This is a genomic window from Methylobacterium sp. Leaf113, assembly GCF_001423325.1.
In the GTDB taxonomy this organism is placed as follows: domain Bacteria; phylum Pseudomonadota; class Alphaproteobacteria; order Rhizobiales; family Beijerinckiaceae; genus Methylobacterium.
Genome location: NZ_LMNJ01000034.1, coordinates 227802 through 284295 on the forward strand (window position 1 = coordinate 227802; position 56494 = coordinate 284295).

General features: G+C 69.5%; 50 protein-coding genes (2 of these 50 only partly in view). 27 read left to right on the forward strand and 23 right to left on the reverse strand.

The annotated features are described in order from the left end of the window. From rpoN to ASF60_RS17640, 6 genes are all read right to left on the reverse strand, one after another. On the reverse strand, positions 1 to 218 hold the beginning of the coding sequence (gene rpoN / locus ASF60_RS17615) for an RNA polymerase factor sigma-54 (RefSeq protein WP_082508038.1). The gene continues 1345 nt to the left of window position 1, outside the view; the window shows 218 of its 1563 coding nt (coding positions 1–218); it begins with the start codon at positions 216 to 218; the stop codon falls past the left edge of the window. A 381-nt stretch (positions 219 to 599) separates the two neighbouring features. Then, entirely contained in the window at positions 600 to 1475 is an 876-nt protein-coding gene (gene lptB, locus ASF60_RS17620) for an LPS export ABC transporter ATP-binding protein (protein ID WP_443136775.1), read from the reverse strand. Next, the gene (locus ASF60_RS17625) at positions 1472 to 2188 is read right to left on the reverse strand and encodes an LptA/OstA family protein (RefSeq protein WP_056188109.1); all 717 of its coding nucleotides are present in this window, start codon (positions 2186 to 2188) and stop codon (positions 1472 to 1474) included. Before ASF60_RS17625 ends, lptB begins: the two co-directional genes overlap by 4 nt. A gap of 71 nt (positions 2189 to 2259) precedes the next feature. After that, positions 2260 to 3033 (reverse strand): hypothetical protein, encoded by a 774-nt coding sequence (locus tag ASF60_RS17630; RefSeq protein ID WP_056187842.1) that lies wholly within the window; start codon positions 3031 to 3033, stop codon positions 2260 to 2262. Positions 3034 to 3252: 219 nt separating this feature from the next. Next, positions 3253 to 3879 (reverse strand): ribonuclease D, encoded by a 627-nt coding sequence (locus tag ASF60_RS17635; RefSeq protein WP_056187846.1) that lies wholly within the window; start codon positions 3877 to 3879, stop codon positions 3253 to 3255. A gap of 189 nt (positions 3880 to 4068) precedes the next feature. Further along, on the reverse strand, positions 4069 to 4446 hold the full coding sequence (locus ASF60_RS17640) for a ComEA family DNA-binding protein (protein ID WP_056187849.1): 378 nt from the start codon (positions 4444 to 4446) through the stop codon (positions 4069 to 4071). A gap of 427 nt (positions 4447 to 4873) precedes the next feature. Between ASF60_RS17640 and rpmF the strand changes: the two genes are divergently transcribed. Continuing rightward, positions 4874 to 5062 (forward strand): 50S ribosomal protein L32, encoded by a 189-nt coding sequence (rpmF, locus tag ASF60_RS17645; protein WP_056187853.1) that lies wholly within the window; start codon positions 4874 to 4876, stop codon positions 5060 to 5062. Between the two features lie 138 nt (positions 5063 to 5200). Here rpmF and ASF60_RS24670 read toward each other — a convergent pair whose 3' ends face one another. Together ASF60_RS24670 and phaR are read right to left on the reverse strand one after the other, a co-directional pair. Beyond that, positions 5201 to 5347 carry a hypothetical protein gene (locus ASF60_RS24670; RefSeq protein ID WP_156634229.1) on the reverse strand — a complete coding sequence of 49 codons (147 nt, stop codon included), beginning with the start codon at positions 5345 to 5347 and terminating at the stop codon, positions 5201 to 5203. Positions 5348 to 5617: 270 nt separating this feature from the next. After that, entirely contained in the window at positions 5618 to 6265 is a 648-nt protein-coding gene (phaR, locus tag ASF60_RS17655; RefSeq protein ID WP_056187859.1) for a polyhydroxyalkanoate synthesis repressor PhaR, read from the reverse strand. A 313-nt stretch (positions 6266 to 6578) separates the two neighbouring features. Between phaR and ASF60_RS17660 the strand changes: the two genes are divergently transcribed. Together ASF60_RS17660 and phbB are read left to right on the forward strand one after the other, a co-directional pair. Beyond that, positions 6579 to 7760 (forward strand): acetyl-CoA C-acetyltransferase, encoded by a 1182-nt coding sequence (locus tag ASF60_RS17660; protein ID WP_056187861.1) that lies wholly within the window; start codon positions 6579 to 6581, stop codon positions 7758 to 7760. Between the two features lie 187 nt (positions 7761 to 7947). Next, positions 7948 to 8676, forward strand: coding sequence for an acetoacetyl-CoA reductase (phbB, locus tag ASF60_RS17665; protein WP_056187865.1), 729 nt, complete (start codon positions 7948 to 7950; stop codon positions 8674 to 8676). Positions 8677 to 8784: 108 nt separating this feature from the next. Here phbB and ASF60_RS17670 read toward each other — a convergent pair whose 3' ends face one another. From ASF60_RS17670 to ASF60_RS17685, 4 genes are all read right to left on the reverse strand, one after another. After that, positions 8785 to 9345, reverse strand: coding sequence for a c-type cytochrome, methanol metabolism-related (locus tag ASF60_RS17670; RefSeq protein WP_056187868.1), 561 nt, complete (start codon positions 9343 to 9345; stop codon positions 8785 to 8787). 79 nt (positions 9346 to 9424) lie between these two features. After that, the gene (locus tag ASF60_RS17675; RefSeq protein WP_056187871.1) at positions 9425 to 9925 is read right to left on the reverse strand and encodes a cupin domain-containing protein; all 501 of its coding nucleotides are present in this window, start codon (positions 9923 to 9925) and stop codon (positions 9425 to 9427) included. 22 nt (positions 9926 to 9947) lie between these two features. After that, positions 9948 to 10742, reverse strand: a complete 795-nt coding sequence (locus ASF60_RS17680) for a hypothetical protein (RefSeq protein WP_244478480.1) — start codon at positions 10740 to 10742, stop codon at positions 9948 to 9950. Beyond that, positions 10742 to 11053, reverse strand: coding sequence for a hypothetical protein (locus ASF60_RS17685; RefSeq protein WP_056187874.1), 312 nt, complete (start codon positions 11051 to 11053; stop codon positions 10742 to 10744). The genes ASF60_RS17680 and ASF60_RS17685 overlap by 1 nt, the downstream gene beginning before the upstream one ends. A 336-nt stretch (positions 11054 to 11389) precedes the next feature. Between ASF60_RS17685 and ASF60_RS17690 the strand changes: the two genes are divergently transcribed. From ASF60_RS17690 to ASF60_RS17705, 4 genes are all read left to right on the forward strand, one after another. After that, positions 11390 to 14329, forward strand: a complete 2940-nt coding sequence (locus tag ASF60_RS17690; RefSeq protein ID WP_082508039.1) for a phosphoenolpyruvate carboxylase — start codon at positions 11390 to 11392, stop codon at positions 14327 to 14329. A gap of 235 nt (positions 14330 to 14564) precedes the next feature. Next, positions 14565 to 15179, forward strand: a complete 615-nt coding sequence (gene hpf / locus ASF60_RS17695; protein WP_056187877.1) for a ribosome hibernation-promoting factor, HPF/YfiA family — start codon at positions 14565 to 14567, stop codon at positions 15177 to 15179. 117 nt (positions 15180 to 15296) lie between these two features. Further along, positions 15297 to 15764 (forward strand): PTS IIA-like nitrogen regulatory protein PtsN, encoded by a 468-nt coding sequence (gene ptsN, locus ASF60_RS17700; protein ID WP_056187880.1) that lies wholly within the window; start codon positions 15297 to 15299, stop codon positions 15762 to 15764. Between the two features lie 2 nt (positions 15765 to 15766). Continuing rightward, complete coding sequence (locus ASF60_RS17705) at positions 15767 to 16108, forward strand: hypothetical protein (protein ID WP_156634251.1); 342 nt, start codon at positions 15767 to 15769, stop codon at positions 16106 to 16108. Between the two features lie 87 nt (positions 16109 to 16195). On the opposite strand, the gene ASF60_RS17710 is transcribed toward ASF60_RS17705, so the two are convergent. From ASF60_RS17710 to ftsE, 3 genes are all read right to left on the reverse strand, one after another. Beyond that, the gene (locus ASF60_RS17710) at positions 16196 to 16999 is read right to left on the reverse strand and encodes a YdcF family protein (protein ID WP_244478482.1); all 804 of its coding nucleotides are present in this window, start codon (positions 16997 to 16999) and stop codon (positions 16196 to 16198) included. A 167-nt stretch (positions 17000 to 17166) separates the two neighbouring features. Next, positions 17167 to 18183, reverse strand: coding sequence for a cell division protein FtsX (locus ASF60_RS17715; RefSeq protein ID WP_244477006.1), 1017 nt, complete (start codon positions 18181 to 18183; stop codon positions 17167 to 17169). Between the two features lie 51 nt (positions 18184 to 18234). Beyond that, a complete protein-coding gene (ftsE, locus tag ASF60_RS17720; RefSeq protein ID WP_200935890.1) occupies positions 18235 to 18933 on the reverse strand; it encodes a cell division ATP-binding protein FtsE in 699 nt (232 codons plus the stop codon). Positions 18934 to 19086: 153 nt separating this feature from the next. Here ftsE and ASF60_RS17725 point away from each other — a divergent pair, with 153 nt between their 5' ends. The 5 genes from ASF60_RS17725 (at position 19087) to ASF60_RS24675 (ending at position 22458) form a co-directional block, all read left to right on the forward strand. Further along, the gene (locus ASF60_RS17725; RefSeq protein ID WP_082504129.1) at positions 19087 to 19980 is read left to right on the forward strand and encodes a zinc-ribbon domain-containing protein; all 894 of its coding nucleotides are present in this window, start codon (positions 19087 to 19089) and stop codon (positions 19978 to 19980) included. A 12-nt stretch (positions 19981 to 19992) separates the two neighbouring features. Next, a complete protein-coding gene (gene hpt / locus ASF60_RS17730) occupies positions 19993 to 20562 on the forward strand; it encodes a hypoxanthine phosphoribosyltransferase (protein WP_056187887.1) in 570 nt (189 codons plus the stop codon). Positions 20563 to 20699: 137 nt separating this feature from the next. Continuing rightward, the gene (locus ASF60_RS17735; RefSeq protein WP_056187890.1) at positions 20700 to 21065 is read left to right on the forward strand and encodes a response regulator; all 366 of its coding nucleotides are present in this window, start codon (positions 20700 to 20702) and stop codon (positions 21063 to 21065) included. Positions 21066 to 21103: 38 nt separating this feature from the next. Further along, positions 21104 to 22171, forward strand: coding sequence for a cysteine synthase A (locus ASF60_RS17740; RefSeq protein WP_056187895.1), 1068 nt, complete (start codon positions 21104 to 21106; stop codon positions 22169 to 22171). Between the two features lie 131 nt (positions 22172 to 22302). Next, positions 22303 to 22458 carry a DUF3309 domain-containing protein gene (locus ASF60_RS24675; protein WP_156376221.1) on the forward strand — a complete coding sequence of 52 codons (156 nt, stop codon included), beginning with the start codon at positions 22303 to 22305 and terminating at the stop codon, positions 22456 to 22458. 9 nt (positions 22459 to 22467) lie between these two features. Here ASF60_RS24675 and ASF60_RS17745 read toward each other — a convergent pair whose 3' ends face one another. Next, a complete protein-coding gene (locus ASF60_RS17745) occupies positions 22468 to 23898 on the reverse strand; it encodes a serine protease (RefSeq protein WP_244478483.1) in 1431 nt (476 codons plus the stop codon). A 147-nt stretch (positions 23899 to 24045) separates the two neighbouring features. Here ASF60_RS17745 and ASF60_RS17750 point away from each other — a divergent pair, with 147 nt between their 5' ends. The 4 genes from ASF60_RS17750 (at position 24046) to ASF60_RS17765 (ending at position 35063) form a co-directional block, all read left to right on the forward strand. Then, entirely contained in the window at positions 24046 to 29427 is a 5382-nt protein-coding gene (locus tag ASF60_RS17750; RefSeq protein ID WP_082508040.1) for an alpha-2-macroglobulin family protein, read from the forward strand. Between the two features lie 109 nt (positions 29428 to 29536). Then, positions 29537 to 31681 (forward strand): penicillin-binding protein 1C, encoded by a 2145-nt coding sequence (gene pbpC / locus ASF60_RS17755; RefSeq protein ID WP_443136776.1) that lies wholly within the window; start codon positions 29537 to 29539, stop codon positions 31679 to 31681. Between the two features lie 106 nt (positions 31682 to 31787). Next, entirely contained in the window at positions 31788 to 33695 is a 1908-nt protein-coding gene (locus ASF60_RS17760; RefSeq protein WP_056188140.1) for a potassium transporter Kup, read from the forward strand. 204 nt (positions 33696 to 33899) lie between these two features. Then, positions 33900 to 35063 (forward strand): sensor histidine kinase, encoded by a 1164-nt coding sequence (locus ASF60_RS17765; RefSeq protein ID WP_056188143.1) that lies wholly within the window; start codon positions 33900 to 33902, stop codon positions 35061 to 35063. Between the two features lie 28 nt (positions 35064 to 35091). Here the strand turns inward: ASF60_RS17765 and ASF60_RS17770 are convergent, their stop codons facing one another. Next, the gene (locus ASF60_RS17770) at positions 35092 to 36636 is read right to left on the reverse strand and encodes a cation:proton antiporter (RefSeq protein WP_056187902.1); all 1545 of its coding nucleotides are present in this window, start codon (positions 36634 to 36636) and stop codon (positions 35092 to 35094) included. 66 nt (positions 36637 to 36702) lie between these two features. After that, entirely contained in the window at positions 36703 to 37212 is a 510-nt protein-coding gene (locus ASF60_RS17775; RefSeq protein ID WP_056187905.1) for an OsmC family protein, read from the reverse strand. A gap of 260 nt (positions 37213 to 37472) precedes the next feature. Between ASF60_RS17775 and ASF60_RS17780 the strand changes: the two genes are divergently transcribed. From ASF60_RS17780 to ASF60_RS17790, 3 genes are all read left to right on the forward strand, one after another. Further along, complete coding sequence (locus tag ASF60_RS17780; protein ID WP_056188147.1) at positions 37473 to 38315, forward strand: cell envelope integrity EipB family protein; 843 nt, start codon at positions 37473 to 37475, stop codon at positions 38313 to 38315. Positions 38316 to 38558: 243 nt separating this feature from the next. Next, the gene (locus ASF60_RS17785; RefSeq protein WP_056187908.1) at positions 38559 to 39134 is read left to right on the forward strand and encodes a PilZ domain-containing protein; all 576 of its coding nucleotides are present in this window, start codon (positions 38559 to 38561) and stop codon (positions 39132 to 39134) included. A 473-nt stretch (positions 39135 to 39607) separates the two neighbouring features. Continuing rightward, positions 39608 to 41962 (forward strand): EAL domain-containing protein, encoded by a 2355-nt coding sequence (locus ASF60_RS17790; protein ID WP_156634231.1) that lies wholly within the window; start codon positions 39608 to 39610, stop codon positions 41960 to 41962. 22 nt (positions 41963 to 41984) lie between these two features. On the opposite strand, the gene ASF60_RS17795 is transcribed toward ASF60_RS17790, so the two are convergent. Then, on the reverse strand, positions 41985 to 43289 hold the full coding sequence (locus ASF60_RS17795; RefSeq protein ID WP_056187915.1) for a flavin monoamine oxidase family protein: 1305 nt from the start codon (positions 43287 to 43289) through the stop codon (positions 41985 to 41987). Positions 43290 to 43495: 206 nt separating this feature from the next. Here ASF60_RS17795 and ASF60_RS17800 point away from each other — a divergent pair, with 206 nt between their 5' ends. The 4 genes from ASF60_RS17800 to ASF60_RS17815 all read left to right on the forward strand — a co-directional run bounded on the left by ASF60_RS17800 (position 43496) and on the right by ASF60_RS17815 (position 49119). Further along, positions 43496 to 44212, forward strand: coding sequence for a sulfate transporter family protein (locus ASF60_RS17800; RefSeq protein ID WP_056187918.1), 717 nt, complete (start codon positions 43496 to 43498; stop codon positions 44210 to 44212). 242 nt (positions 44213 to 44454) lie between these two features. After that, positions 44455 to 45594: a complex I NDUFA9 subunit family protein gene (locus ASF60_RS17805; protein WP_056187921.1), complete on the forward strand. Its 1140-nt coding sequence runs from the start codon at positions 44455 to 44457 to the stop codon at positions 45592 to 45594. Between the two features lie 57 nt (positions 45595 to 45651). Further along, on the forward strand, positions 45652 to 47034 hold the full coding sequence (gene gltX / locus ASF60_RS17810; protein WP_056187923.1) for a glutamate--tRNA ligase: 1383 nt from the start codon (positions 45652 to 45654) through the stop codon (positions 47032 to 47034). 162 nt (positions 47035 to 47196) lie between these two features. After that, entirely contained in the window at positions 47197 to 49119 is a 1923-nt protein-coding gene (locus ASF60_RS17815) for an ABCB family ABC transporter ATP-binding protein/permease (protein WP_056187926.1), read from the forward strand. Positions 49120 to 49143: 24 nt separating this feature from the next. Here the strand turns inward: ASF60_RS17815 and ASF60_RS17820 are convergent, their stop codons facing one another. Further along, complete coding sequence (locus tag ASF60_RS17820) at positions 49144 to 50724, reverse strand: LysM peptidoglycan-binding domain-containing protein (RefSeq protein ID WP_056187929.1); 1581 nt, start codon at positions 50722 to 50724, stop codon at positions 49144 to 49146. A 221-nt stretch (positions 50725 to 50945) separates the two neighbouring features. On the opposite strand from ASF60_RS17820, the gene ASF60_RS17825 reads away from it, so the two are divergent. Continuing rightward, complete coding sequence (locus tag ASF60_RS17825) at positions 50946 to 51548, forward strand: TIGR00730 family Rossman fold protein (RefSeq protein ID WP_056187932.1); 603 nt, start codon at positions 50946 to 50948, stop codon at positions 51546 to 51548. Between the two features lie 42 nt (positions 51549 to 51590). Here ASF60_RS17825 and cysS read toward each other — a convergent pair whose 3' ends face one another. After that, entirely contained in the window at positions 51591 to 52970 is a 1380-nt protein-coding gene (gene cysS / locus ASF60_RS17830; protein ID WP_056187935.1) for a cysteine--tRNA ligase, read from the reverse strand. 322 nt (positions 52971 to 53292) lie between these two features. On the opposite strand from cysS, the gene ASF60_RS17835 reads away from it, so the two are divergent. Then, positions 53293 to 53634 carry a hypothetical protein gene (locus ASF60_RS17835; RefSeq protein ID WP_056187938.1) on the forward strand — a complete coding sequence of 114 codons (342 nt, stop codon included), beginning with the start codon at positions 53293 to 53295 and terminating at the stop codon, positions 53632 to 53634. Positions 53635 to 53700: 66 nt separating this feature from the next. Here the strand turns inward: ASF60_RS17835 and ASF60_RS17840 are convergent, their stop codons facing one another. Then, entirely contained in the window at positions 53701 to 54219 is a 519-nt protein-coding gene (locus ASF60_RS17840; protein ID WP_056187942.1) for a CreA family protein, read from the reverse strand. A gap of 161 nt (positions 54220 to 54380) precedes the next feature. On the opposite strand from ASF60_RS17840, the gene ASF60_RS17845 reads away from it, so the two are divergent. After that, complete coding sequence (locus ASF60_RS17845; RefSeq protein WP_082508050.1) at positions 54381 to 55403, forward strand: DUF2865 domain-containing protein; 1023 nt, start codon at positions 54381 to 54383, stop codon at positions 55401 to 55403. A gap of 17 nt (positions 55404 to 55420) precedes the next feature. Here the strand turns inward: ASF60_RS17845 and ASF60_RS25790 are convergent, their stop codons facing one another. Beyond that, the gene (locus tag ASF60_RS25790) at positions 55421 to 56179 is read right to left on the reverse strand and encodes a hypothetical protein (protein ID WP_244478485.1); all 759 of its coding nucleotides are present in this window, start codon (positions 56177 to 56179) and stop codon (positions 55421 to 55423) included. Positions 56180 to 56233: 54 nt separating this feature from the next. Here ASF60_RS25790 and ASF60_RS17850 point away from each other — a divergent pair, with 54 nt between their 5' ends. After that, positions 56234 to 56494, forward strand: the 5' portion of a protein-coding gene (locus tag ASF60_RS17850; RefSeq protein ID WP_244478486.1) for an OmpA family protein. It continues 1302 nt past the right edge of the window; only the first 261 of its 1563 coding nucleotides appear in the window; it begins with the start codon at positions 56234 to 56236; its stop codon lies off the right edge, out of view.

Below are 56494 nucleotides of genomic sequence, written 5' to 3' on the forward strand. Positions count from 1 at the left end.
CGATCGACGGAGGATTCGGAAGGTGTCTCACTGGGGGGACGTTCGATCTCGGCTTCGCCCTCGGCGCGTTCGAGGAGAGGATTACGCTCCAGTTCTGCATCCACATAGGCGGCGAGATCGAGCTGGGACAGTTGGAGGAGCTTGATCGCCTGGAGAAGCTGAGGCGTCATCACCAGGGCTTGGCCCTGGCGCATTTCCAGCCGTTGCAGCAGACTCATGGTTGTGGCCCCGGAGTGAGTCGCGCCTTAGGCCAGCCGCGCACGTCGCCGTGAGCCCCGCCTCGGCACAGATCTTGCTTCCTTTTCGCAGTTCCCAGGTGTAGCGCCAACCCGAGCACACGTCAAAGCGTGCCGGGGAACATTTGCTCGCAAATTAGGCACGTCACCGAAACACCACAGGCGTCCGACGCTCAGGCGAGGGCTGAACCTCGCATTGTGCACGCTAACAAAAGCTTGTTGCGATAGGGAAAGTCGGCGTCGCGCCAGACCCGGGCCGAATTGGTCCCGCCACGCGATCGGGTGAAAAAATCTGCGGGAGATGCCGGCGGCGTCTTGTTCTGCCGGCCAATTGCGAAGGGCCCACCCGGAGCGAGGGCGTGCCTAGAGGCGAAAGTCTTCGCCGAGATAGAGGCGGCGCGCTTCGGGGTTAGCCACGATCTCTTCCGGCGTCCCCTCGGTCAGAATACGGCCGGAATGGGCAATGTAGGCCCGGTCGATCAACCCGAGGGTTTCGCGCACGTTATGGTCGGTGATCAGCACACCGATGCCGCGCTGCTTCAGGTGTTTTACCAGATCCTGGATATCGCCCACCGCAATGGGATCGATGCCCGCGAAAGGCTCGTCGAGAAGCATGAAGCTCGGTGAGGAGGCCAGCGCCCGCGCAATCTCGCAGCGCCGTCGCTCGCCCCCCGAGAGCGCGATCGACGGCGACTTGCGCAGGCGCGCGATGTCGAACTCCTCAAGCAGCGATTCGAGCTTGCGACCGCGCTCCTTGCGGTCGGGCTCGACCACTTCGAGCACGGCGCGGATATTGTCCTCCACCGTCAGGCCGCGGAAGATCGAAGCCTCCTGCGGGAGATAGCCGATGCCGAGGCGGGCGCGCTGATACATCGGCAGCCGGGTGATCGGCAGTCCATCGAGGGTGATCGTGCCGCGATCCGCCGTGACGAGACCGGTGATCATGTAGAAGATCGTGGTCTTGCCGGCGCCGTTGGGGCCAAGCAGGCCCACCGCCTCGCCGTTGCGGACGGTCAGGCCAGCCTCGTGCACGACGGTGCGGGCGCCATAGCTCTTGCGCAGCCCGCGCACGCAGAGGATGCCGGGGCCGCCCCCCTCCTCGGCAATGGCGGCGGCCTCCGCTGCACGGCGGCGCGCGCGTCCACCGAAGAGGCGACCGAACAAGGACGTCGGGCGCCGTGCGTCCGCACCTTCAGAGGAGCGCTCCGCCAGGGCGGGCGCCGGTGCTGCGGCACTCAATTCGTCTGAGCCCGGGGCTTGCCGGCGGGCTTCTCGGCGGATGCTTCCGTGGGCTTGTCAGCGGAGGCTTTATCGGCAGACGCTCTGTTAACCGGCGGCTTCGCGACGCGCCCGGCGATGGGAGCCTGCGAGCATCCTTTGCCCTTGGCGCCGTCCTCCTTCTGCGGAACCAGCAGCGCCGAAACGCGCCCGCCCGCCACAGGGTCCATGTTTGCCCGGCCGGTGGCCATGTCATAGACGAGGCGCGAACCCCGGGTGACGTTCTGGCACTGGCTCAGGATGACGTTTCCGGTGACCACGATGCGCTTGGCCTCCTGATCGAACACGGCGTTGTCGCCGGTGGCGATCTGGTCCTTCTGCACCACCGTGACCGGGCCGGCGCATTCCACGCGCTGGATGCCGTTCTCGTTCAGGCCGGCGGCGCGCTCGGCCTGGCTCGCGGTCTCGGCCGCAGCCTGTGCCGGCTCCTTCTTGTCCTTGCCGCGCTTGTAGCGCACCGTCATGCTGGAGCAGCGGATGGTGCTGTCGCCCTGGACCGCCACGACGTTGCCGGCGAAGATCGCCTTGTTCTCGCGGTCGAACACGTCGAGACGGTCCGCGTCGATCTTGATCGGCTCCTTGCCGCCGCCCCCGAGACTGCCCAGGGGAGAGGCGGTCTTCTCCTTGCGGGGAGAAGCGGGCGCCGTTTGCGCCGAGGCGCTGCTTGCGAGCATGACGGTCACGACGGACAGGGCAAGGAGGCTTGCGCGCCGGGGCAGGGCGGCTCGGGTCGCCGCAGACTGCGTCACGGACGACGCCCCCCGTCTTCCGGCTCGGCCGACGTCGTGCGGACGCGCGCCGCCCGATCGTTCAGGCGCGCGATCTGCAACGCATCGCCGGAGGCTTCGGACTTGTCCTGCTGATGCAGCACCGTGTGCACGTTGCCGACGAAGGAGATCACGTGCCCGCTGTCGATCACCTCGAGGGAATCGGCCACGATGGTGCCGCTCGGCATCGAGACCGTGACCGTGTCACTCGACTTGACGCTGCCGGCCTTGAAGTCGACGGCGGCGGTCTTCAGACGAACTTCCTCGCCCTTGTCGGTCCAGAGGCGGATATCGCGATCGAGGTTCAGCGACTCGCGCGAAGAATCGAACACGCCGGCGGCGGCTTCGAGGTGGAGGAGGCCCCCCTTGTCGTCGGTGTTGAGCTGGCCCTTCATCGCCTGAAGCTCGATCACGCTGGGCTTGCGCACATCCTGAAAGGCTGCGGTGGCAGTCACCTCGTAGCCCCGGTCACCCTTGCGGAAGCCCGACAGCCGGGGGTTCTCCATCTTCACCTTGCTGCCCGACAGGCTGACCTGACCCATCGACACGTCCGGCAGGCTGGAACCGAACGGATTGAACAGGGTGACGACCGCGAGCGCCAGAACGGCGGTTCCAGCGGCCAGGGGGATGATCCGGCGCAGGGCGAGCACATGGCTGCTGTGGCTGCGCGCACGCGCATGGGCGCGAGTCCGGCGCGCATCCGCGCGACCCTCGTTCGTCCGCCCCGTCTCGATCGCCGCGCCCACCTGCATGACATTCCCAACATCGTGCCCCGGCGGCGTCGGCACTCGCGAGGGGCGCGCCGCGGCTGGGTCGGCCGCCGGATGCCCGGGGGCGGTGGCGAAGTTATGACGGGAAGCTTGCCAAAGCATCAAGCCTCCGGCCGATCGATCGTCGGAATGAAGCCGGGTGCCACCGCGAAGATGTGCGGCGGCGCACGACCACCGTCACACGGGCACTCAGACAGGCATTCAGGTATGCGCGAAGATGTCGGCCTCGGCCCAGCCGGCCAGATCGAGGCGAGCACGGGTCGGCAGGAAGTCGAAGCAGCTTCTGGCGATCTCGGTGCGCCCCTCCCGCTCCAGCATCGCGTCGAGGCGCGACCGTGCGGCGTGCAGGTAGAGCACGTCGGACGCGGCATAATCCACTTGCGCCTGGCTGAGGGTGTCTGCCCCCCAATCGGAGGATTGCTGCTGCTTGGAGAGATCAACGCCCACGAGTTCCCGGACGACGTCCTTCAGCCCGTGTCGGTCGGTGTAGGTGCGGGCCAGCTTCGAGGCGACCTTGGTGCAGTAGACCGGCGCGGGCATGACCCCGAGACCATGGAACAGCACGGCGAGATCGAAGCGTGCGAAATGGAAGATCTTCAGGGTGGCGGGATCGGCGAGGACGCGCAGGAGCGTCTCGGCCGCCGGGCCTCCGGGAATGATCTGGACCACATCGGCGGTGCCATCGCCGCGCGAGATCTGAACCACGCACAGCCGGTCGCGATGCGGGTTGAGGCCCAGTGTTTCGGTGTCGATGGCGATGGCCGGGCCGGCGACGTAATCGGCTGGCAGGTCGCCGCGATGCAGACGGATGGCGGGATGCGGCGGCATGGCGGACGGGCTTCTGCGCTGGAATCTGTGACGGGCCAAGAACGGCGTTTTCGAGCGGTGTTTTTGCGTGTGATCTCCGGCGCCTACCACTCGCTCCCGCCCCCGACAAGGGAGGCCCACAGGGGTGAGGCAGACAAACAATCCAGGATGGGCACGCGGCGCGCGACACGAGGCGCGCCGCGCCGGCCGCTACTTCTGTTTGGCGATGACCTTGTCCTTGATGCCGTCATAGGCGTTCTGCGGGATGATCTTCTTGGACAGCAACTCATCCTTGCCGCGATAGGGACGGCCCTTGATGATGGCGGCGGAACGGGCCGCACCGATGCCCGGCAAGGCGTCGAGTTCGGCGGCGGTGGCGCTGTTGATGTCGATCAGGGCGGCCTTGTGCGCGGCAGCGGGGCTCTCGACCGTAGGCGCCTTCGGAGGGGTGGGCGCGGTCGGCGCCATCGTTTTTGGCGAGGGCGAGGGCGAGGGCGAGGTCATGGTCGGGCTCGGCGTTTGGGCCAGAGCAGGGCCGGCGGCCAAGCACGTCAGCAGAGCGAGGGTACGTAGCAGGGATGAGGACATGGACGTCTCCCGAAAGCATCGCTCTCCGCGCGATGCGGCAGCGACCCTGCTTCCGGAATAGAAGTCCCGACTTGAACCGCAGATTAAAGTTCTCGCGCGCGTTCAGGCCCGGATCGAACTCGGATCGAACTCGGATCGAACTCGGATCGAAGGGGCGACCGGGCAGAAATCCTGATCGGGTTAGGCTGTATAGCAGCTTGTCTTGGCGAACGCTTGAGAGCTTCACCGTGTGGATGTCGGTCAGGAGGTTCGGCACGCGCGGCCGCCGTCGAACCGGGGTCGGTCTCTTGCGCCGGACCGCTCTAGCCAGAAGCGGCGTCTGGCGTTATAGAGCCGCCAGCGAATCTCCGTTTGACCACGGTGCCGAGGCGGCCTTCCCCAGGAAGTCGCGCCAGCGGTGCCTTTTTTGCCGTACAGGACTCTTCCGATGGCCGTTCCGAAGCGAAAGACCTCCCCCTCGCGTCGCGGCATGCGCCGCTCCGCCGATGCCCTCAAGGCCCCGACCTACGTCACCGACAAGGATTCGGGCGAGCTGCGCCGTCCCCATCACATCGATCTGAAGACGGGCATGTACCGGGGCCGTCAGGTCCTCAAAGTGAAGTCCGCAGAGGCCTGAGCTTCGCGGGACGCCTGACGGGCGCCCGACGTACGGCGATCGATTCCGACGCTTAAAAGCCGAGACCCCTATCAGCGGGTCCGGCTTTTTTCGTTGCGCGGGCCACCTTCGGCCGTGTGCCCAATACGGGAGAACCTGTCAGGCGCGGCGTGCCGCCTCGGCGTAACGGGCTGCGGCCGAGCGCGTGCGCTCGATGCGGGAAGGGCGCAGGGTCGGCTCCGTGCTCACGATCAACTGAGCGAGGAACCCTGCCATGGGGCGGGCAGGGATGGGACGCAGGCTCAACGGGGCCGAATCGTCACGGCCGGCAATCACGAGGAGATCCCGGCGCGTAAGCGTTCCGTCGTCGGGGGGCGACTTTGATTCGGGGCGCTCCATGGCATCCATTCCCCGCGCCCGCGCGGCGCCTGGGAACAGAAATGGTCGACGTTAAGGGTTCGTCAACCTTCCCTCCGGCCGAAGCGGCGCGGAAGACTACGCGCCACGGCCGACACGGGAATCGGGAATTCGCGAAACCAGGCGTGATGGCAGGCGTGGAGGGCGTCTCCGGCGCGCCTACTTCTTGGCCAGATCCTCGAGGCGCGACTGCATCTCCGCCATCTGGCGCTTGAGGTCATCGAGATCCGTGCCGGCTCCGGCCTGCGAAATCGTGCTCGAGGACGTCGTGCTCGGAACCGGGATGTTCGCGCCGGACTTGCCGGCCGAAGAGGGGTGCGTTCCCATGCCCGAGAGCGGGCCGGTGCCGAAGGCGGTGAACATCTTCATGGCATCGCCGAAGAAGCTCATGTTGGCGCGGACCTGCTCTTCCATCGCGCTCTGGAAGGCCGTCGGCGCGAAGCTTTGGGTCATCTTCTCGCGAAGGCCCTCCTGGTCGCGAGCGAAGTTCGCCATCGAGAATTCGAGGAAGCTCGGCACCATGGTGCGCATGCTGTCGCCGTAGAAGCGGATGAGCTGGCGCAGGAAGGCGACCGGCAACAGATTGTCGTCCCCGGCCTTGTTCTCCTGCTCGAAGATGATCTGCGTCAGCACCGAACGCGTGATGTCGTCGCCGGAGCGCGCGTCGTAGACGAGAAAATCCTCGCCGTTCTGGACCATCGTCGCCAGGTCTTCGAGGGTGACGTAGGTGGACGTCCCGGTATGATAGAGGCGCCGGTTGGCGTATTTCTTGATGACGGTGTGATTGGACTTGCCGTTATCCGCCATCTCTGGGCGCCTCTCCCAACACGTTCGTGCCCACACGCGATCTTGACGAAGCGGCTGGGACCAGTGCCCGATCTCGCGGCGCACAAGTTCATCTTAAGGCGTTCGCGTGCCGACGAAAACAGCAATTTACCGCTCATCCCGCGGAATACCACGCATCGACGTGTTCGCTGTTACGGTAGGCCCCTGAAACAACTCCTGGATGCCTTGACTTCGCGAGGTCGACGGCTTTCATCCGAGGGAACGGCACAAAGGCGCCCACGCTCAACCCAGGAGCGTCAAGGGAGCGCCTGGCCGGGATGAGGAGAACGTCACCATGGCAGCAGAAGATATCGTCATCGTCGGCGCGGCACGCACCGCCGTCGGTTCGTTCGGCGGGGCGTTCAACACCGTGCCGGCACATGACCTCGGCGCCGTGGCGATCAAGGCCGCCCTCGAGCGCGCCGGCGTGCCGGCCGACGACGTGGACGAAGTGATCTTCGGCCAGGTGCTCACCGCCGGTGCCGGACAGAACCCGGCCCGTCAGGCGGCCATCAAGGCCGGCATCCCCGAGAAGGCTACCGCCTGGGGCGTCAATCAGGTCTGCGGTTCGGGCCTGCGCACGGTCGCCATCGGCATGCAGCAGATCGCCAACGGCGACGCCACCGTGATCGTGGCCGGCGGTCAGGAATCGATGTCGCTCTCGCCCCACGCGCAGTACCTGCGCGGCGGTCAGAAGATGGGCGACGTCAAGCTCATCGACACGATGATCAAGGACGGCCTCTGGGACGCCTTCAACGGCTACCACATGGGCCAGACCGCCGAGAACGTGGCCCAGGCCTTCCAGCTCACCCGCGAGCAGCAGGACCAGTTCGCAACCGCCTCGCAGAACAAGGCCGAAGCCGCCCGCAAGGAGGGCCGCTTCAAGGAGGAGATCGTTCCCGTGACGGTGCCGGGCCGCAAGGGCGACGTCATCGTCGACACCGACGAGTACATCCGCGACGGCGCCACCCTGGAGGCCATGGCCAAGCTCAAGCCGGCCTTCACCAAGGACGGGACTGTCACCGCCGCCAACGCCTCCGGCCTCAATGACGGCGCCGCCGCCATCGTGCTGATGTCGGCAGCGGAAGCCGAGCGCCGGGGCATCAAGCCGCTGGCCCGCATCGTCTCCTGGGCCACCGCCGGCGTCGACCCCAAGGTGATGGGCACCGGCCCGATCCCGGCCTCGCGCAAGGCTCTGGACAAGGCTGGCTGGAAGCCCTCCGACCTCGACCTGATCGAGGCCAACGAGGCGTTCGCCGCCCAGGCGCTCGCGGTGAACAAGGACATGGGCTGGGACACCGACAAGGTGAACGTCAATGGCGGCGCCATCGCCATCGGCCATCCGATCGGCGCGTCCGGTGCCCGCGTCCTCGTCACCCTTCTGCACGAGCTGAAGCGCCGCGATGCCAAGAAGGGCCTTGCCACCCTCTGCATCGGCGGCGGCATGGGCGTCGCCATGTGCATCGAGCGCGTTTGAATCGATCTCCTGCGGCGGTGGTCCGGAGCGGGTGATCCAGTTTTCTTGACACCGCCGCAAATTTAAATCGGTCGCGCGACGGCCGGAACGCCAGCTAAAGCCGCGCTCGACCCACTTCGATCGTCACGCCCCGGTCGCAGGACGTTCGGTTTCGACCCAAAAAATCTTAAAATTTCTGGAGGAAATCATGGCTCAGGAACGCGTTGCACTCGTCACGGGCGGTACGCGCGGCATCGGCGCCGCCATTTCGCAGGGCCTGAAGGCAAAGGGCTACAAGGTTGCGGCCAATTACGGCGGCAACGACGAGGCCGCCAATGCCTTCAAGGCCGAGACCGGAATCCCGGTGTTCAAGTTCGATGTGGGTGATGCCGCCGCCTGTGAGGCGGGCATCAAGGCGGTCGAGGCCGAGGTCGGCCCGATCGACATTCTCGTGAACAACGCCGGCATCACCCGGGACGGTGCCTTCCACAAGATGACTTTCGACAAGTGGCAGGCGGTCATCAAGACCAACCTCGACTCGATGTTCACCTGCACGCGGCCCGTCATCGAGGGCATGCGCACCCGCAACTTCGGCCGCATCATCCTGATCTCGTCGATCAACGGCCAGAAGGGCCAGGCCGGCCAGACCAACTACTCCGCTGCCAAGGCCGGCGTGATCGGCTTCGCCAAGGCGCTGGCCCAGGAGAGTGCCTCGAAGGGCATCACCGTCAACGTGATCGCACCGGGCTATATCGCCACCGACATGGTGATGGCGGTGCCGGAGGACATCCGCAACAAGATCATTGCGACGATCCCAGTCGGCCGCCTCGGCGAGGCCGAGGAGATCGCCCGCGCGGTGGAATATCTCGCGGCCGAGGATTCGGGTTTCATCACCGGCTCGACTCTGACGATCAACGGCGCCCAGTACATCGCCTGATCTCGAGACACAGCGAGGGCGGCGCGCGTCGCCCCCGCTGCGGCGGGAAGGGTTCCTGTGGGTCGACGCCGCTCAATCCCGAGACGCGCCCCGATCCATGGACACGCCTCAGCCCATGCAGGCGTCCTCGCGCTTCTTGAACGATTCGGATTTCGGTTCGTGCTCGGCAGGACGGCCGCGACCGATGACGCCGTCCGCCCGTGCCCGCAGGTAGACGTAGATGTCGTCGATGTAGCACATCACGTTCCGATTATCCCCGAAGGCCGGCATCACCAGTTGCTGCGCAGAGTTGACGTCCTTCTTGCCTCCCGCGACGATGCCCACGAAGGTCGCGTAATCGTCGCGCTTCAGGGCCTCGACCAGGGATGGTGCATAGGTCGAACCTGCGCCGTCGGGACCGTGGCAGACGATGCAATTCGCATTGTAGCGCACGTAACCGGACATGGCCGGCCAATCGACCATCTTGCCACCCTCGGTGACGTGGTAGGTCGGCGTGCCGTCCTTGTCCGTATAGCTCCCGTCGTCAACCTTGGCCGGCTGAGTCGGACCCTCGCTCTTCAGGGACGAAGGGGCGGCGGACGGCGTCGGGTCTGCCCACGCGCCCGTGGTACCGAGCAGAAGCAGGGCCGACGCGAGCGACGCGGCGACAGGGGGAGCGGGGCGACGCATCGGGAGATTCCTGGGTTGCAACCGGAGCCCTGAAAGCGCCTTATAACGCGCCCTGGCAAGGGCCATTGGCACAAAATCGCTACTTCTCGTTGAGGACGTCGCGAGTGGCTCCAAGTCGAGGCGTTGGACGCCAATCCGGCGGCGCCATCTCGAAGCCAGCGAAGTCGAAGGCCGGGGAGACCGTGCAACCGACCAGCGTCCAGGCGCCCAGACTGGTGGCGGTCTGCCAATGGCCCGCCGGAACCACGATCTGCGGCTGCTGGCCTCGGGCGAGGTCCGGACCGAGATAGGCCGCCGCCGCATCGTGCCCGTTGGGGCTGACCGTGAGCACGAGCGGAGCGCCCGCGTGCCAGTGCCAGATCTCGGCCGCGTCCACCCGATGCCACTCGGACACCTCACCGAGATCCAGAAGGTAGTAGATCGCGCTGCCGACCGAGCGCCCCTCGATCGTCCGGGGATCGCGAAACGTCTCGCGATAGTGGCCACCCTCCGGATGCGGAGCGAGCCCGAGGCGCGCGATCACTTCGGCGGCGGTCGGCCCCTGTCCGTTTCCGCCTTGTCCCCGTATTCCCGCACCCATCGGCATCGTCCTGAACACAGCCTCACTCGATGGCTCCCTGCGGCAGGCTGAGGCCGGGGGGCGCCTTGGCGCCGGCATTGCCGCCGGCATCCCTGGCCACCTTGGGCCGGGGCTTCTTCGCGGGTTTGCCGGCCCCGTCCTTCGTCGCGACGGGTGGGCTTTTCACGGCGGGCGCCGTGCCGCATTCGCGGAAACCGAGTTGCGCCAGGCTCTGGCCGGCCTCGGAGACGATATTCAGCGTATCCGGCAGCGGCACCGGCGTGGCGTCCCATTGGACCGGGGCACCCAGCAGCGCGCCCAGAGCCGCCGGGCTTCCGCCCCGCCGCAGGGCGAACAGGTCGGGGCCATAGGCCGTGGCGGCCTTGCCGGCGATGACCACCTCGAGCACCCGCGTCGACTCGGGCGTGAGCGGACGCAGCGGGTTCTCGACCACGACGGTCCCCGTCCGGGTGACCCAGACGGCGAAGTCCTTCGGCCCTTCGTAGAGGGCCGCCTTGGTTTCGCACAGCACGGTCAGGCCGGGAAGATTGGCCGCCGGCGTCGGCGCAGCACTCGAAGCCGAAGCCGGTTCCCGACTCGGCTCCTGAGCCGGCGGCGCGGCCGGAACGACTTCGGCGGCCGGTTTGGACACCGGTTTCGCAGCCGGCTTGCGAGGCGGGGGCCGCTTCTTCGGCGCCGCCGCCGGCGGTGCCTCGGTATCGGGCGCCCCGTTCGGTTCCTGTGCGCGGGTCGGTCCCGCCGTCAGCACGACGGCCACCGTCAGCAGGACGGCCGCCGGCGGAAGGACCGCCCAACGGCGCGTGCGGAAGCACACCATCAGCGAAGCTCTCGATCTCGAAGCGAAGTCTGGGGCGACGGCAATGGTCCTGGTGAATCGGGGGCCAGCGTCGGAGGGGAGGGCGTCTTCACGGCCTCGACCTCGAGGATGGTCGCGGTGCGATCGATGGGACTGGCGCGCGGCGGCTCCAGGCCGCGGATCAGCAGGTCCGCGCCATCCGCTTCGTCCAGCAGATCTTCCTCCCGCGCCATGCGCAGTTCGGGCCGGCGCGCGCGCGCCAACTGCGAGGCCACGAGGCACCCGGAGAACAGCAGGGCGGCCAGGGCCCCCAGGATCAGGAGTGTTTCCATACCGGGTCCAGCGTTAGCCCAGGACGCGACGCGTTGCACCCTTCCGGAGCTCGTTCTTGTTCCGGAGACCCCGCGACAGCCAAGCTCGCACGCATGATCGGCTTGCCCCGGAACAGTCCTTGCGTCGCCCGCACTGATGTCAGAAAGCAGTGCCTCCCGTCCGGCCCCGCGCGCCCAGATCGGTGCCCGCAGGCACCCAGTGTTCGAGGGCGGCAACCGGGTTCGCGGCTTCCGTCGACCTGTCGACGTGGCCATGGATCCCTCGACGTTCCGACGCTCGCGTTGTCCCAGTGCCGTATGACGCTCTCGCCCGCCCCCGAACCGCAAGGTCGATCGATGCGCCCGCATGACCTCCATCCGGCCGATGCCGCCACCGAATCCGGCCTCGCATCGCGGCGGGGCGAAGGCCTGGAACAGGATCTTCCTCTGGAGCAGGAGCTTTTGAGGCTGATCGAGGAATCGCGCGAGCAGGCGGCGGAGGATCCGTTCCGCAATCCCGTGCTCGCCGTGACGCTGGCGATCACCCGCCGCTTCGATCGGGGCGAGATCGGCGAGGACGATCTCGACGCGTTGTTCCCGCTGCTGCGGGCGCAATCCCTGGCGTCCCGGGCCGAGCGTCTGCGCGCCTATGTCGGCCTCGACCGGGATGCCGCCGCCGCATCCGACACCCGCATGGCCGCCCGTCTCGTGGCGGCGGTGCCGCAGCGGCAGGGGGATTTCGAGAGCTTCCGAGATCTCGTCGGACGCACCGGCTTCGCCGTGGTGTTCACCGCCCATCCGACCTTCGGCATGCCACGCGCCGTCGCGGCCCTGATCGCCCAGGCCGCCAGCGAGGTCGAGGGACCGGCCCGCGCGGCGCTGGTGGCGCGTGCGGCAGGCCACTCCACCCGGCCCGATCACAAGATCAGCCTCGACGACGAGTTCGAGCAGGCCTGCGTCGCGGCCAACCACGGACGCACCGCCCTCGACGGCTTCAACGCTGCCCTCCTGGATGCGGCCCGCGCGCGCTGGCCCGACCGCTGGACCGAACTGGTCCCGAAACCCTTCGCCATCGCGAGCTGGGTCGGCTGCGACACGGACGGGCGCACCGATATCGGCTGGTGGGATACGGTGCGCTACCGCCTCGAATCGAAGCGGATGCAGCTCGACAGGGTGATGCGCGACCTGCCCCAGGTTCCCGCGACCCGGGTGGTCCGCGACCTGACGGGCGGCGCGCTCGCCGCCGTGAACCGCCAGCTCGCGGTGGCGCCGCGCCTCGGCACGAAGCCGTCCCTCGAGGCGGTCCACCGCTTCGCCCTCGCGCTGATCATCGAGCGTGAGCGGGCACAGACCGATTCCGGCGCCATCCTGGCCGGACTGGCTGGAGCCATCGGCGGCCTCGACTCCGACGCCGACAAGCGCAGCGTCGCCCTCCTGCGCTCCGGCATCGCCACCCATGGGCTCTCGAACGCCCTGCCGCATTTCCGGCTCAATGCCAGCCAGATCCACAACGCGGTGCGCCGCGTGACCGACCTCGAGGGCGAGCCGACAGACGCGGCGCAGCGCCGTTCACATCTCGCCAGCATCCACGCGCTCCTCAACGACGTGCAGGCGGTGGACGTGGATTTCGGAGCGCTGGCCGCCGAGCGTGCCTCGGCCGCCCGCCTGATGATGACGATCACCCAGATCCTCAAGCACGTGGACGGCTCGCATCCCGTGCGCTTCCTCATCGCCGAGACCGAGACAGGCTACACCCTCCTGGCCGCCCTCTGGCTCGCGCGGCACTACGGCATCGCCGACAAGGTCGAGATCACGCCGCTGTTCGAGACGGCCAGTGCCTTGGAACAGGGCGTCCGCGTTCTCGACGATGCCCTGCGCAACCCACACTGGCGCCAGTACCTCAAGCGTATCGGGCGCCTCACCGTCCAGTTCGGCTACTCGGATTCCGGGCGCTATGTCGGCCAGCTCGCCGCCAGCTTCTGGATCGAGCGCCTGCGCCTGCGCATCACCGAATTGATGGTTCAGAACGACCTCACGGGGGTCGAGCTCGCGATCTTCGACACCCATGGCGAATCAATCGGCCGAGGCGCTCACCCGACCTCCCTACGCGATCGCCTCGCCTATCTGGCCCCCGAGGATGCGCGCCGGCGCAACCGGAACGCGAGCATTCGGGTGCGCCTCGAATCGAGCTTCCAGGGCTCGGACGGCTACCTGATGTTCGGCACCCTGCCGTTGGCCCAGGCGACGGTCGAGCGCATTGCCGAGCACGTCTTCGCCTTCGATGTCGCCGATGACGACAGCTTCGCCGACTACGTCCTGTCCGACCCGGCGAGCGGGGCGGACGAGACCGACGACCCGATCTACGCCGAGCCGGATTTCGCCGCCGAGTTCTTCACCGTGGTGCGCCAGGACATGGAGGCGCTGGTGGACGATGCGGGCTACGCCGCCCTGCTCGGCACCTTCGGCCCGAGCCTCCTCGACCGCACCGGTTCGCGGCCCGTCGCCCGCCAGACCGATGGCGGCGGCCCGACCATGATCACCCACCCGCGTCAGATGCGGGCGATCCCCAACAACGCGATCCTGCAGCAGCTCGGCTTCCTGGCCAATTCGCTGCACGGGGTCGGCCGTGCCGCCGGTCGGACGCCGGACCTGTTCCGCGACATGCGGCGGGATTCCGTGCGCTTCTCCCGGGCCTTCCGCATGGTCCAGCACGCCGCCAGCGTTTCCGATCTCGATGTGCTGCGCGCCTATATCGACACCCTCGATCCGGCGGTGTGGCTGGAGCGTGCCCGGCGTACGCAGCGCGACGGACGGCGCGAGGAACTCGTCGTCATCGCCAACGCCCTCGACCGTCTGCGTCTGGCGCCCGACCTGCGCCACCTGTTCGGCCAACTCACCTGCGACTGGCTCAGCCTGCAGGTCGCGGCTCCCGACCTCGGGCGGATGTCGGCCCGCCTGACCCTGCTGCATGCGATCCGGCTCGCGCTGATCCACCGGATCTGGTTCCTGGCGGTGCACATCCCCGGCTTCCGCCCCCAATCGGGGATCAGCCGCGAGGCCCTGATCGAGCGCTTCCTGCGCCTCGATATCGATGGCTGCCTGACGCTGCTCGAGGACATCTTCCCGATCACACCGGACCCGACGCTGGGCCTCAATTTCGGCGAGCCTGCCGGCCCGCGCGACGTCGGAACCTACGAGACCGAGCACAGGACGCTGTTCGAGCCGATCCGGCGCAGCTTCCAGCGGGTGCGGGAGATCTCGGGCATGATCCAGCACGAGGTCGGGGCCTTCGGATAGGGCGCGGCCTCCGCAACCAGCCACGCCTGCACGCGGGGTGGGAGCCGACCCGGCTTGCTGCCCCGTTCCAACCCGTCTCCCGAGGACGCGCATCCCGAAGCCGAGGCGCCTCGATGACGGATCGACCGCCGACGATCGATCCGGGGCCGGCCCCGCGTTGACTTCTCCAGGCGAGGCTCCTTAACTCATGAGGCTCCTCAACCAGAGCGCGTCCACAACGAAAATCGGAGGGATCATGGGGGCATTGCGCGTGACGGGCCACGGCCTGGACCTTGGCGAAGCCCTGCGGGGGCGTGTCGAGGAGCGAATGGCTGCCACACTCGCGAAATACCTCGACAGCCATATGAGCGAGACCTGTTCGGGGCACGTCACCCTTCGGCGGGATGGGACCTCCTACCGCACCGACTGCGTGCTCCACCTCGTCTCGGGCCTGACCCTGGAAGCGTCCGGCGCGGCGCATGACGCCCATGCCAGCTTCGATCAGACGGCCGATCGGCTCGAGAAGCGTCTGCGTCGCTACAAGCACAAGCTCAAGGACCACGGCGCGGCCGCCCATGACGGTGCGACGGTGCAGGCGGCCTATGCGGTTTTCGCCGCACCCAGCGAGGCCGATGCGGTCGATCTCGACGAGGACGACCTGACGGATGGCGAGGCGGCACACCCGCCCGTGGTCGCCGAGAGCACCAAGACCCTGAAGCGCCACTCGGTAAGCGAGGCGGTCACTGCCCTCGACCTCACGGGCGCTCCGGTCATCGTGTTCGTTCACGCTGGCACCGGACGCATCAACGTCGTATACCGCCGCACTGACGGGGCTATCGGCTGGGTCGATCCGGCCGAGGCGGCGTCGTAGGCGCGGGGCGGGAACAGAGCCCGAACCCGCTCGATTGAGTCTCAGGGCCGCCCGGGCGGCCGACCTTTCATGGAGTGGCGGCCGGGTCGGCTGCCGCCGACGGGGCGACGGTCCTTCATGCCAGTACTGGAATTCCTGTCTCCGGATTCCGTGGTGCCGTCCCTGCGTGTCCGCGCCAAGAAGTCGATGCTGCAGGAGCTGAGTGCCCATGCGGTGCGTCAGCTTCCGGCTTTGGACGAGCGGGAGGTGTTCGAGACCCTGCTGCAGCGTGAGCGCCTCGGCTCCACCGGTATCGGCGACGGCGTCGCCATCCCGCACGGCAAGCTACCTGGCCTCGACCGCTTGTTCGGTCTCGTCGCCCGCCTCGAGAAGCCGGTGGATTTCGATGCTCTCGACGGTCAGCCCGTCGATATCGCCTTCCTGCTCCTGGCTCCCGAGGGGGCCGGCGCCGATCATCTCAAGGCTCTGGCGCAGGTCGCCCGGCTGCTGCGCGAACCCGGAATCCTGGAGCGCATCCGGGCCGCCCGGGATGCCAGCGCGCTCTACGCCCTCCTGACCCACACCTCGACCTCGCAGGCCGCATGAACATGCGCCTCGTACCGGGCTTCGTTTCCCTGGCCGTCGCTCTCGGGCTCGCTGCCGGTCCCGTCGCCGCGGAGCCGCGCGGCGCGACCGACACCGCGTGTGCCCGTGACGTTCTCGTGGCGAGCTCGATGCAGCGCCAGGCGATCGACCAGCTCGAGCAGGCCGGCAGCGAGGCCGCCGACCAGTGTCGCGTCTGGCGCCGGCACGTGGAGACCATGCGCCGGGTGGCGAGCGTCTACGGCCGCTGTCTCTCGGGGGCCGAGCGCACGGAACGCCTCGCCCAGGTCCAGACCTCGGAGAAGGAGTTTTCGGGTCTGATCCGCAGCCAGTGCAAGGGACTGTAAAGGCTGAGACTGTGAAGGCCGGAACTGTGAAGGCCGAGACTGCCGCGTCCAGCCTCGCATTCGTCTTCCGACCGGGCTTCCGCCGGCCTATTGCTGCCCGCGCAGCAACAGGGGCTCCGCGACCATCTTGATCGGCTTGCCGCGCCCGATGAGGATGGCGGCCCGCGAGCGCTCAGGATCATGCTCGAAGCGGGTCCGAACCCAGGCCACGAGGAACTTCAGGTACTCCGAGGCCAGGAGCTTGGCCGAGGAGGGATGCGACCACCAGCGGTCGGGCTCAAAGCCTTCCGCGATCACCGGATAGGGTACGACGCGGTCGGCACCCATGAGCGCATGGTCGAGTTCCACCATGGTGCGGGGCATGTGGTAGTTCGAGGTCACCACCGTGACGGTGCTGAAGCGGTGCTGGCGCATCCAGCGCCGGGTCTCGATCGCGTTGCCGATGGTGTTGCGCGCCCGATAGTCGAGGTCGACGCAGCACTCGATCCAGTGGCGCTGGCTCGGGTTGAGCCGGGCGATCTCGTCGCGGCTCGTGCGCTCGTTGACGCCGGTGATGAGGAGGCGCCGCCCGTAGCCGTTGGCCAGAAGGTCGATGGCGTCACCGATGCGCTGAGCGCCGCCCGTCAGGGCCACGATGCCGTCGGCCCGTCCCTCCGGTACGCGCTCGTCGCGCTCCAGACAGGCCACGAAGGCCAGAAAGCCGCAGAACAGGGCCACTCCGCCCAGGCTGGCGGTGCCCAGGGCGGCCTTGGTGGTCCGGCTGAATCCAGCGTGCGCAGGCGGGCCGGCTTCCGGGAGCCGAGGCGGCGTCCGCCCCGGCGCGCGGGATGCGACGTCGGTCCAGGCCCATCCGAAAGCCTCGGGGGGCTTCATGGTGCCGCTGGCTGACATCCGCCTCGTCATGCCCCATAGGTAGCCCCGATTGGGGCGTTCACGAGGCAAGTATCTCCGCCTGGAAAGGTTCACGAAGGGTTAACGGGATCGGGCGGGCATGAGACAGCCAGGCGCCCGCTGTTTGCGAATTCGTGAATCGGGTCCGGCGCTTGCGGCCAAACTTCCTACGCCAGGAATCGCCGCACCGTGAGGCGCGAGACGATGCCGGTGACCACCGACGCGATCACGCCGATCAGGAGCACGCTGGCATAGCCGCGCCAGCCGATGTGGAAGGCTCCGAACAGGGCCTCGATCTCCTCGCCGGCAGGACCCGAGCGCCAGTTGCGTGACACCAGGCCAGCCAGTGCAAAGGCCGCGATGGCCGCCCCCGATCCGATGATGCCGCCGCGCAGCCCGAGTCCGAAGAACCGGCGCTGGAAGGCGCGGGCGATGAAGTCGTCGTTGGCGCCGACGAAGTGCAGCACCTCCACCACCTCCCGGTTGCCCGCCATCGCGCCGCGCGTCGCGAAGACCACGGCGAGGCCGGTCGCCACCAGCACCAGCACGACGATGCCGATGCCCACGCCCACGAAGGTGTTGGCCGCCGTGGAGAGCCGGCGCAGCCACAGGGCATGATCGTCCAGGCTTGCGACGCCGGGCAGCGCCTCGGTGAGGGAACTCCGCAGGGGCTTCAGGTCCGGAGCCGTTTCGGCCAGCTTCAGCGTGACGAGGCGCGGGACCGGCAGATCCGAGAGGTCGAGGCCGCTGCCGAGCCAGGGCTCGAGCAGGCGCTCGGCCTCCCCCTTCGAGAAGACCCGCACGGCGGCGATGCCCGGGGTGGCCTTCGCCAGGGCCTCGGCACGGGCGACGTCCGCGTCGATGTCGCGCCCGGGGCTCGGACGCACCTGGATCGTCACCTCCTGGGCGACCGTGCCCTGCCACTGGACAGCGCTCGACGCCACGATCTCGGCGGCACCCGCGCAGAGGGCTGCCAGGAAGGTCAGGATGGCGATCACGGCGGCCAAGGCCCGGCTCGCGGCTGAATCCGTCGGAACCAGGGGGGCGTTCCGGCGCAGGGTCGCGGGCAGGGGCGCGGCCCGCGAATCCGGAGGTGCCGGCGGTTTCACCGGCGGCCGGTCCCCGGTGCGGCCAGGAATCGTCGCCGCCTGGGGGGCGGAGGGTATGCCGGGATCACCCATCATGTTTCGCCCCGTCTCGCCCGATCCGCATCACCCGACCTCCTTGACCCGACGTCATGCCTCGACCGTCAGGCGCCCGTCCCCCAGGACGAAGCGCCGGGCATCGACGAGGTCCATCAGGGCGAAGTCGTGGGTGGCGATGAGCACGGAGGTGCCCAGCCGGTTCAGTTCGATGAACAGGCGCAGCAGGCGCCGGCCGAGGCCTGGGTCGACGTTGCCGGTGGGCTCGTCGGCCAGCAGCAGTTCGGGCCGGGCGATGAGCGCGCGGGCGATGGCGGCGCGCTGCTTCTCCCCGCCCGAGAGCAGGGGCGGCAGCACGTGCATGCGCTCGCCGAGGCCAACCCAGCGCAGCAACTCGACGACCTCGGCCCGGTAGCTCGTCTCCGAGCGGCCCTGGACGCGCAGGGGCAGGGCCACATTCTCGTAGGTGGTGAGGTGGTCGAGCAGGCGGAAATCCTGGAACACCACGCCCATGCGCCGGCGGAGACCGGTCAGCGCCTCGCTGGAGATGCCGCTGACCTCCTCGCCGAACACCGAGACGAGGCCGCGCGTGGGCCGCACCGACAGGAGGATCAGGCGCAGGAGCGTGGTTTTGCCCGCGCCCGACGGCCCCGTGAGGAACTGGAACGAGCGCGGCGCGATCTGGAAGCTGACATCGCTCAGCACCTCCGGTCCGAGGCCGTAGCGCATGCCGACGCTCTCGAACTGGACCACCGGCTCCTCGGCTCCCGAGAGAAGCGACTGCGTGTTCACCCGATCCGCCACGATCCCCCCATGATCGATCCCCGTGCGCTTCGGTTCAAAGGCCGCTCGCTTCACGGACGGTTAACCGTGTTGGCCGAGAACCGTTTGAGTCTTTTTGCCCCTGGCGGCAACTGCCATCGAGATGCGAGGCGCCGGGATACCATGCTGATCGTCTGCCCGTCCTGTTCCAGTGCGTATGAGATCGACGCGGATCGCGTCGGGCCGGACGGGCGTTCGGTGCGCTGTGCGGCCTGCCGCGAGACCTGGTTCATCTCTCCCGAGGACGTCTCCGCCGCTCTGGAAGCCGAGATGACGGCGGCCATGATGGCTGCGTCCGATCTCGGCCCCGACGCGGCGCAGAGCCGCGCCACGGCTCAGGCCGACCTTGATTCCTGGGAATCGGCTCTGGGAGCGGAGCCCGAGCCCGTCTCGGTTCCGCCGGAAGAGGCGCGCTCCCGCGGCAAGGTCAAAGCGGCTGCGCCGAAGCGGGCCGGCTCGAGGCTGGCCTCGCCTGGTGCCGCCCTCGGCCTCGCGGTGGTGGTTGGGTTGGGGCTCGCCGTGGTGGGGCGCGCCACCGTCGTCCGGGCCATGCCGCAGAGTGCGGGTCTCTATGCCCGCGTCGGGTTTCCGGTCAATCTGCGCGGCATCGCGTTTCGCGACGTCGTCGCATTTCAGAACCCCGGCCACAGCCCTGGCGACGGCGCCCAGGGCCAACTCGTGGTCGAGGGTGACCTCGTCGGCATCGCCGCCGAAGCCGAGGTCCCGTCGATCGAGGTCGAGGTCCGTGACGGGCGCGACCAGCCGCTCTATCGCTGGCGCATCGCCCCGCCGCGCCCGGTGCTGGAGCGGAGCGAGACCGCCCGCTTTCGCGCGAGCCTCTCGGCACCCCCGGCCCAGGGCCGCTCGGTCCGCGTCCACTTCGCCGCCGCCGAGTCTGAGGGCGCCAAGTCCGGGGGCACCGAAACCGGGGCTGTCGGGACCGGCGCTACTGTCCCCGGCGTCGCTGTCTCTACCGAGCCGATGGCGAAGACCGGTGCCAGCGCGCCGAGCCCGTGATAAGGAGCGCGCATGACCAGTCCTTCCCGACGCGTCCGCGTCCTCTTCGACGAAACCGCCATCGCCCGGCGCACCGAGGAACTCGCGGCCGCCATCGCCGCCGCCAACCCTGAGAATCTTCTCGTGGTTGCGGTGCTCAAGGGCAGCTTCATGTTCGCCGCCGATCTCCTGCGCGCCCTGCACCGGGTCGGGCTGGAGCCGCAGGCGGAGTTCGTGCACCTGTCGAGCTACCGCACCGCCACGGTCTCCTCGGGCCAGGTCGAGATCCTGCGCGACGTCGAGAGCGAGGTACGCGGGCGCGACGTGCTGCTCGTCGACGACATTCTCGAATCCGGGCGCACCATCGTGTTCGCCAAGGACCTGCTGATGGCGCGCGGCGCCAAGCGGGTGCTGACCGCCGTGCTGCTGGAGAAGCCGGGCAAGCGCGCCGTGACCATCGATGCCGATTTCGTCGGCTTCACCTGTCCGGACGTCTTCGTCGTCGGCTACGGCATGGACGTCGCCCACGCCTACCGCCAATTGCCCTTCGTCGGGCTCGTCGACTACGACAGTCGCGAGCCCGACCTGTTCGGCGGGACGTGAGGCGCCGCGCACGCGCTCACGGTGAAACTGAAACAATTTAGCTCTTAAAGCTTTCGCTGTGTCCACGCGTCCCTTGACAGGGCGCGTCGGCCCTTGCGTGACTGACGGCCCGGACCTGAGAGAGACATAGACGCGCGATGGCCCGCATCCTCCTGGTGGATGACGAAGAGACGGTACGGGGTTTCCTCAAGCGGGGCCTCGAGATCGACGGCCATGCCGTTGTCACGGCCTCCGACGGCAGCGACGGACTCGATCGGCTGACCGAGGCGGACGGCGCGTTCGACCTTATGCTCACCGACATCCGCATGCCGCTGATGGATGGCATCGCCCTGGCCCTGGCCGCCAAGCGCGACTTTCCCGACCTGACCATCCTGCTGATGACCGGCTTTGCCGACCAGCGCGAGCGTGCGCGCGGGCTCGACGCCATCGTGACCGACGTGCTCACGAAGCCATTCTCCCTGGCCGACCTGCGCTCCACGGTGAACCGGGCGCTGGCCGCCTGAGACGCATCGGGTCCGCCTTCTTCCTCGGAGTCCCGTGCATGGCCCTGCAGTCCGACCGTTCCTCGCCCGACATCCTCTCGGCCATCGGCGCCACACCGCTGATTCGCCTCGCGCGCGCCTCCGACGAGACCGGATGCACCATCCTGGGCAAGGCCGAATTCCTCAATCCCGGCCTGTCGGTGAAGGATCGGGCAGCGCTCTCGATCGTGCGTGATGCCGAGGCACGAGGGCTCATCCGCCCGGGTGGAACCATCGTGGAGGGCACGGCCGGGAACACCGGCATCGGCCTGGCGCTGGTTGCCGCGGTGCGTGGCTACCGCACGGTCATCGTGATTCCCGAGACGCAATCGGCCGAGAAGAAGGAGACGCTGCGCCTCGCGGGTGCCCGTCTCGTCGAGGTGCCGGCGGTGCCGTTCGCGAACCCGAACAACTACGTCCATGCCGCACGCAGGCTGGCCGAGCGCTTGGCCGAGACCGAACCGGGCGGCGCTTTCTTCGCCGATCAGTTCGACAACCTCGCCAACCGGCAGGCCCACGTGGAGACGACGGGTCCGGAGATTCTCGCGGCGACCGGCGGCTCCGTTGACGGCTTCATCTGTGCGGCCGGCACCGGCGGTACCCTTGCGGGAACCGCGCAGGCCCTGCGCGCGGCCAAGGCCACGGGGAGCGGCATGCCGGGTGTGCGGATCGGTCTTGCCGATCCGGAGGGTTCTGCCCTCTACGCCCACTACACCACCGGCACCCTCAAGGCCGAGGGCTCCTCGATCACGGAGGGGATCGGCCAGGGCCGAATCACCCGCAATCTCGAAGGCTTCACGCCGGACCTGTGCTTCCGCATCCCCGACGGCGAGGCCCTCGACATCGTCTTCCGGCTGATGCGGGAGGAGGGCCTGAGTCTTGGCGGATCGTCGGGCATCAACGTCGCCGGGGCGATCCGGATGGCCCGGGCGCTCGGGCCGGGCCACACCATCGTGACGATCCTGTGCGACGGGGCCGCACGCTACGCCTCCAAGCTGTTCAATCCCGCTTTTCTGGCCAAGCGCGGTCTTCCGGTCCCGGATTGGCTGAGCGCTTCATCCGCTCCGCTCCCGGATTGGCGGGCCTGACTTCCACGCCGGCAAAAAACCTTGCGTTTCGAGGAATATGCCGCTGTGCGCGTTGAACGGAATCGCTACGGCGACGTTTGTACGGTCAAGCTCAAGCAATTCCGGTTGGGCGCGTGACGGAGTTCCCATCCATGACCCTGACCACCATTCTGCTTATCGTCCTGATCCTGATCGTTCTCGGCGGCGGCAACTTCCTCGGCGGCGGCGCTTACCGTGGACCGAGCTTCGGACTCGGCGGTCTGCTCATCATCATCTTGATCGTGCTGCTCGTGACCGGACGACTCTGAGAATCCCGCTCACGGCTGGCACGTGATGGCCACCATCGCGCCCGCCAGGGCCGCGACGGCTTCGCCAAGCGTGCCGGCCGCCTTCGGCGCCGGTTCGGTCCGCACCCCCGCGGCGCCGAGGAAGGTCGCGAGCGCGTCGCCCCGCACGAGCCCGTAGCTTGCAGGCGGCATGATTCCGGCGATGAGGCGCGGCTGTTTCGGAACCGTCGCGACGAGCCCCGTGAGCGTGCCCGCACGATCCAGGACCGGCGCGCCCCCGGCGCCGGGCTGCAACGGCGCGGAGATCCGGCCGCCGCCCGGCCCGGAGTGGCCCGGGGCCACCAGGACGCCCCCCTCGGCATCGACCACCAGCGCCACCAACCCTTCACCGTCGGCGATGGCACCCGTGTGCACGCTCGGAGCGAGCGCCGCCCGCCCGGGGAGCGGACCCGTTTCCAGAATCATGAGATCGGCCGTGCCGCCGGGGCTCGGCCGCGTCGGCAGGCCCGCGATCATCGGCGCCCCGCAACCCTCCAGCGCCGCCGCGCTGGTGAGGACCCGTCCGGGCGCCACGACGAAGCCCGTCGCGGTCGGAACCCTTCGGCTGCCCAGCGCGGGGGGCGGGCTGGGTGACGCAACGACCGTCTCGGCCGGAGCGGGTGCCGAGGCGGGAGTCACATCCGGGAAGGGCACGAAGCTGTTGGCGATGGCGATGGAGAGGCGATCGACCTCCCCGGACAGGGCCTTGTCGTAGCCCAGAGTGAAGCCGCGCAGGCCCGCTTCGCCGGCGGCATAACGGATATAGGATCTGCCGGTCCCGGTCTCGGCGGTCACCACCAGGAAGTCGGGCCGCAGGAGCTTGTAGGTGATCCGCCGGTCCGCACTCGGCGCAGTGATGCGGGCGAAGACCGCTTCCAGCCCGGTCTCGCCGGCCGGATAGGACTTCGTCTCCAGCGTGATGCGCCCGTCGGCACTCTGCCAGCGGGTGCCCCCGGATTGCGGCGTCCGCTTCGGCAGGATGCGCTCGGGCACGCCGAGCACGACGCCGCTGACGGGATCCGACTTCACGACGAAGCGGACGGCCGCCCGCGCCGCAGCCCCCTCCTTGAGCAGGGCGGCGCGTCCGGTCGCATCCGGCAATCCGGTCCCGCCGCTCCGCTTCGCGTAGGCCAGGAACGCCTCGTAGCTGCGCCGCCCGAACGTGCCGTTGACCACGCTGTTGTAGTCGCCGGTCCAGACCAGGGCGTCCTGCAGACCCTTGCGCTCGGCCTCCGGCAGAGCCTCGAACGCGGTCCGCGCCGCCTCGAAGGCGGGATCGGGCGCGGGCGCGCTCGGCTTCACCCGGGCGGGCGCCGGGGCCGGCGGCGTCTGAGCCAGAGCCATCTGGACGGAGGCCAGGGCTGCCGTCAGGGTCATCACCAATCCGGTTCCGTCCCGGATGGTCCGATCGCGTCGCATCATGGCCGGGTCGCGTCTTCCCGATGAGAACTCATCCGGTGTGGCAGAGGCCGCGCTCGAATTCCAGGCCGTTGCGGCCGATGCGCGAAGTGGTACGGTTCCGCCCGGGACCGGTGCGACGTACCGGCCTCCGGCGAACGGGGTGGAAACATGGCGGGATCATCCGGATACGGGCGCTCGCCCCGATCTGTGGTCGGGATCTCGGGCCTCGTGCCGGTGCTTGCCCTTGCCGGGCTGCTGACGCTGCCCGCCCAGGCTCAAGTCCAGGCGCAAGTCCCTGGTCAAGGGCAGGGATCGACGGCGCGCACCGCAGCCAAGGTCTTGCCCCGGGCTCCGCTGGCCAAGGGTTTTCAGCGCGACGACCTCGCCAGTGACGGCGTCCGCCTCGAATCGACCCTGACGAGCGAGGCAGGACATCCCCGGCCGGACACCAAGTCCGCGGTGAAGGCACGCACTGAGGGCGAGACCCTGATCGAGGCCGAGAAGCCGGCGGAGGCCCTGAAGCCTCTCGCGCGCGCGGTGGCCCTCGAACCTGGTGGATCGGCAAATTGGCTCACCTATGCGCGCGCCGCGAGCGCGGTCGGCAACGACGAGCGGACCGGTGACTACGCGAGCCGCCTGCGCCTGCGCCGCAACGCGCGGGCCGCCGCCTACCAGGGCTACCTGCGGGCGAGCAGCGCTGCGGCCGAAGCCGAGGCGCTCGCGACCCTCGGCGAGGTTTACGCCGCCGAAACGGAGTGGCGCCCATCGCTCGAGGCCTACCGTGCCAGCCTGGCGCTCGCCGACGCCGCGGAGGTGCGCGAGATCTACGAGGGCCTTCGCGCCGAGCACGGCTTCCGCATCCTCAACTACACCGTCGATTCGGATGCGGCCGCGCCGCGGGTCTGCTTCCAGTTCTCGGAAGGCTTGGCGCCAAAGACCGACTTCACACCCTTCATCGCCGTCTCGGGCGCGGCCAACGCCGCCGTCACCGGCACCGGCCAGCAGGTCTGCGTCGATGGGCTCAAGCACGGCGAGCGCTACGCCTTCGTGGTGCGCTCCGGGCTCCCTTCCAGCGTTGGAGAGACCCTGCTCAAGGCCGCTGATTACGAGGTTTATGTCCGGGACCGCTCGCCTCAGGTCCGCTTCACCGGACGCAACTACGTCCTGCCCCGCACCGGTCAGGCCGGCGTGCCCCTGGTCTCAGTCAACGCGGCCAAGATCGACGTGGAGGTGCTGCGGGTCGGCGACCGGGGGCTGCTGCCGTCGTTGCGGGCCGAGGACTTCCTGTCGCAACTCAACGGGGCCACGGCGCGGACCATCGCCGACCAGAAGGGCCAGCGCGTCTGGAAAGGCGTCCTCGAGACGGCCAAGGCGGAGCTGAACCAGGAGGCCGTCACCGCTTTCCCGGTGCTGCAGGCGGTCGGCAAGCTGGAACCCGGTATCTACATCATGCTGGCCCAGCCCGCCGGCACCACGGCGTCCAACGACGAGGAGGGCGGCTACGAGCAGCAGGCGACACAATGGTTCGTGGTCTCGGATCTCGGACTCACTGCCTTCAAGGGCCGCGACGGTGTCCATGTCTTCGCCCGCTCGCTGGCCTCGGCCGACGTGGTGGCCGGCGCCGAAATCCGGCTGGTGGCGCGCAACAACGAGGTCCTGGCGGTCGCCAAGACCGACCGGCAGGGGCACGTCGCCTTCGCGCCGGGCCTCGCGCGCGGGGAGGGCGGGATCAGCCCGGGCCTCGTGGTGGCGCAGATCGGCGACGATTACGGCTTCCTCAACCTCAACCAGTCGGCCTTCGACCTCACGGATCGCGGCGTGAAGGGACGCCCGCAGCCCGGCGCCGTCGAGGCCTATGTGTTTCCCGAGCGCGGGGTCTATCGCTCGGGCGAGACCGTGAACCTCACCGGTCTTCTGCGCGACGCGCAGGGAGCCGCCGTGCCGGAAATTCCGCTCACGCTGGTGATCAGGCGTCCCGATGGCGTCGAGTACCGGCGCGCCCAGGTGGCGGATGCGGGCCTGGGCGGCCGCGCCCTGGCGCTGCCCCTCCTGGCCGGTGCGCAGCACGGCACCTGGCGGGTGGCGGCCTATACCGACCCCAAGGCGCCGGCCATCGGGGAGGCGAGCTTCCTGGTGGAGGATTATGTCCCCGAACGCCTCGACGTGACGCTGTCGAGTGCGACGCCCGCCCTGACCAGGGGCGCCCCCGCCACCATCGACGTAGCGGCGCGCTACCTTTACGGCGCCCCGGGCGCCGGGCTGGAGGTCTCCGGCACCGTTCTGGTCCAGCAGGCGGCGACCATCGGGATCAAGGGCCTGGAGGGCTTCTCGGTCGGCCTCGACGACGAGCGCGTGGAGGCCTCCTCGGCCGAGATCGATGCCCGTGCCACCACCGATGCAGCCGGCAAGGCCCGGCTCGTGGTGCCGGTCCAGGCCCTGGCCGCCCCGCGCCCCGTGGAGGCGAGAATCACCCTGCAGATCGGTGAGCCGGGCGGCCGGGCCCTCAGCCGCAGCCTGACCCTGCCGATCCTGCCTGACGCGCCGGTCCTCGCCATTCGGAAGGGCTTCTCCGGCGACCTGACCGAGGGTGGCGTCGCCGGGTTCGACGTGGTCATGGCCGCTCCCGACGGGCAGCGCCTGACGCAGAAGAACGTGGCCTGGACGCTCCAGCGCGTCGAGAAGAGTTATCAATGGTACCGCGAGGGCGGGCGCTGGTCCTTCGAGCCGGTGACCAGCACCCGCCGCGTCGCCGATGGCCGCCTCGACCTCATCCCCGACGCGCCGGGCCGCGTCAGCGCCACGGTGAGCTACGGCACCTACCGGCTGGAGGCGAGCGTCCCCGGCCGGCCCGCCGCCACCGCGAGCGTGACCTTCACGGTGGGCTGGAGCGGGGGCGAGACGGCGGATGTACCGGACCTCCTCGATCTGCGCCTCGACAAGGCGGCCTATGCCACCGGCGAGACGCTCCACGCCCGCCTGCAACCGACGTTCAGGGGACAGGCGACCCTCGCCGTCGTCAGCGACAAGCTGCACGCGCTCCTCACCGTCGACGTGCCGGCTGCCGGCACCACCGTGGACATTCCCGTCAAGGCGGAATGGGGGTCCGGCGCCTACCTCGTCGCCACCGCCTACCGGCCCCTCGACCAAGCGGCCAAGCGCCTGCCGGGCCGGGCGCTCGGCGTCGCGTGGTTCGGGGTCGACCGGGACAGCCGCACCCTCGGCGTCACCCTCGAGGCACCGGCGAAGGTGCGCCCGCGCGAGACCCTGACCCTGCCGATCCGGCTCGCAGGCCTGAACGCCGGCGAGGAGGCCCGGGTCACCGTGGCCCTCGTCGATGTCGGCATCCTCAATCTCACCCGCTACGAGGCGCCCAACCCGTTCGGCTACTTCTTCGGCCAGAAGGCTCTCGGCCCCGAGATCCGCGACCTCTACGGATACCTCATCGACGGCATGCAGGGGACGCTCGGCGCCATCCGCTCCGGCGGCGACGGAGCTGCGGCCGAACTCGCCGATGCTCCTCCGACCCAGGCGCCGCTGGCGCTCTATTCCGGGCCCCTCACGGTCGGCCCCGACGGCCGCGCCAGGGTCAGCTTCCCCCTGCCGGCCTTCAACGGCACAGGCCGGGTGATGGTGACCGCCTGGAGCCGGACCAAGGTAGGCGCCGCCCAGGCCGACGTGATCATCCGCGATCCCGTGGTCGTCACCGGCACCCTGCCGCGCTTCCTCAATGTCGGCGACCGCTCGCGCTTCCACGTCGCCATCGACAACGTCGAAGGGCAGGCCGGCGACTACACCGTCGACCTCGACCTGACCGGCTCCGTGCTGGTCGGCGCCGAGGCCATGCACAAGACCCTGCGGCTGGAGGCGGGCGCCAAGGGCTTCCTGGTGATCCCCATCACCGCCGCCGGACCGGGCCCGTCGCGGATCGACCTCACGCTCTCCGGTCCCGGCCTGCCCGCCGGCGTCGGCCAGGGCTTTGCCCTGACCATCGGTCCCGGCACGGGGGCGCTCGCCCGCCGCTCCGTGCAGGTTCTCGAACCCGGCGCGTCCCTGCGCATCTCTGACGAACTCCTCGCCGACATCCTGCCCGGCACCGGGACGGTCTCGCTCTCCGCCTCGAACCTCGCCGGCATCGACGTGCCGGCCCTGCTCCAGGCGCTCGACCGCTATCCCTACGGCTGCTCCGAGCAGACCGTCAGCCGGGCGATGCCGCTGCTCTACGTCAACCGCCTCGCAGCTCAGGATTCGCTCGGTCAGGATCCGCTCGGCCTCGACAAGGCCGACGAGCGCGTGCGCCAAGCGATCGAGCGCGTGCTGTCCCGCCAGAACGCGGCCGGTGATTTCGGCCTGTGGTCCACGGACGGCGCCAGCGACACCTGGCTCAACGCCTACGTCACCGACTTCCTGACCCGGGCCCGGGAGCGCAGTTTCGCCGTGCCCCAGATCGCCTTCGCCAGCGCCCTCGACCGTCTGCGCAACGCGGTCGCCAACACCACCGAGGTCGGGGACGGCGGCATGGACATCGCTTATGCGGCCTACGTGCTGGCGCGCAACGGCCGCCCGGTGATGGGCGACCTTCGCTACCTCGCCGACACCAAGCTGGCCGCGTTCGCGACCCCCCTGGCGCGCGGACAGATCGCGGCGGCCCTGGCGTTGCTGGGCGATCGGGGCCGGGCCACCAAAGCCTTCGCTTCGGCGATGGCCGGCTTCCGCGAGACGGCGTCCACGATTTCGGCCTACCGGCCGGATTACGGCTCGCGCCTGCGCGACAGCGCCGGTCTGCTGGCGCTGGCCGCCGAGACGGGCTTCGCCCGCGACAGCGTCCAGCCGCTCGGTGCCATCATCTCGGCCGAGCGGGCGACCGGACGACCGACCAGCACGCAGGAGGATGCCTGGATGGTGCTGGCCGCCGAGGGCTTGAGCGCGGACTCGGACAACCTCCGCTTCACCCTGGACGGCAAGCCGGCGAGCGGCGCCCTGGCGCGCAGCTACCGCGCCGCCGCCCTGGAGGGAAAGCCCGTCACCCTCGTCAATGCGGGCACCCAGGCGGTGCAGGCGGTGATCGGCGTCAGCGGCAACCCGATCGCACCGGAACCGGCCGAGGCGCGGGGCTACACCATCGAGCGGCGCTACTACCGCCTCGACGGGTCCCCGGTGGAGCTCGCGCAGGGAATCCACCAGAACGACCGCCTCGTGGTGGTGCTCACCGTGACCGAGGCCAAAGCCAGCGCCGGACGCCTCCTCCTGGTCGACCGGTTGCCCGCCGGCCTGGAGATCGACAACCCGAAGCTCCTCGATGCCGACGCGCTCACCGGTCTCGCCTTCGCCAAGTCGGATGTGGCTCCGGTCCACACCGAGTTCCGCGACGACCGCTTCGTGGCCGCCTACGAGCGGACTCCCGAGCAATCGGCTTTCTTCCGGGTGGCCTACACCGTGCGGGCGGTCTCGCCCGGCACCTACGTCCACCCGGCCGCCACCATCGAGGACATGTACCGGCCGGAGCGCTTCGGGCGCACCGGGTTCGGTTCGATGACGGTGAGCACGAAGTAGGGCTGTGCGAAGTCCGTCTGTCCCGAAGGCCCGCATCGACCCTTCCCCCTCTGCAGGGAGAGGTCACCCTCGAGGCGGGTCGCGAGAGGGGAGCGCCGGATCGGGCGAGATCGCTCCCTCTTCCGCAAGCTCCGCAGACATCCTCCCCCGCAGAGGGGGGAGGGGACTTCTGATCGTCGCGCTCGGGGCATGTGCGGTCATCGCCCTCTGTGCGATCGCTTTCTGGCGCTTCATCGAAACCCTCCCGCCCCTCGACCTGACCCAGGCCGAGCTCCGCTCCACGGTGGTGCTCGACCGGGAGGGACGCCTCCTGCGCCCCTTCGCCACCGCCGATGGGCGCTGGCGCCTGCCGGTCACGGCGCCCCAGATCGATCCGCGCTACCTCGCCATGCTCACCGCCTACGAGGACCGGCGCTTCGCCTCCCATCCCGGCATCGATCCGGCCGCCACGCTCCGGGCGGCATGGCAATGGCTCACGGCGGGGCGCATCGTCTCGGGAGGCTCGACCCTGTCGATGCAGGTGGCCCGCCTCGTCGAGCCGCGTTCCGAGCGATCGCTTCGCGCCAAGCTGCGCCAGATGGTGCGGGCGGTTCAGCTGGAGCGGCGCTTCGGCAAGGACGGGGTGCTCGATCTCTACCTGGCGCTCGCCCCCTATGGCGGTCCGGTCGAGGGCCTGCGGGCGGCGAGCTTGGCGTATTTCGGGCGCGAGCCGGCGCGGCTGTCCTTCGCCGAAAGCGCGCTCCTCGTTGCCCTGCCGCAGGCGCCGGAGGCGCGACGGCCGGACCGCTTTCCCCAGGCGGCCCGACGTGCCCGCGACCGGGTCCTCGCCATCGCGGTGGCGCAGGGCGTGATCACGGCGGCGGAGGCGCAGGCCGCCCGCGCCGAGCCGGTGCCGGCCTCGCGAAAATCCTTTCCGATGCTGGCGGCCCACGCGGCCGAGGCGGCGCATGCCGCCGATCCGGCGGCGCGGGTCCTCCGCCTCACCCTGGACGGACGCCTTCAGGCCAGCCTGGAAACCCTGGCGACCGAGCGCGCCGCAGCCGTCGGGCCGGGAATCTCGGCGGCGATCCTGGCCCTCGACAACCGCACTGGCGCGGTGCTCGCCCAGGTCGGCAGCCCCGGCTACCTCGACGCCAGCCGGTCCGGCGCCATCGACATGACCGGCGCGATCCGCTCGCCGGGGTCGGCTCTCAAGCCCTTCATCTACGCACTCGCCTTCGAGACGGGACTTGCTCACCCGGAAACTCAGCTGGACGACCGCCCGGTGCGCTTCACCGGCTACGCCCCCGAGAACTTCGATCTCGGCTACCAGGGCACCGTGACGGCGCGGCGCGCCCTCCAGCTCTCCCTGAACGTACCGGCGGTGGATCTGCTGGAGGTGGTCGGTCCGGCCCGCTTCATCGCGCGGCTGCGGGCGGCGGGCGCCCGCATCGAGCTGCCCCGCGACACCGCGCCGGGCCTGCCGGTGGCGCTCGGCGGCCTCGGCATCACGCTCACCGACCTCGCCCGCCTGTTCTCCGGCCTCGCCCGGCAGGGACTGGTGCCGAACCTGACCCGTCGCCTCGGCGAAGCGCCGGTCGAGATGACGGCCGAAGCCCGCATCACGGAAGGCGTCGCCGCCTGGTACGTCGCCGACAGCCTGCGGGGGGCGCCTCCGCCCGAGAACGCTCTCCCGAACCGGATCGCCTACAAGACCGGCACCTCCTACGGCTACCGCGACGCCCTGGCGGTGGGCTTCGACCGGCGCGTGACCATCGCGGTCTGGGTTGGACGGCCCGACGGCAACGCCGTGCCGGGCCTCGTCGGCCGGGTGGCGGCGGCCCCCATCCTGTTCGACGCCTTCGCGCGCTTCGGCGGTGAACCCGACCCGGTGCCGATGCCGCGCGAGGCGCTGGTGACCACCACCGCCGGCCTGCCGCCGCCCCTGCGTCACATCCGGCGCGACATTCCCAAGACCCTGTCGGCCGCGTGGGGCGCCGCCCTCCAGATCGCCTACCCGCCGGACGGCGCCCGCATCGATCTCGGCCTGTCGGAGCCGGATTCCGTTCCGTTCGCGAGTCCCGACCAGAAAGCCAGCCTCGCCCTGAAGGCGCTCGGCGGCGTGCCGCCCCTGACCTGGATGATCGACGGCCTGCCGGTGGCGGGCGGCCCCCGGCGCCAATCGGCTTGGGAGCCGGAGGGGGCGGGCTTCGCGCGGATCTCGGTGATGGATGCCACGGGTGCGAGCGACAGCGTGATGGTGCGGATCGAGTGACGCGCCCGTCCCCACTTCAAGCCGGAGACCGATCGGGCCCCTGGTCGGACGGAAACCCGCCCCTACCTGCGGGCGACGGCGCGAACCTTCGCCGTTGCCGGAGACCATGCCCGTGGCCCACGAGGAATCCCCGATGGGACGACCGGCCCTGCGCCCGGCGGTGATGCTGGGGGCGCTCGGCATCGTCTACGGGGATATCGGCACGTCTCCCCTCTACGCCTTCAAGGAGGCGGTCCGTGCCGCGAGTGCCGGGGCGCCCCCGACCCCGATCGCGGTGACGGGGGCCGTCTCGCTGATCCTGTGGTCGCTGATCCTCATCGTGTCGATCAAGTACGCGGTGCTGATCCTGCGCGCCGACAATCGCGGCGAGGGCGGCATCGTCGCCATGCTGGCGCTGCTCGGAGCCCGGAACGCCAAGCCCGGCTCATGGGCTGGTGTGCTCCTGGTGGTCGGCCTCATCGGCGCGGCGCTGCTCTACGGCGACGGCGCGATCACGCCCGCGATCTCGGTGCTCAGCGCGGTGGAGGGCCTCAAGGTCGAGGCGCCGGCCCTGTCGCGCTTCGTCGTGCCGATCACGGTTCTGATCCTGGTCGGCCTGTTCCTGGTCCAGAGCCGGGGCGTGGCCTTCATCGGCCGCATCTTCGGGCCGGTGATGCTCGTGTGGTTTGTCGTGCTGGCGCTGCTGGGTCTGGGGGGCATCTGGCACGCGCCGCAGATTCTGGCCGCGCTCAACCCGTTGAAGGCCGTCGAGTTCCTGACGCATGCGGGCTGGCACGTCAGCTTCGCCATGCTGGGTGCCGCCTTCCTGGCCGTCACCGGCGGCGAGGCGATGTATGCCGATCTCGGGCATTTCGGAGCCGGCCCGATCCGCGCCTCCTGGTTCGGCCTCGTTCTGCCGGCCCTCGTGATCCATTATTTCGGGCAGGGTGCGCTCCTGCTCGTCGAGCCCGACGCCATCGAGAACCCGTTCTATCGTCTGAGCCCGGACTGGGCGCATTACCCGCTGATCGGCCTCGCGACCCTGGCGACCGTGATCGCCTCGCAATCGATCATCTCGGGGGCCTTCTCGCTGACCCAGCAATCGATCCAGCTCGGCTTCCTGCCGCCGATGCGGGTGGTCCACACCGCCCGGCTCGAGCGCGGGCAGATCTACGTACCGATGGTGAACTGGCTGCTGGCCGCCGCCACCCTGAGCGCTGTCCTGATCTTCGGCTCGTCGGATGCGCTCGCCGGGGCCTACGGCATCGCGGTGGCCTCCCTGATGGCGATCACCACGCTGCTGGCCGCTCTCGTCGCCCTGAAATGGGGCTACAACCCCGTGGCGGTCCTGGCGGTGAACGGGTTCTTCCTCGCCATCGACCTTGTGTTCCTCGGCGCCAACAGCGTGAAGCTGTTCGAGGGCGGCTGGTTTCCCCTCATGCTGGCCGGGCTCGTGGCGTTCCTGATGCTGACCTGGCGCAAGGGCAACCAGCTCGTCGAGGCCGCGCGGGTCGCGCTGCGCCAGCCCGAGGCCGAGTTCCTGGAACAGCTCCGGCGCGACCCGCCGATCGTGCTGCCGGGCAATGCCGCCTTCCTGTCCTCGGCCACAAGCGCCATCCCGCTGCATCTGTCCCGCTTCGTCGCCCGCAGTCACGCCCTGCACAAGCGCGTCCTCATCGTCACCGCCCGTTACGAGGAGGAGCCTACGGTGGCCCGCGACCGGCGCGCCGAGGTCATCGCGATCACGCCCGACATCACCCGGGTGATCCTGCGCTACGGCTTCATGGAGGACGCCTCGGTTCCCGACGGCCTGCGCTGCGCGGTCGAGTCGAAGCGCCTGCCGCCCGAGTGTCTCGACGACCTGACGATCTTCATCGGCCACGAGACCATCATCCCGAAGAGCGACCAGCGCGGCATGGCGACCTGGCGCGAGGAAATCTATGCCTTCCTGCTGCGCAACGCCGAGCGCACGGGGGCGCATTTCTGCGTGCCGACCCGCCAACTCGTGGAGGTCGGCACCGAGATCGAAATCTGAGTGGCGTTCGGCTGAGCCCAGCGGCGCGGGGTATCAACTCTGCGTCGGGACTTGCTGCATGCCCTTGCGGGCCTCAGGCGGTGTGTCGCACAAGGGGGCGACCAACCCGACCGTGCCGAACCCGAGAAGCGTATCGTTGCGATGACCGAGCCGGCGAAGACCGCCCTGGCGGAGACCGATCTGGCAAGTGCGGATTCAGCGGGTATGGATTCGGCAGGTGCGGATCTGGCGCCCAAGGCCCTGGCGTTCCGGCTGCGGCAGCAGGCGATTCTCTCCGATTTCGGCGTGGAAGCCCTGCGCGCCACGGAATTGCTGCCGCTGCTCCAGCGCGCCACCGAACTCTGCGCCGAGGGGATGGAGGCGCAGTTCTGCAAGGCCCTGGAATACAAGCCGCATCAGGATTGCCTCCTCGTCTGCGCCGGAATCGGCTGGGCGGCGGATGCGGTCGGCACCACCATCATCGGGGCGGATCTCGCCTCGCCCGCGGGCTACGCCCTCAAGACGGGCCGTCCCGTGATCTCGAACCACCTCGAGAACGAAACCCGCTTCCGCACTCCGAAGCTGATGGCCGACCACGGCATCCGCCGGGCCATCAACGTGCTGATCGCCAACCGCGACGGCAATTACGGTGTGCTGGAGGTGGACGACACCCGCGAGGGCCAGTTCGAGGAGGCGGACATCGCCTTCATGCAGGGCTTCGCCAACCTCGTCGGCGGTGCCATCGAGCGCCAGCGGGCCGAGGCGCGGCTGAAGGCGGCCCTGGAGCGGCAGGAGCTGCTGTCCCGCGAGATGAGCCACCGGGTCAAGAACAGCCTCGCGGTGGTGGCAGGTTTCCTCGGGCTCCAGGCCCGCGGCTCCGACAATGCCGACGTGAAGAACGCCCTGGCCGATGCCCGGACCCGTGTCGAGGCGGTAGCCCAGGTCCACGATCAGCTCTGGCGCCAGCCGAGCCTGGAGGCGATCGACGTCGCGGGCTTCCTCGAAGCGCTCTGCGCCAAGCTGCAGGAGAGCGCTCCGCGCCATCGCCTGGTCTGTCGCGCCGCCCGGGTCAACATTCCCGCCGATCTCGCGATCCCGCTCGGGCTCTTCGTCAATGAGCTCGTCACCAACGCGATCAAGTATGCCTACCCGGATGGCGAGGGCGAGATTCGGGTAGAGGCCCGGCCCGACGCAGCAGGGACCCTGATCCTCGCCGTCGAGGACGACGGCGCCGGGCTGCCGGAGGGGTTCGATCCGGCGGCCGCGCGCAGCGCCAGCCTCGGCATGCGCATCGTCAACAGTCTGGCCCGCCAGCTGGGCGGCACCCTCGCGGTCGCCCCCGACGTGCAGGGCGCGCATTTCTCCCTCCGGATGGCGCCCCTGGCCTGAGCTTGCCGCGGGAAATCGGTCTCGGGTTTCAGGTCTCGGCCCTGGGCGTCGCGTTCAGCTCGGCCCAGTCGAACTCCTCCTCCAGCACATAATAGGCGTCGTCGCCGATCTCGCCGGTGCGGCGCAGGGCCAGAACCCGGTCGCGGGCGGCCTCGATGGCGCGGCGTCGGGCGGCATCGGCCGGCAGGGCTTCGGCGGCGAAGCCCGTATCGCGCGCCTCGGCCTGCTCCAGGGCGATGCGGAACTCCTCGCACAGAGCCCGCGAGGGCGCATCCTCCGCATCCTCCAGGGTCTTCAGGGCGGCCCGGAAAGCCTCCGTGCGGCCGTGCCCGACCTCGCGGCCGACGGGATCGTTGTCCTCGAGCCCGAGGCGGCTGAGCAGGAGCCGCAGGGTCAGGCCCTGGATCGTCAAGGTGCCGATGATCACGCAGAAGGCGGTCAGCACGATGAGGTCACGATAGGGGAAGGCCGGCGCGCCCTCGGGCAGGGCCAGCGCCGTCGCGATGGTGACGATGCCGCGCATGCCCGCCCAGGACACGGCGATTCCGGCCGAGAGGCCGCGGTCCCGGGTCTCTGCCTCATCGGCACCGAGACGGGCGAGATGGGCCGCTGGCAGGACCCAGGCCAGGCGGACAACCACAACCGTGAGGAACACCGCCGCACCGACCAGGGCATAGGAGATCTGCTGCGCCCGGGTCAGGCGTTCGAGGATCGGCCCGATCTGCAGTCCGATCAGCACGAAGGCGAGGACGTTGAGCACGAACACGGCCGTGTCCCAGACCGCGTACGAGACGATGCGGGTGCGCGGCGGGGTGCGGCCGGGCGCGATCCGGGCGGCCGTGATCGCGAAGGTGACCACCGTGAGCACGCCGGAGAGATGGAAGGCCTCCGCGCCCATCCAGATCGCGAAGGCGGCCACGAATTGCAGCACGATGATGCTCGGCGTGTCGGCAACCGGGCGCATGGCGGCACTGTAGATCAGCGCCAGCACCGGGCCGATGACGAGGCTGCCGAGGATCTCGCCGATGAGGATCGGCACCGTCTCCGTCAGCGAGAAGCTGCCGGTGACGGCCGCCATGACGCCGAGCCGGTAGATCAGCAGCGAGCCGGCGTCGTTGAGCAGGCTCTCGCCGCGCAGGATCGTGGTGAGGCGGTGCGGCAGGGAGACCTGGCGCAGCACCGAGAGAGCCGCCACCGCGTCCGGCGGCGCCACCACCGCGCCGAGCACGATGCAGGCGGCCCAGGGCATGTCGGGCACGAGCCCCTTCACCACCACGGCCACGGCCGCCGTCGTCGCCACCACGGCTCCGAAGGCGAGGCCGGCGATCGGTCGCCAGTGGGTGCGCAGGTCCCGGACCGACGTGTCGTAGCCGGCATCCAGCAGGACCGGAGCGAGGAACAGGGCCAAAGCCAGTTCCGGATCGAGCACGAGGTTCGGCACCGCCGGAACGAAGGCGAGGCCGATCCCGCCGAGTGCCAGGAACACCGGGTAGGGGGCACCCAGCCGGCGGGCGAGGCCCGCCAGGAGCACGGCGCCGAACAGGACGCCGACGATCCACTCGAAAATCATCATACTGTGGGGAACACATCATCACGGCGCCGGGATCACGCATCCGGGCGCGAAAACGTCACGCGCGGCTCAGCCCTGCGCGAGGACCACCGCCAGATCCGGCTTGTGGTTCAGGGTCTGGAACACGACGCAGTAGCGCTCGGTCAGCTTGAGCAACTGGTCGAGTTTGTCCTGGGGGGCGTCGGTGTCGAGGGCGAAGGCGAGCCGAATCGCCCGGAAGCCCACGGGCGCCTCCCGGTCGACCCCCAGGGTGCCGCGGAAGTCGAGGTCGCCCTCGGCGCTGACGGTGCCGGATCGAAGCTCCACGCCGATCGCGGTGGCCACCGCCTTCAGGGTGACGCCGGCGCAGGCCACCAGCGCCTCCAGCAGCATGTCCCCGGAGCAGAGTTCCGCGCCGGAACCGCCGGTGGCCGGGTGCAGGCCCGCCACCGCGAGGGCGCGTCCGGTCTCGACCTTGCAGGCGATCGACGTATCGTCGAGGCTGCCGCGGGCGCGCAGGGTGACGACGGCGGAACCGGGGGCGTTGCGGTAGCGGTCCTTGATCGGGGCCTGGAGCGAGCGCAGGGTATCGGCGTCCATGGGCGTATCCTCTCTCCCGTCCGGTGTTTCTCCCGTCCGGTGTTGGTTCCGTCCCGGATGCGCGTCGGGCTCCGGGGTTCTTCTTCTCCGGGGATAGGTAGGGCGCGCGTTGCGGCGCGGCGAATGCAGCGGTGCCCGAACGAACCTCGCTCGCGCGGGCGGGATGCCCTATCTCAGGGGCGCTGGCGGGTGTCCGCACCCCCGGCCCGACCCTGTCAGGAGAGTTCATGCGTCGTTCCAGCGTGAGTGCAGAAGCCGTGATGGCGCGCGTCGCGAGTCCCGGTCTCGCGGCCGGCCTTGTCCTGTTCGCCACTGCGGCGGGGGCCGCCTCGCCGATCACCCTCGCCAATCACCGCGCCGTCTACGATCTGTCGCTCGCCGAGAGCAGCGGCACCCGGGCGGTGGAGAGCGCGCGCGGGCGCATCGTCATCGAATTCACCGGTGATGCCTGCAAGGGCTACACGATGCAGACCCGGCAGGTGACGGTGCTGGAGAGCGGCGAGACCGGCAGCCGGACCTCCGATCTGCGCAACACCACCTTCGAGAGCGGGGATGGCCGCAGCTACCGCTTCAAGACCAGCACGGTGCTCAACGGGACACCGGGCCAGACCGTGGATGGCACCGCTGAATCGACGCCTGACAACCTGAAGGTGAAGCTCAAGGACCCCAAGCGCGACCAGTTCCAGGACTCCGGCGAGGTCCTGTTTCCCACGTTGCACATGCGCCGTCTGATCCAGGCCGGGCGCGACGGGCAGACCACCGTCTCGGTCAAGGTCTTCGACGGCTCCGATGATGGGCGCAAGGTCTACGACACCCTCGCGGTCATCGGCCGACCGGGTCCGGCCCCGGCGGCCACCGACAAGGCGGCGGAGCGCGACAAGCCGCTCAAGGACGGTCCCATGGCAGCCCTGCCCCACTGGCCCGTGACCCTGAGCTATTATGTTCCGGGCCAGGGCGAGCGCACGCCGATCTACGTCCTCAACTTCGATCTCTACGAGAACGGCGTCAGTGGCGCGCTGCGCCTCAACTATGGCGAGTTCGCCGTGGTCGGAGACTTGACGCGCCTCGACACCCTGCCGTCCAGCACCGATTGCCAGCGCTGAGGCGGGGCGGATCGTCCGGTAGAGCCCGTCTCCAGGGTGCGGGCCAACGCTTGCGGAGCAAGGCTCGTAGGCGAAGGGTCGCGGGTCGCCTGCTCTTGCACCGGTTCGCGCTTGGCCCGCGGGGCTGCCGCGACGGGCCTGATTTCCTCTGCAAGAAACCGTTATTCGGTCAAATTCTCAGCGTTGCCGTAAAGGTTTATCGGATGGCGGGTGCCTTAGTGATCCTGCAACCGCAGGACGGTCATGGGCGAAGCCATCACATCATCATCGACACGTCTGATCCTGCCCGCCCTCTGTTGGAACCGTCAGCGCTCGGATTTTTACGCGGTCACGGCCGACGTGTCGGTGCTCGGCCTGCGTTTTCGCTCCTCGGTCGTGCCGGATCCGGGTGAAACCCTGTCGTGCAGCATTCGCCACGCGGGCTCCCTCGAAGCCCAGGTCATCGAATGCGGCAAGGAGCACTTCGTCACCCGGGTGCTCCGGGCCGAAGCGCCGCTTCCGGTCATCGTCCGACGGCTCCTCGAACTCGCCGCCGACCAGAACGGTGACGACGTGCCCCAGCGCGCGCATCCGCGCTTCGTGCCCGATCATCCGGACATCCTCGTGACCATGGCCTGCGGTACGCAGATCCCCGGTCGCCTGATCAACGTCTCCGCTTCGGGCGCTGCCGTAAGGATCGACGTTCCCTTGGAGCCGGGCACGCAGATCACGCTCGGCCGGACGCCTGCGACGGTCGCCCGCTGCTTCGGGGAGGGCATCGGTGCGGCGTTCCTGCAGCCGCTGCCGGCAGCGGAACTCGGCCCCCATATCCTGCTGTGAGCGAGGATGGTCCTGGCTGGGATTGTCGAAGGCCTCTGTGCTGAACCAAAACAGTTCTCATCTAAGACGGGCACCATTATGGACCAGAGAGGGTGGGTCCTGGTCTTTGTTGGTGCAATCTAGGCCTTGTCAAAGCCCGGACTGTAATTAAGCTTTTATCAAATGATGGGGAATAGCCTTCGGTCTCGCCTTCCAGTTGGAGGCCGGACGATGTGATGTGCGGACGAAGCACGCATCCGAAGGCCGCCGACCTCCGTTCGGACAGCCCGATCCGGTAAGCCTTCGCTGCCGGCGGATCGCCGAAGACCGTGAGTCTGATGCCACGCGCGCCTGACCCTTTTCGCGCCGGACCCGTCCTGTCCACCGCACCGCTTGCGGCCTCCGCCGGCGGTCCGCGTTTGCCGGATGTGGCCCGGGGACGCTCGGTGAGCGATCGTATCCGATCCCCGGCCCCTGCCGGCGCGGAGCCGGCAGTGAGGCCCACCGTGTTCCGGCGGACGACCGGTCTGACGAATCGCTACGATCTGGAGGCGCGGGCCGGCCATCTCGACGAGGTGCTGCAATTCGCACCCTATCTCGCCCTGACCCATACGGTGATCGCCGGCGCGGTCCTGGTGCTCTTCTGGAGTGAGGCTCATCGGATCTACCTGACGACCCTGTTCTTCAGCGTCGTCCTCACCGTCACCCTCGCGACGATCGCAGCGTGGCGTTATCGCCCGCAGCGTCTCAAAGTGGCCGACATCGTCGCCGGACATCGGATCGCCGTCCTGTTCGCGCTGATTCTCGGGCTGTCCTGGGGCAGCATGCCGCTGGCCCTCTTCCCGGCTCCGGGCACCACCGACCGGGTCTTCATGGTGGCTCTCTGCGCCGGCCTGATGGCCACCACCTATACCTTCGGCTCGCTGCCCCACCTCGGCCTCGTCTATTGCGTGCCGCTCGCCTTGGGGAGTCTCGGAGCCCTGATCCTGGACGGAGCCGCGTCCAGCTGGTGGCTGGCAATGCTGATGGGGATCTATTCGGTCTTTGTCGCCTTCACCGCCGGGCGGATGGGCCGCCTCTCCGAACAGCGGATCATCGATCGCGTCCGGGTCAGCGAGCAGAACGAGACGATCAGTCTGTTGCTGCATGATTTCGAGGCGAACACCAGCGACTGGCTCTGGGAGACCGACGCCGAGGACCGGCTTCAGCACGTGTCCGACCGCATCGGCGAAGTGGCCGGGGAGCCGCCGCAACTCCTGCGGGAAACGCCGCTGGAGGCCCTGTTCCTCGGCGTGCGTGATCCACGCCCGATGACTCAGGAGATCGCCGATGTTCTCACCCTCGTGGCCGAGCGCAAAGCGTTCCGCGAGCGCGTGGTCGAGGTCACGATCGGGGGCCTGACGCGCTGGTGGCGCATCAGCGGCCGTCCCATCCTCGACGACGGCGACACCTTCCTGGGATTTCGGGGCGTCGGCTCGGACGTTACGGATACGCATCAGTCGGAAGCACGCATCGCCTACCTGGCGAGCTATGATCCACTCACGGGCCTTGCCAACCGGACCCTGTTCCAGGACATGGCGGCGCAACTTTGTGCCCGCGCGCGCACCACAGGCGAAGCCTGTGCGCTGCTCTATGTTGATCTCGACGGCTTCAAGTTCGTCAACGACACCTTCGGCCATGTCCTCGGCGATACCCTGCTCGCCCAGGTGGCGCAGCGCCTGATCGGGACGGTCCCGCCCGGAGCGCAGGTCTCACGGCTCGGGGGCGACGAGTTCGCTATCCTCCTCGCCGGCGTGGACGAGGATGCCCTGATTACCCTGGCGAAGCGAATCATCGGGGCGCTGAGCATGCCGTATACCCTCAATGGCGTTCAGGTGGAGATCGGTGCCAGCGTCGGTCTCGCCCAGGCGCCGCGCGATGCGCACAATCCGGAGGGACTGCTCAGCAAGGCCGATCTTGCGCTCTATCGCGCCAAGGTCACGGGGTGGGGCAATGTCTGCGTGTTCTCGACCGACCTGGAAGCCTCGATGCGCCGGCGGCACGAGATCGAGGTGGATCTCAAGCGCGCGGTGGCTCAAGGCGAGTTCACCCTGCACTACCAGCCGCTCGTCAGCCTCGATGACGGCCGGATTCACACCTTCGAGGCCTTGCTGCGCTGGACGCGCAGCTCCGGCGAGTCGGTATCGCCGGCCGATTTTCTTCCCATCGCCGAAGCCTCGGGCCTGATCAGTCAGATCGGCCGCTGGGTTCTGATGCAGGCCTGCCGGGAGGCTGCTCACTGGCCGGAGGACATCCGGCTCGCGGTCAACCTCTCGCCGATCCAGTTCCGGAACGGCGACCTCATCGCGGAGGTGAGACAGGCGCTCGAAGCGAGCGGGTTGCCGCCGAAGCGCCTGGAGATCGAGGTTACCGAGTCCGTGTTCTTCGAGATGAACGCAACCACCATCGCCAATCTGAACGCCCTGCGCGCCCTCGATATCCGCGTGGCGCTCGACGATTTCGGCACCGGCTACTCGTCGTTGAGCTATCTGATCCGGTTCCCCGTCGACAAGATCAAGATCGATCGCTCCTTCATCAAGGACATGGACAGCCGGCCCGAATGTCTGGCGATCATCGAAGCGATCCTGGCGCTTGCGCGCAAGCTCTCGATCACCGTCACCGCCGAGGGGGTCGAGACGGCGGAGCAGGCGCAGATGCTGAAGGCGAGCGGCTGCGACGACATCCAGGGCTTCCTTTTCAGTCCCGCCCGGCCGGCGGCCGAAATCCCGCACCTCATCACCGCCCTGCCGATGCGGTTCTGCGAGGTCTTCCCGCGCCTTCCGGTGCCGTTCCAGCGTGCCGTCGCGTGACGGGCACTCGCTTGAGCCGCGCCTATCTCCGCACGGCGTCGGCGACGGCCTCGGCCGTCCGCATGCCCTCGGCATAGGCGCCTCCCGCCGTGCCCCATTGCAGGCGCGACAGAGCCTCGCCGGCGAACCACACCCGGTCGGCCACGGGCGCCTGCAGCAGCGCCCGTGCGCCGGCATGGCCCGGCGGCACCACCGCCCAGGAGCCGCGCGCCCAGGGATCGTGACGCCACTCGCTCACGGCCGGGATGGTCAGGTCGTGCAGGGCGCGAGCGCCGAAATGCGCCATCAAGGTCGCGCGCACCAGCCTGCGGACGCCATCCGGCCCGGCCCGGCGCGCGTCGAGGGCGGCGGCCATGGGCGCGTCGAGTTCGAAGAAGTGGAACGGCGTGCCGTCGATGCGGGTGAGAAGGCCTGGACTGGCCTCGCGTCCGCCGACAAGGGATGCGAGCCGGTCCGCCCCCCGGAACGGACAGGACGGCCAGTGCAGCACCGCGTGCTCGTAGATGCCGGTGGTGAAGCCCGCGATCGCGTTCGCGACCTCCGGAGGGAGTGCCGGGGTGAAGAGCGGGGCCGCCCGCAGCACCATGGTGGGAATCGTGACGATGACGGCCTTCGCCGTGACGGGCCCGGACCCCGTCTCCACCCGCACGCCCGGGCCGGACCAGTCGATGCCAGTCACCGGTGTCTCCAGGGCGACCGGCAGCCCGTTCGCAAGGCGGGCGAGATAGCCGCCGTAGCCGCCGGCGATGAAGTGGTTGTCGCCGTACTCCATGCTGGGGAAGTCCTGGAGCGAGACGCGGCTCAGCGCTTGTCCGGAGACGAGGCCGTGGACCCGCTCCACCCGCCGGCCCCAGGGCCCGAGCCCGGGCGGCAGGGCGGTGGCGGCCGGCCGGTCCGGCTCCTGCCAGGCGGCCTGGGTGCTCATGGCCCGGTCGGCCACCGCGAAGGCCCGGCCGAGCGCCGCTGCCTCGGCCGGGCGCCCGCGTCGGCGCCCGACCCAGAGATGGCTCGCCTGCGCGGCCACCCGCAGGGGCTCGCCCCGTGCGGTCCCGAGCTGCACCAGCGGGTTGATCGGTCCCGCATGCAGCCAGTGCCCTCCGAGATCGACCGCGTGCCCCCGCAGCGGCACGGTGAGCAGCCGGCCGCCGACCCGGTCTCGCGCCTCCAGCACCGCCACCGAAACCCCGCGCGCCAGCAGGCTCCGGGCCGCCGCGACGCCGGCGGCTCCCGCGCCGATGACGATCACCTCCGGGTCCTGTGGCAGGGGCGCCAGGCGCGGGGCGAGGCTCGGGCGGCGACCTTCATGCGCGGGGCGTGACGTCCTCATGGATGACGGTCTCGTTCCTGTCTCGGCGATGCGCGAGGGCCTACCAGAGGACGCGGCGGCGGGACACTGCGCGGTTCGCTCCTGCGTGGCGCGCCCTTGCGTCGAGGGGCGTCGATCGCCAGAACCGGGCGGAGACGGCGCGCGCGGGGGCGACGCAGCCCGGACCAGACCAACCTGACGGACACGAGACCACAGGATATCCCGGCATGCTCTTCCGCGCCGCCCTCGCCGCCATCCGGCAGGTGTTCTCACCCCCCTTACGCGCGATCCTGTGGAAGTCTCTCGGGCTCACCCTGGGCATCCTCGTCCTGGTCTGGTTCGGGCTGACGCGGGCGATCAACTGGTTCCTGTCGCAGCACCACCTCTCGGTGGATTATCCCTTCCTCGACACCCTGGCGGTGTTCTTTGCCGGGGCGGGGCTGTTCGTGGGCCTCGCCTACATCATGCCGGCGGTCTCGATCCTGGTGGCGGGCTACTTCCTCGACGACGCGGCCGAGATCGTCGAGCGCACGGACTTCCCCGCCGACCCGCCCGGGATCGCCCTGCCGCTCGGGACCGCGATGCTCTACGCCCTGCGCTTCGCCGGTCTCGCCCTGTTGGTGAACCTCGTGGCGCTGATCCTGTTCTTCGTGCCCGGCGTCAATCTCGTGGCGTTCTTCGGCGCCAACGCCTACCTGCTATCGCGCGAGTATTTCGAGCTGGCCGCCGGGCGCTTCCGGCCAATGACGGAGGCCGGAGCCATGCGCCGGCACTACGGCGGCACCACGCTCCTGGCCGGCGCGCTGCTCGCCGGCCTCATGGTGGTGCCGGTGCTCAACCTGCTCACGCCGCTCTTCGGCATCGCCCTGATGGTGCATGTTCACAAGGGTTTGAGCCGGCGCATGCCGCTGGCCGGTCCGCAGGTCCAGCCTCGCCTGCGCTGAGGTTTCACGGCCGGACAGTTTTGGTTTTTCCAGGCAAACCCCGCAGGACAAGCCTCCCAGGAACAGTCGCGTAGGGCCAGCCCTGCGAAAACACCCCGAGGCGAAATTCACCGGGCGATCTCCCGTCCGCGATGGAAGTGTTCTAGATACGCTGCAACAGGCTAAGGACCGGCGCCGGTCCGTTGCCCCGTTTACGGGTGCGGCACGGCGCGCAGGGGCCGCTTTTCGAGACCTAGAGAGCGATGACCGGCTTCGAGACCCTTCCCCTGACCCGCCCCGCCTCGCAGCTCGTCACCGTGTTCGGCGGATCGGGCTTCCTCGGGCGCCACGTGGTGCGGGCGCTCGCCAAGCGCGGCTACCGTATCCGGGTGGCCGTGCGCCGGCCCGATCTCGCCCTGTTCCTGCAGCCGCTCGGCAAGGTCGGCCAGATCGTCGCCGTCCAGGCCAATCTGCGTTACCCCGAGTCGATCGCCCGGGCGGTCCACGGGGCCGATATCGTCGTCAACCTCGTGGGCATCCTGCAGGAGACCGGCAAGCAGAGCTTTTCGCAGTTGCAGGCGGAAGGAGCGGGCGAGATCGCCCGGGCGGCCGCGGCCGTCGGTGCGCCCCTGGTCCACGTCTCGGCCATCGGCGCCGACGCGCATTCGTCCTCGCACTATGCCCGCACCAAGGCTCTCGGCGAGGCCAAGGTGGCCGAGGCCGGTGGTCCCTTCGTGATCCTGCGGCCCTCCCTGGTGTTCGGGCCCGGCGACAGCTTCTTCAACCGCTTCGCCTCGCTGGCCCGGGCGCTGCCGGTGCTGCCCCTGGCCGGGGCCGAGTCCCGCTTCCAGCCCGTCTACGTGGCCGACGTCGCGGAAGCCGTGACCCGGGCCGTCGAGGGCCACGTGCCCGCCGGCAAGGTCTACGAACTCGGCGGCCCCGAGGTCGAGACCCTGGAATCGCTGGTGCGCTACATGCTCAAGGTCACGCTGCGCAAGCGGGTGGTTCTCGGCCTGCCGCAGCCGGCCGCGATGCTCCAGGCCCGCGCTCTCGAGGTAGTCGACACCCTGACCCTCGGCCTCTTGCCGGACAGTCTCAAGCTCACCCGCGACCAGGTCATTCTGCTCCAGAGCGACAACGTCGTGTCGGACGCCGCCAAGGTCGAGGGCCGCACCCTGGAGGGCATCGGCCTCCAGCCCACCGCCATGGAGGCGGTGGTGCCGGGCTACCTCTGGCGCTTCCGCAAGGCCGGCCAGTTCGCCAAGGTGCAGGAGTTCGAGAGCGCCATCCCCGAGACCCTGACGCCCAAGCCCTTCGTGCCGCGCAGCGGCAGCGGCCCGGCTCTGGGACCGGATTCGAACGCGCCGAGCCGGATGGGCGTGAGATGGGGCACCCGGGGCTGAGGCTTTCGCCCGCCGCCGGAGTCCTCAGGGCCGGCGAAATGGTCTAGAGGGCGCCTCATGACTCACGCCACCTCGCCCCAGGCCGACACGCTCCCAGCCGGCGCACCCCTCGTGCGCTTCGCGCCATCCCCCACCGGCTACCTGCATATCGGCAACGCCCGGCCGGCCCTGCTCAACGCCCTGTTCGCGCGGGCGCGGCACGGCCGCTTCCTGCTGCGGCTCGACGACACTGACCGGGAGCGCTCGACGCAAGACTTCGCCGACGCCGTGGCCGAGGATCTCGCCTGGCTCGGGATCGTGCCCGACCTGTTCGCGAGGCAATCCGACCGGGTCGCGATCCACGACGCGGCCGCCGAACGCCTGAAGGCGTTGGGCCGGCTCTATCCCTGCTACGAGACGCAGGAAGAGCTGGAACGCCGGCGCCGGCGCCAGCTCGGGCGTGGCCAGCCGCCGATCTACGACCGGGCCGCCCTCTCTCTCTCGGAGGCCGAGCGCGCCGCCCTGGAGGCAGAGGGGCGCACGCCGCACTGGCGCTTCAAACTCGATGCCCGCACCGTGGCCTGGGACGATCTCGTGCGCGGCCCCGCCCATGTCGATTGCGCCTCGCTCTCCGATCCGGTGCTGATCCGCGCCGACGGCAGCTACCTCTACACCCTGCCCTCCGTGGTCGACGATGCAGAGATGGGCGTCACCCACGTGATCCGGGGTGAGGACCACGTCACCAACACGGGCGTGCAGGTGCAGATCTTCGAGGCTTTGGGCAGCGCGATCCCGATTTTCGGGCACCACAACCTGCTGACCACGGCGGACGGGGAGGGGCTCTCCAAGCGCCTCGGCCATCTCTCGCTGCGCGGCCTGCGCGCGGCCGGCTACGAGCCCGGCGCCGTGCGCTCGCTGGCAGTGCTCACCGGATCGGCCGAATCGGTCCGTGCCGTGGCGAGCCTCGACGAGCTTGCCGGGTTGGTGGACCTCGCCCAGATCTCGCGGGCGCCGGCGAAGTTCGATCCGCATGAACTCGACGGGCTCAACGCCCGCCTCGTCCATGCCATGCCCTACACGGAGGTGGCCGACCGGCTCGCGGATCTCGGTATCCCGACGGAGCGCGCCGAAGCATTCTGGGAGGCGGTGCAGCCGAACCTGGCCAAGGTCTCGGAGGCGGGCGACTGGTGGCGCGTGGTCGCCGGCCCGGTCGCTCCCGTCATCGCCGACCCGGCCTTCATCGGGGCCGCCGCCGCGCTGCTGCCGGACGAGCCCTGGAACGGGGAGACCTGGAAGGCCTGGACGGGGGCGGTGAAGGCGACCACGGGGGCCAAGGGCAAGGCGCTGTTCATGCCGCTGCGCCTCGCGATCACCGGGCTGGAGCACGGGCCGGATCTCGCCGGCCTGTTGCCGCTGATCGGACGGGACGCGGTGGCGCGGCGTCTCTCGGGCGAGGGGTGATCGGGCGCGCCTCTGCGGCGCACGCAAACCCGCTCCGCTCGGCCAGCTGCCCGCTCCGCTCGACCGGGTGCATGCTCCCGCTCGACCAGGTGACTGTCACCGGCGGCCCGGGGCGCCTATATGCGGGCTCGACGCCATCTTCATCCCGAGCCCCTGATCCGTATGAGCACCGACCCCGCCCCGGCGGCCCCGGTTCGGCCTGAGCCGTCCGCGCGGCCCGGCCTCGTGGCCACCTATCGTCGCCTTTGGCCCTATTTGTGGCCCTATGGTCGGCCCGATCTGCAGCGGCGCGTCTTCCTCGCCTTCGGCCTGCTGATCGTCGCCAAGTTCGTCACCATGGTGACGCCCTTCACCTTCAAATGGGCCACCGACGCCCTGGTGGCGCTGACCGACCCCAAGCCGGGTGCGGCCATCCCCACCGGGCTGTTCGCCGCGCCGATGCTGCTGATCGGCCTCTACGGCCTGTCCCGCATTCTCATGGCCGGGCTGACGCAGGTGCGCGACGGGCTCTTCGCCAAGGTGGCGATGCACGCCGTGCGCCGCCTCGCCCTGCAGACCTTCGAGCACATGCACCGGCTCTCCCTGCGCTTTCACCTGGAGCGCAAGACCGGCGGCCTCACCCGCGTGCTGGAGCGTGGGCGCGGCGGCATCGAGGAGCTGTCGCGCCTGATGGTGCTGACGCTGGTGCCCACCATCGTCGAGTTCCTGCTGGTCATCGGCGTGCTCGCCTACGAGTTCGACTGGATCTACTCGGTGGTGGTGTTCGTGATGGTGGCAGCCTACCTCGCCTTCACCTGGAAGGCGACGCAGTGGCGCATCGAGATCCGGCGCCGGATGAACAATTCCGACACCGACGCCAACACCAAGGCCGTCGATTCGCTGCTGAACTTCGAAACCGTGAAGTATTTCGGGGCCGAGCAGCGCGAGGCGGAGCGCTACGACGCCTCGATGGCGAAGTACGAAAAGGCCTCGACGCAGACCTACGTCTCGCTGGCGGTGCTCAACGCCGGACAGGCGGTGATTTTCACCATCGGCATGACCATCGTGATGTGGCTGGCCGCGCGCGACATCATGGCCGGGCGCACCACGCTCGGCGGCTTCGTGCTCGTCAACACCATGCTGGTGCAGCTCTCGATGCCGCTCAATTTCATGGGCATGATCTACCGCGAGATCAAACAGGCCCTGATCGACATCGACGATATGTTCCAGATCCTGCACCGCAACCCGGAGATCGCCGATCGGGCGGGCGCGTTGCCGCTCGCGATCTCGGACGGCGTGGTGCGGTTCGAAGACGTGCGCTTCGCCTACGATCCCGCCCGGCCGATCCTCAAGGGCGTCAGCTTCGAGGTGCCCGCCGGCCGTACGGTGGCGATCGTCGGCCCCTCCGGTGCGGGCAAGTCGACCCTGTCGCGCCTGCTGTTCCGGTTCTACGAGCCGCAGACGGGCCGCATCCTCGTCGATGGTCAGGACATCGCCCAGGTGCGCCAGGCGAGCCTGCGGGCGGCGATCGGCATGGTCCCGCAGGACACGGTGCTGTTCAACGACACCATCGGCTACAACATCCGCTACGGCCGGTGGGACGCCACCGACGCGGAGGTCCGGGCCGCCGCCTCGCTGGCGCAGATCGACCGCTTCATCTCCGCCCTGCCGGAGGGCTACGACACGCCCGTGGGCGAGCGCGGGCTCAAGCTCTCGGGCGGCGAGAAGCAGCGCGTCGCCATCGCGCGCACCATCCTCAAAGGGCCGCCGATCCTCGTCCTCGACGAGGCGACCTCGGCCCTCGACTCCTTCACCGAGCGGGAGATCCAGGATGCGCTGGACACCGTGAGCCAGGGCCGCACCACCCTGGTCATCGCCCACCGTCTCTCCACCGTGGTCAATGCCGACGAGATCATCGTCCTCGACAAGGGCGTCATCGTCGAGCGCGGCGACCACGGCACGCTTCTGGAGCGGGACGGCGTCTACGCCTCGATGTGGAGCCGTCAGCGCGAAGCGGACGCCGCCCTGGAGGTGCTCCAGCGCAGCGAGGACGTGCTGCCGGTCCCGAAGGCCCGCCCGGTGCTGGCGTCGGAACCGGCGGAATAGGGGCTCGAACCGGGGCTTGGCGCTTCAGCCCCGCGGGTCGGTCTGCGGCACCGCCGCGGTCCCGTCGCCGGGCAGGACGAAGATCTGCCCGGGATAGATCAGGTCCGGGTTGCGGATCTGCGGCTGGTTGGCGTCGTAGATCACCGTGTAGCGGGTGCCCGTGCCGTAGATGCGCCGGCTGATCTGCCACAGGCTGTCGCCCCGGATGATCCGTGCCGTCCCGACCTCCGGCACGAAGACCGAGGGGCTTCGTTCCGTGGCGGCCCGGGCCGGCGTATCCGGCGCCTCCGCGCGGCCGGCAGGGGCCTGCGAGGCGGGCGTTGCCGATTCGGGAGGAGCGGGCGGTTTGGCCACGGCCATTCGGGGCATCGCTGCCGGAAGGGCTGCTGGCGTCCCCGGCGTTCCCGGGGCCGGAACCGCCGGCCCCTGCGCCAGCTTCGCACCGGGGGACCGTGCGGGCGAGGCCGAAGCGGTCGGTGTTCCGGGCTTCGCGGCGACCGGGACGGTGAAGGGCACCTCGGAACGGGTCTTCACCTTGCCGGAGACAGGGTCGACCTGATCCACCCGGATCGTGTACGCGCCGGGCTGGACGCCGCGCCCGATCGTGAACGCTACGCGACCGTCGGCGCCGACGCTGCCCGGCGCCACCAGGGCGTCGTTCAGGTAGAGCCGCACGGTCGCGCCCGGCGGGGCCTGACTGGTCACGTAGAGGCGGCCGCCATCCTCCGCCTCGACGCTGACGATCTTGAGCGGGGCCGTGGGGTCCGGCGCGGCCGCGCCCGGCTGGCCCGACCTGGCTTCGGTGCCCGTGTCCGCCCTTTGCTGCAGGCCCGGGACATTCTGGCCCCCGGGGCCGGGCATGGTCATTGCGAGCCGGTTGTCCGCAGCGGCGCTTCGGGCTTCGGCCTGGCGGGACTCCGCCGCGCCGGAGCCTGGCGCTGCGGCCGTCGCGACCGGATCCGGCTGGGAGAGCACGATGGTGGGTTTATCGGGGGAGGTGAGGGCGATGAGGGGCTTGGTCCGACGATCGGGGGCCACCACCACTGCCACGCTGTCTCGCGAGACGCGCTCCTGCCCATCGGCGCTGGAGGCCCGCAGGGTGATCTCACTGTTGCCCACGGGAAGCGCCGGGGGAACGATGGCGAACTGGCCGGAGGGATCGACGAGCGCACGGGCAATCGGCGCGTTGTCGCGCAGCAACTCCACGGTGGTGTTGGGCGCGGCGCGCCCCGCGATCACTGTCTCGCCGTTGGGCTCGACCCGGATGATGTCGAAGGTCGGCGCCTCTGTCCCGGCGGACGCGCCCAGTCCCGGCGCCGGGGGCTGCCGGACCGCCCGCGCCGCCGGGGGCTTTCCCGCCGGCGACGCCCCCTCCCCGGGGCGCGGGTCCGGCTCGGCCTGGGCGCTCGAGCCCGGGACCGCTCCCGGCCGGGCTTCCTCCGTCGGGGCGGTGGGCGCCGCCGCCAGGGCTGCACGGTCCCGGTCGGTGCCCTCGACACTGCGCTTGAACAAGGTGCTCGCGCCATAGAGGGTGACCACGAGGGCGAAGCCCGCCAGAAGCCCCACGCAGGCCAGGAAGATGCTCCGTCGCAACTCCGCCCTCATGACACCCCACTCCCTTGTCGACCGGCGCGGCGGCCGAAACACCGTCGTCGCCGGATCGAGCCCGTCGACAAACCGGCGATTGATGGCGACATATTAGCGAACATGATCGGAACACCAAATCACATCCGCCGTCGCATGGCCGGATCTTCCGTAAAATCAGCAGTTTGGCTCGTGGACAGGGACGGGTCCGTCCTGGTTGCGACGCATCAGAGAGGCCCGGCATGGCTCGGTTGAGGACGGTCTGCGTCTATTGCGGCTCGGGGTTCGGGGGCGATCCGGCCTTCACCACGGCGGCCGTGACCCTGGGCAAGGCCTTGGCGGAGGCGGGGATCGGCCTCGTCTATGGCGGGGGCAATGTCGGCCTGATGGGCACCGTCGCCCGCGCGGTCCTCGACCATGGCGGCCACGTCACCGGCATCATTCCGGATTTCCTGAAATCGCGCGAGCGCATGCTCGAAGAGATTCAGGAGACCATCGTGGTGGAAGACATGCACACCCGCAAGCGGCTGATGTTCGAGCGTTCCGACGCCTTCGTGGCCCTGCCGGGCGGCATCGGCACCCTGGAAGAGCTGGTGGAGCAGCTCACCTGGGCCCAGCTCGGCCAGCACAACAAGCCGATCCTGCTGCTCTCGGTGGCGGATTTCTGGACCCCGTTGCTGACCCTCCTCGATCACATGCGAACGCAGGGCTTCATCCGGGAAGGGCTCGACCTGAGCTACCTCGTGGCGACCGAGGCGGCCGACGTGGTCGGCCTCCTGCGCGACGCGGCCGGGTCCGTCGAACCCGCCCCGGCCGCCGAGGCCCTGGTGGCCGAGCGGTTCTGACCGAAGGGCGTCGCGGCGACCGATCAGGTCACGGTGACCTGATCAGGTCACGACGCTCCAGGTCGTGCCGTCCTTGCCGTCCTTGACGGCGATGCCCAGCGCGAGGAGTTCGTCGCGAACACGATCCGACGCAGCCCAGTCCTTGGCGGCCCGGGCCGCGCGTCTGGCCTCGATCAGGGCCTCGACGCGGGCGACGTCGATCCCAGCCGCCTGGATCGTTCCCTGGTCGCGGGCGGATTTGGTCTGCGTGAGTAGCCCGAGAAGGTTCGCACCGGCCTTGAGTGCCGCCGGATCGTCGAGGCGGTGCAACTCGGCGAGCGCGGCGGCCGTATTGAGGTCGTCGAGTAGCGGCTCCAGCACCGTCTCGGGGAGCGCCGGCGCCGGCGCGCCATCGCCCACGAGTCCGTACCAGCGCTCAAGCATCCGCGCGGCCTCTTCGAGGCCACGCAGGGTCCAGTCGATCGGCTGGCGGTAATGGGTCTTCAGCATGGCGAGCCGGGCGACCTCGCCAGGCCAGTCCTTCAGCACGTCGCGGATGGTGATGAAGTTGCCGAGCGACTTCGACATCTTCTCCCCCTCGACCTGGAGGAAGCCGTTGTGAAGCCAGACATGGGCCATCACGTCGGTGCCGAAGCAGCAGCGGGACTGTGCCACCTCGTTCTCGTGGTGGGGAAAGATCAGGTCGATGCCGCCCGCATGGATGTCGAAGCGCTCGCCGAGGTGCCGCCATGACATCGCCGAGCACTCGATGTGCCAGCCCGGCCGGCCCGGCGCCGCGATCCCGCATGGTGAGGGCCAGGACGGCTCGCCGGGCTTCGAGGGTTTCCACAGCACGAAGTCGAGGGGGGAGCGCTTGTAGGGCGCGACCTCGACGCGGGCGCCGGCCTCCATCTCGTCCAGCGGGCGCTTCGAGAGCGCGCCGTAATCCGGCATCGAGGGCACGTCGAACAGCACGTGCTCCGCCGCCACATAGGCATGTCCGGCCTGCACCAGCCCGGTGATGATGGTGTGCATCTCGGCGATGTGGTCGGTGGCGCGCGGCTCGATGAAGCGCGGGCGCTGACCCGCCACGTTCACATCCTCCGACATCAGCACGCCGAGTTCGCGGATGTCGGCGTGGAAGGTCTTCAGCGTCCCGTCGGTGAGTTCGCGGATGGTGATGCCGCGCTCGGCCGCCCGCGCGTTGATCTTGTCGTCCACATCCGTGACGTTGCGCGCGTAGGTGACGTGCGCCTCACCGTAGAGGTGGCGCAGCAGGCGGAACAGCAGGTCGAAGACGATGATCGGCCGGGCATTGCCGATATGAGCGGCATCGTAGACCGTCGGGCCGCAGGCATACATCCGCACGTTCGTCGGATCGATCGGCGTGAAGACGGCCTTCTCGCGGGTCAGCGTGTTGTAGAGCCGCAACATCGAGGCCATGAATCTTCCCTTGAATCGTCCCTTGCGTCCCGGACCCCCACCCGGCCCGTCCGAGCGTGAGACCCGCACCGCGTTGGTATCTCGCAGCTTTTGCCGCGACAGGCCAAGCCGGCGCCACATCGTCGCCGCCTTCCGCCCGGCGACCTGTTGCGCTGAGGCGACGGCCTGACGGCACGTCCTGCGCTACCTCAAATCCATGAGCAATTCGAGAACGACGCCGAACCAGCATTCGTCGAAAACCCTGTCGCGGAGAAAGGGTTTGTTAACCCCGTGCCGTGAAGTTTTCGCCTCAGACGCTTCCGACATCAGCAAGGTTCTGCCCATGCGCCGCGTGACCGCCCATCTCGGCGCTCTCCTCGCCTTCGCCCTGACCGCACACGTCGCCCTGGCTGCCGGCGACGGCGAGAGCCCCGCCAAGGTGCCGGCCACCGTCGAGAAGACGTTCCTGATCCCGTCGAGCGAGGGATACGGTGTCGGCGACTGCCTCACCAACGGCGACAGCGCCTGCGGGCAGGTGGTGGCCAATGCCTGGTGCGAGGCCCAGGGCTTCGCTTCGGCCGGTTCCTTCGGCGTCGCTGCCCAGGACGAGTATACCGGCGCGATCCCGGCCGCCCCGGTGGTGAAGCCCGCCGAGCGCCCGATCCGGATCACGTGCCAGGATTGATCGCCTCCACCGACGCTCTTGCGCCTGGTCGCCGACCCCGCCACGGGGCCGGCCTCCACAGGCGGTCTACTTCTCCATGAAGGCGTCGCAGCGCGGCGGCGGTTCGGTGCCCCAGGGCATCAGCGGCACGGCCGAGGTCGAGTTCTTGGGTGACCCCTGGATGACCTTGTCCGAATAGACCATGTAGATCAGCGTATTGCGCTTGACATCGCAGCCACGCACGATCTGCATCGACTTGAAGATCAGCGAGCGCCGCTCGCTGAACACCACTGCGCCCTGCTTGAACTTCTCCTTGAACTGCACCGGGCCGACCTGTCGACAGGCCAGCGAAATGTCGGAGACATCCTCGGCGAGGCCGAGCGTGCCCTTGATGCCGCCCTTCTCCGGCTGCGTATACCAGCAGGCGACGCCGGCTACGGACGGATCGTCGATCCCGTAGACCACCAGCTTGTCGTTGGGCGTGAGCGGGCGCCACACGGTCGACTTGTCGAAGATGCGATCCGCATCGTCCGCCCGCACTGGATGTGCGACGAGGCCGAGCCCCAACGCCAGCGCGCAGCCTGTGAGACCCCGAAGCCACATCATCGTATCATTCCCCTCGGTTTGTTCGGGGCGCATGTGGGAAGGGTGTCGCCGCCGTGCGAGGGTCGCTAAGTAACTTGTGTTGTCCTCGTTCGCCATCGCTTCGCCGAGATCCGCCGTCGGATTCCGTGCGGCGGCGTCCCGCCATCCTTCGCAATCAGGCCATGCCGCTGATCCCTCTCCAGATCCGCACGCTCGTCCGGGTGCTCGCCGGCGTCCTTGCCGCTCTTCCTGTCGCCCTGGCGATGACGGGGGCCGCCGAGGCGCAGAATGCGGCCTGCCTGCGCTACCGCTCCGAACTCGCGAGCCTCAGCGACGGAGCCAGCACCGCGCGGGCGCTGCAGAATGAGATCGGGCGACTGAACGCCTATTACCGCACGCTCAGCTGCGAGGGTGGCAAGTTCCTGTTCTTCGATTCCCGCCCCCCGCAATGCGGCGCGGTCGAGCAGCGCATCCGCGCCCTCAATGCCGGTTACGGCGCCGAGAACGGCGAGGTCACGGCTGCCCGCCGCCGGCAGCTGACCGAGGCCATCGCCGCCACCTGCACCGATGCGGCGAGCCGCACCCTCCTCAAGACCGACGGGCCGGCCGGGGAGGCGCGTGCGCGGGGTGGCTCGCAGGTGGTCTGCGTCCGCACCTGCGACGGCGCCTACTTTCCGATGAACAATCTTCCGGACGGGCGCGAGGGCGCGGACGAGCTGTGCCAGGCGCTCTGCCCCGGGGCCGAAGCCGCCGCCTACTCGATGCCCCACGGGGACGAGGCCCTCAAGCAGGCCGCAACCCTGAAGGGCAGCCGTGCCTACACGGCCCTGCCGAACGCCTTCAAGTTCCGCACGTCCTTCACGCCGAACTGCTCGTGCAAGCGCGAGGGACAGACCTGGGCGCAGTCGCTGGTCAAGGCCGAGAGCATGCTGGTGCGGCACAAGGGCGACATCTTCGTCACGCCGATGCAGGCCGAGGCCCTGTCGCGTCCGCCCAAGGTGCGCCTCACCCTGGTGGGCCGGGCCGACAAGACCGCCGCGGAACTCGCGGCCGACGTCGCCAGCCGCCGTGCCGCCGGGGCGACGGACAGTGCGGCTGCGCCGGTACCAGCCGCCACGAGCCCAGCCGCCGGCGAGGAGCGCCAGCCGGTGCGGATCATCGCCCCGAACCTGTTCTCGACGGCGACGCGCCAGGGCGTGCAATAACGCCAGGATATCCGAGGTCAGAAGATCCGGTTCGAGGAGCTCCGGTTCCAAGCGCCCCGGTTCCAAGAGCTCCGGGGCTGGGAGATCCGGGGCCGAGTGCCCTGACGCCAAGCCGTCCGGAGAGGCGGACGGCCGTGCTCGGTATCGGGAACCATCCGGCTCGCATTCTGTTCCGAAGGCCACATCAACGACGTGAGTGACCTTCGATGCGGCGCATCCGCCACCTCCTGCTGACCGGCACGGTTCTCCCTGCGCTCCTGCTGTCCGGACCCAGCTCTGCTCGGCCGGATACCGTCCCGGGCGGGGCGATCCTGCTGGCCCAAGGCGGGCCGGGCGAAGGACCTCGGGGTGGTGAAGGGCCTCGGGGTGGTGAAGGGCCGCGCGGGGGCCAACCGCCGGGCGGTCGAGAACGGCCCGAGCCGCGCCAGGAGCGTCCCGAGCCGCGCCAAGAGCGTCCCGAACCCCGCCCCGAGCGTTCGGCACCCCGTCCCGAGCCGCGCCAAGAGCGCCCTGAACCGCGCCAGGAACGCCCGGAGCCGCGCCAAGAGCGTCCCGAACCCCGCCCCGAGCGTTCGGCACCCCGTCCCGAGCCTCGCCAGGAACGCCCGGAACCCCGCCAAGAGCGCCCCGAGCCGCGCCAGGAGCGCCCGGAGCCGCGCCAGGAGCGCCCGGAGCCGCGCCAGGAGCGCCCGGAGCCGCGCCAGGAGCGCCAGGAGCGTCCGCAGCCGCGCCAGGAGCGCCCGACGCGTGAAGATCGCCCGGCGCGGGAGGAGCACGGCGGGGCACCCGATCGCGATCCGACGCAGAATCGTCGCGCGCCCGGTTCGGAAGTGCCGGGCGAGCGCTCCGGTGCGCCGCCGGCCGCACGCGAGCGGTCTCCCGAGCGGCCGAATGCACCCGAGCGTCCCACCGCATCCGAACCCGCCCGCCCCGCGCAACCCCAGCTTCGCCAAGCCCCGGCTCCGACACCGACCGCGCCCGAGATCCGCAATCCGGCGAACCCCGCCAGCCCGACCGTCCCGGGAGCCACGCAGCCCGCGCGCCCGAACCCGCCCGCAGAGCCGCGTGCACCCGCCCCGGACGCCAATCCG

Bases quoted from the DNA above. Each gene is read 5' to 3' on its own strand.
- phbB (WP_056187865.1), top strand. From the start codon at position 7,948: ATGGCTCAGGAACGCGTTGCACTCGTCACGGGCGGTACGCGCGGCATC.
- gltX (WP_056187923.1), top strand. From the start codon at position 45,652: ATGACTCACGCCACCTCGCCCCAGGCCGACACGCTCCCAGCCGGCGCA.
- ASF60_RS17640 (WP_056187849.1), bottom strand. From the start codon at position 4,446: ATGTCCTCATCCCTGCTACGTACCCTCGCTCTGCTGACGTGCTTGGCC.
- ASF60_RS17715 (WP_244477006.1), bottom strand. From the start codon at position 18,183: ATGATGGGTGATCCCGGCATACCCTCCGCCCCCCAGGCGGCGACGATT.
- ASF60_RS17745 (WP_244478483.1), bottom strand. From the start codon at position 23,898: ATGATGCGACGCGATCGGACCATCCGGGACGGAACCGGATTGGTGATG.
- ASF60_RS17770 (WP_056187902.1), bottom strand. From the start codon at position 36,636: ATGATGATTTTCGAGTGGATCGTCGGCGTCCTGTTCGGCGCCGTGCTC.
- ASF60_RS17845 (WP_082508050.1), top strand. From the start codon at position 54,381: ATGCCGCTGATCCCTCTCCAGATCCGCACGCTCGTCCGGGTGCTCGCC.
- ASF60_RS17780 (WP_056188147.1), top strand. From the start codon at position 37,473: ATGGCGCGCGTCGCGAGTCCCGGTCTCGCGGCCGGCCTTGTCCTGTTC.
- ptsN (WP_056187880.1), top strand. From the start codon at position 15,297: ATGCCAGTACTGGAATTCCTGTCTCCGGATTCCGTGGTGCCGTCCCTG.
- ASF60_RS24675 (WP_156376221.1), top strand. From the start codon at position 22,303: ATGACCCTGACCACCATTCTGCTTATCGTCCTGATCCTGATCGTTCTC.
- ASF60_RS17815 (WP_056187926.1), top strand. From the start codon at position 47,197: ATGAGCACCGACCCCGCCCCGGCGGCCCCGGTTCGGCCTGAGCCGTCC.
- ASF60_RS17750 (WP_082508040.1), top strand. From the start codon at position 24,046: ATGGCGGGATCATCCGGATACGGGCGCTCGCCCCGATCTGTGGTCGGG.
- ASF60_RS17795 (WP_056187915.1), bottom strand. From the start codon at position 43,289: ATGAGGACGTCACGCCCCGCGCATGAAGGTCGCCGCCCGAGCCTCGCC.
- ASF60_RS17685 (WP_056187874.1), bottom strand. From the start codon at position 11,053: ATGGAAACACTCCTGATCCTGGGGGCCCTGGCCGCCCTGCTGTTCTCC.
- ASF60_RS17670 (WP_056187868.1), bottom strand. From the start codon at position 9,345: ATGCGTCGCCCCGCTCCCCCTGTCGCCGCGTCGCTCGCGTCGGCCCTG.
- ASF60_RS17775 (WP_056187905.1), bottom strand. From the start codon at position 37,212: ATGGACGCCGATACCCTGCGCTCGCTCCAGGCCCCGATCAAGGACCGC.
- ASF60_RS17675 (WP_056187871.1), bottom strand. From the start codon at position 9,925: ATGGGTGCGGGAATACGGGGACAAGGCGGAAACGGACAGGGGCCGACC.
- rpmF (WP_056187853.1), top strand. From the start codon at position 4,874: ATGGCCGTTCCGAAGCGAAAGACCTCCCCCTCGCGTCGCGGCATGCGC.
- ASF60_RS17735 (WP_056187890.1), top strand. From the start codon at position 20,700: ATGGCCCGCATCCTCCTGGTGGATGACGAAGAGACGGTACGGGGTTTC.
- ASF60_RS17690 (WP_082508039.1), top strand. From the start codon at position 11,390: ATGCGCCCGCATGACCTCCATCCGGCCGATGCCGCCACCGAATCCGGC.
- ASF60_RS17680 (WP_244478480.1), bottom strand. From the start codon at position 10,742: ATGGTGTGCTTCCGCACGCGCCGTTGGGCGGTCCTTCCGCCGGCGGCC.
- ASF60_RS17800 (WP_056187918.1), top strand. From the start codon at position 43,496: ATGCTCTTCCGCGCCGCCCTCGCCGCCATCCGGCAGGTGTTCTCACCC.
- hpt (WP_056187887.1), top strand. From the start codon at position 19,993: ATGACCAGTCCTTCCCGACGCGTCCGCGTCCTCTTCGACGAAACCGCC.
- phaR (WP_056187859.1), bottom strand. From the start codon at position 6,265: ATGGCGGATAACGGCAAGTCCAATCACACCGTCATCAAGAAATACGCC.
- ASF60_RS17825 (WP_056187932.1), top strand. From the start codon at position 50,946: ATGGCTCGGTTGAGGACGGTCTGCGTCTATTGCGGCTCGGGGTTCGGG.
- ASF60_RS17840 (WP_056187942.1), bottom strand. From the start codon at position 54,219: ATGATGTGGCTTCGGGGTCTCACAGGCTGCGCGCTGGCGTTGGGGCTC.
- cysS (WP_056187935.1), bottom strand. From the start codon at position 52,970: ATGGCCTCGATGTTGCGGCTCTACAACACGCTGACCCGCGAGAAGGCC.
- ASF60_RS17805 (WP_056187921.1), top strand. From the start codon at position 44,455: ATGACCGGCTTCGAGACCCTTCCCCTGACCCGCCCCGCCTCGCAGCTC.
- ASF60_RS17710 (WP_244478482.1), bottom strand. From the start codon at position 16,999: ATGTCAGCCAGCGGCACCATGAAGCCCCCCGAGGCTTTCGGATGGGCC.
- ASF60_RS17630 (WP_056187842.1), bottom strand. From the start codon at position 3,033: ATGCAGGTGGGCGCGGCGATCGAGACGGGGCGGACGAACGAGGGTCGC.
- ASF60_RS17705 (WP_156634251.1), top strand. From the start codon at position 15,767: ATGCGCCTCGTACCGGGCTTCGTTTCCCTGGCCGTCGCTCTCGGGCTC.
- ASF60_RS17760 (WP_056188140.1), top strand. From the start codon at position 31,788: ATGCCCGTGGCCCACGAGGAATCCCCGATGGGACGACCGGCCCTGCGC.
- hpf (WP_056187877.1), top strand. From the start codon at position 14,565: ATGGGGGCATTGCGCGTGACGGGCCACGGCCTGGACCTTGGCGAAGCC.
- ASF60_RS17660 (WP_056187861.1), top strand. From the start codon at position 6,579: ATGGCAGCAGAAGATATCGTCATCGTCGGCGCGGCACGCACCGCCGTC.
- ASF60_RS17785 (WP_056187908.1), top strand. From the start codon at position 38,559: ATGGGCGAAGCCATCACATCATCATCGACACGTCTGATCCTGCCCGCC.
- ASF60_RS17835 (WP_056187938.1), top strand. From the start codon at position 53,293: ATGCGCCGCGTGACCGCCCATCTCGGCGCTCTCCTCGCCTTCGCCCTG.
- ASF60_RS17765 (WP_056188143.1), top strand. From the start codon at position 33,900: ATGGATTCGGCAGGTGCGGATCTGGCGCCCAAGGCCCTGGCGTTCCGG.
- ASF60_RS17725 (WP_082504129.1), top strand. From the start codon at position 19,087: ATGCTGATCGTCTGCCCGTCCTGTTCCAGTGCGTATGAGATCGACGCG.
- ASF60_RS17635 (WP_056187846.1), bottom strand. From the start codon at position 3,879: ATGCCGCCGCATCCCGCCATCCGTCTGCATCGCGGCGACCTGCCAGCC.
- ASF60_RS17820 (WP_056187929.1), bottom strand. From the start codon at position 50,724: ATGAGGGCGGAGTTGCGACGGAGCATCTTCCTGGCCTGCGTGGGGCTT.
- ASF60_RS17740 (WP_056187895.1), top strand. From the start codon at position 21,104: ATGGCCCTGCAGTCCGACCGTTCCTCGCCCGACATCCTCTCGGCCATC.
- ASF60_RS17625 (WP_056188109.1), bottom strand. From the start codon at position 2,188: ATGCTCGCAAGCAGCGCCTCGGCGCAAACGGCGCCCGCTTCTCCCCGC.